The sequence below is a fragment of the Sphingomonas sp. genome (assembly GCF_035714405.1).
GTDB lineage: Bacteria > Pseudomonadota > Alphaproteobacteria > Sphingomonadales > Sphingomonadaceae > Sphingomonas.
This window is the reverse complement of sequence record NZ_DASTMA010000023.1, coordinates 111,657-166,880: the sequence shown is the minus strand read 5'-3', so window position 1 is coordinate 166,880 and position 55,224 is coordinate 111,657. Positions and strand designations below refer to the sequence as shown.

Annotated in this window: 52 protein-coding genes and 1 pseudogene (1 of these 53 cut by a window edge); 31 read left to right on the top strand and 22 right to left on the bottom strand. The window is 68.8% G+C overall.

The window, feature by feature from the left end; translation table 11 throughout:
- From tolB to VFQ64_RS14295, 4 genes and pseudogenes are all read left to right on the top strand, one after another.
- Positions 1-437: pseudogene (gene tolB, locus VFQ64_RS14310) on the top strand (Tol-Pal system protein TolB); the annotation flags it as partial.
- A 97-nt stretch (positions 438-534) separates the two neighbouring features.
- On the top strand, positions 535-1,062 hold the full coding sequence (gene pal / locus VFQ64_RS14305; protein ID WP_325104018.1) for a peptidoglycan-associated lipoprotein Pal: 528 nt from the start codon (positions 535-537) through the stop codon (positions 1,060-1,062).
- A 262-nt stretch (positions 1,063-1,324) separates the two neighbouring features.
- Positions 1,325-2,098 carry an SPFH domain-containing protein gene (locus VFQ64_RS14300; protein WP_414712907.1) on the top strand — a complete coding sequence of 258 codons (774 nt, stop codon included), beginning with the start codon at positions 1,325-1,327 and terminating at the stop codon, positions 2,096-2,098.
- A gap of 1 nt (position 2,099) precedes the next feature.
- Positions 2,100-2,303 (top strand): toxin-antitoxin system HicB family antitoxin, encoded by a 204-nt coding sequence (locus VFQ64_RS14295; RefSeq protein WP_325104016.1) that lies wholly within the window; start codon positions 2,100-2,102, stop codon positions 2,301-2,303.
- Here the strand turns inward: VFQ64_RS14295 and VFQ64_RS14290 are convergent.
- The 5 genes from VFQ64_RS14290 to pyrE form a co-directional block, all read right to left on the bottom strand.
- Positions 2,300-2,686, bottom strand: a complete 387-nt coding sequence (locus tag VFQ64_RS14290) for a PIN domain-containing protein (protein WP_325104015.1) — start codon at positions 2,684-2,686, stop codon at positions 2,300-2,302. The genes VFQ64_RS14295 and VFQ64_RS14290 overlap by 4 nt on opposite strands.
- Positions 2,683-2,928 carry an AbrB/MazE/SpoVT family DNA-binding domain-containing protein gene (locus tag VFQ64_RS14285; protein ID WP_325104014.1) on the bottom strand — a complete coding sequence of 82 codons (246 nt, stop codon included), beginning with the start codon at positions 2,926-2,928 and terminating at the stop codon, positions 2,683-2,685. Before VFQ64_RS14285 ends, VFQ64_RS14290 begins: the two co-directional genes overlap by 4 nt.
- Positions 2,929-3,015: 87 nt before the next feature.
- The gene (gene ispG, locus VFQ64_RS14280) at positions 3,016-4,134 is read right to left on the bottom strand and encodes a flavodoxin-dependent (E)-4-hydroxy-3-methylbut-2-enyl-diphosphate synthase (protein ID WP_325104013.1); all 1,119 of its coding nucleotides are present in this window, start codon (positions 4,132-4,134) and stop codon (positions 3,016-3,018) included.
- 71 nt (positions 4,135-4,205) lie between these two features.
- Entirely contained in the window at positions 4,206-4,925 is a 720-nt protein-coding gene (locus VFQ64_RS14275; RefSeq protein WP_325104012.1) for a pyridoxine 5'-phosphate synthase, read from the bottom strand.
- Between the two features lie 41 nt (positions 4,926-4,966).
- Positions 4,967-5,548, bottom strand: coding sequence for an orotate phosphoribosyltransferase (gene pyrE, locus VFQ64_RS14270; RefSeq protein ID WP_325104011.1), 582 nt, complete (start codon positions 5,546-5,548; stop codon positions 4,967-4,969).
- Positions 5,549-5,730: 182 nt separating this feature from the next.
- Between pyrE and coxB the strand changes: the two genes are divergently transcribed.
- The 4 genes from coxB to VFQ64_RS14250 all read left to right on the top strand — a co-directional run bounded on the left by coxB (position 5,731) and on the right by VFQ64_RS14250 (position 10,607).
- A complete protein-coding gene (gene coxB / locus VFQ64_RS14265) occupies positions 5,731-6,873 on the top strand; it encodes a cytochrome c oxidase subunit II (RefSeq protein WP_325104010.1) in 1,143 nt (380 codons plus the stop codon).
- A gap of 1 nt (position 6,874) precedes the next feature.
- A complete protein-coding gene (gene ctaD / locus VFQ64_RS14260; protein ID WP_325104009.1) occupies positions 6,875-8,563 on the top strand; it encodes a cytochrome c oxidase subunit I in 1,689 nt (562 codons plus the stop codon).
- A 110-nt stretch (positions 8,564-8,673) separates the two neighbouring features.
- Positions 8,674-9,087 (top strand): thioesterase family protein, encoded by a 414-nt coding sequence (locus VFQ64_RS14255; RefSeq protein WP_325104008.1) that lies wholly within the window; start codon positions 8,674-8,676, stop codon positions 9,085-9,087.
- 122 nt (positions 9,088-9,209) lie between these two features.
- On the top strand, positions 9,210-10,607 hold the full coding sequence (locus VFQ64_RS14250) for a hypothetical protein (protein ID WP_325104007.1): 1,398 nt from the start codon (positions 9,210-9,212) through the stop codon (positions 10,605-10,607).
- A gap of 113 nt (positions 10,608-10,720) precedes the next feature.
- Here the strand turns inward: VFQ64_RS14250 and VFQ64_RS14245 are convergent, their stop codons facing one another.
- Positions 10,721-11,125: a GFA family protein gene (locus tag VFQ64_RS14245; protein WP_325104006.1), complete on the bottom strand. Its 405-nt coding sequence runs from the start codon at positions 11,123-11,125 to the stop codon at positions 10,721-10,723.
- 87 nt (positions 11,126-11,212) lie between these two features.
- Here VFQ64_RS14245 and VFQ64_RS14240 point away from each other — a divergent pair, with 87 nt between their 5' ends.
- From VFQ64_RS14240 to VFQ64_RS14205, 8 genes are all read left to right on the top strand, one after another.
- Complete coding sequence (locus tag VFQ64_RS14240; protein WP_325104005.1) at positions 11,213-12,049, top strand: sterol desaturase family protein; 837 nt, start codon at positions 11,213-11,215, stop codon at positions 12,047-12,049.
- Positions 12,050-12,089: 40 nt separating this feature from the next.
- Positions 12,090-12,992, top strand: coding sequence for a heme o synthase (locus VFQ64_RS14235; RefSeq protein WP_325104004.1), 903 nt, complete (start codon positions 12,090-12,092; stop codon positions 12,990-12,992).
- Positions 12,989-13,117, top strand: coding sequence for a hypothetical protein (locus tag VFQ64_RS14230; protein WP_325104003.1), 129 nt, complete (start codon positions 12,989-12,991; stop codon positions 13,115-13,117). Before VFQ64_RS14235 ends, VFQ64_RS14230 begins: the two co-directional genes overlap by 4 nt.
- Before the next feature lie 8 nt (positions 13,118-13,125).
- Positions 13,126-13,656 carry a cytochrome c oxidase assembly protein gene (locus VFQ64_RS14225; protein ID WP_325104002.1) on the top strand — a complete coding sequence of 177 codons (531 nt, stop codon included), beginning with the start codon at positions 13,126-13,128 and terminating at the stop codon, positions 13,654-13,656.
- A gap of 34 nt (positions 13,657-13,690) precedes the next feature.
- Positions 13,691-14,617 (top strand): cytochrome c oxidase subunit 3, encoded by a 927-nt coding sequence (locus VFQ64_RS14220; protein WP_325104001.1) that lies wholly within the window; start codon positions 13,691-13,693, stop codon positions 14,615-14,617.
- 45 nt (positions 14,618-14,662) lie between these two features.
- Positions 14,663-15,262 carry an SURF1 family cytochrome oxidase biogenesis protein gene (locus VFQ64_RS14215; protein ID WP_325104000.1) on the top strand — a complete coding sequence of 200 codons (600 nt, stop codon included), beginning with the start codon at positions 14,663-14,665 and terminating at the stop codon, positions 15,260-15,262.
- Positions 15,263-15,346: 84 nt separating this feature from the next.
- Complete coding sequence (thrC, locus tag VFQ64_RS14210; protein ID WP_325103999.1) at positions 15,347-16,735, top strand: threonine synthase; 1,389 nt, start codon at positions 15,347-15,349, stop codon at positions 16,733-16,735.
- Between the two features lie 93 nt (positions 16,736-16,828).
- The gene (locus tag VFQ64_RS14205) at positions 16,829-17,749 is read left to right on the top strand and encodes a class I SAM-dependent methyltransferase (protein ID WP_325103998.1); all 921 of its coding nucleotides are present in this window, start codon (positions 16,829-16,831) and stop codon (positions 17,747-17,749) included.
- Between the two features lie 178 nt (positions 17,750-17,927).
- On the opposite strand, the gene VFQ64_RS14200 is transcribed toward VFQ64_RS14205, so the two are convergent.
- The 3 genes from VFQ64_RS14200 to VFQ64_RS14190 are packed head-to-tail and all read right to left on the bottom strand — an operon-like array spanning position 17,928 to position 19,631.
- On the bottom strand, positions 17,928-18,578 hold the full coding sequence (locus VFQ64_RS14200; protein ID WP_325103997.1) for a heme exporter protein CcmB: 651 nt from the start codon (positions 18,576-18,578) through the stop codon (positions 17,928-17,930).
- A 1-nt stretch (position 18,579) separates the two neighbouring features.
- On the bottom strand, positions 18,580-19,236 hold the full coding sequence (gene ccmA, locus VFQ64_RS14195; RefSeq protein WP_325103996.1) for a heme ABC exporter ATP-binding protein CcmA: 657 nt from the start codon (positions 19,234-19,236) through the stop codon (positions 18,580-18,582).
- Complete coding sequence (locus tag VFQ64_RS14190) at positions 19,233-19,631, bottom strand: metallopeptidase family protein (RefSeq protein ID WP_325103995.1); 399 nt, start codon at positions 19,629-19,631, stop codon at positions 19,233-19,235. The genes ccmA and VFQ64_RS14190 overlap by 4 nt, the downstream gene beginning before the upstream one ends.
- Positions 19,632-19,676: 45 nt before the next feature.
- Between VFQ64_RS14190 and VFQ64_RS14185 the strand changes: the two genes are divergently transcribed.
- On the top strand, positions 19,677-19,982 hold the full coding sequence (locus VFQ64_RS14185; RefSeq protein ID WP_325103994.1) for a 4a-hydroxytetrahydrobiopterin dehydratase: 306 nt from the start codon (positions 19,677-19,679) through the stop codon (positions 19,980-19,982).
- Between the two features lie 28 nt (positions 19,983-20,010).
- The gene (locus tag VFQ64_RS14180; RefSeq protein WP_325103993.1) at positions 20,011-20,850 is read left to right on the top strand and encodes a hypothetical protein; all 840 of its coding nucleotides are present in this window, start codon (positions 20,011-20,013) and stop codon (positions 20,848-20,850) included.
- Positions 20,851-20,880: 30 nt separating this feature from the next.
- Here the strand turns inward: VFQ64_RS14180 and VFQ64_RS14175 are convergent, their stop codons facing one another.
- The 4 genes from VFQ64_RS14175 to VFQ64_RS14160 form a co-directional block, all read right to left on the bottom strand.
- The gene (locus tag VFQ64_RS14175) at positions 20,881-21,651 is read right to left on the bottom strand and encodes an SDR family oxidoreductase (protein WP_325103992.1); all 771 of its coding nucleotides are present in this window, start codon (positions 21,649-21,651) and stop codon (positions 20,881-20,883) included.
- A gap of 22 nt (positions 21,652-21,673) precedes the next feature.
- Positions 21,674-24,469, bottom strand: a complete 2,796-nt coding sequence (locus VFQ64_RS14170; protein WP_325103991.1) for a TonB-dependent receptor — start codon at positions 24,467-24,469, stop codon at positions 21,674-21,676.
- An 82-nt stretch (positions 24,470-24,551) separates the two neighbouring features.
- Positions 24,552-25,076 (bottom strand): gamma carbonic anhydrase family protein, encoded by a 525-nt coding sequence (locus tag VFQ64_RS14165; RefSeq protein ID WP_325103990.1) that lies wholly within the window; start codon positions 25,074-25,076, stop codon positions 24,552-24,554.
- Positions 25,076-27,142 carry a malate synthase G gene (locus tag VFQ64_RS14160; RefSeq protein ID WP_325103989.1) on the bottom strand — a complete coding sequence of 689 codons (2,067 nt, stop codon included), beginning with the start codon at positions 27,140-27,142 and terminating at the stop codon, positions 25,076-25,078. Before VFQ64_RS14160 ends, VFQ64_RS14165 begins: the two co-directional genes overlap by 1 nt.
- Before the next feature lie 111 nt (positions 27,143-27,253).
- On the opposite strand from VFQ64_RS14160, the gene VFQ64_RS14155 reads away from it, so the two are divergent.
- Together VFQ64_RS14155 and glf are read left to right on the top strand one after the other, a co-directional pair.
- Complete coding sequence (locus VFQ64_RS14155) at positions 27,254-27,721, top strand: hypothetical protein (RefSeq protein ID WP_325103988.1); 468 nt, start codon at positions 27,254-27,256, stop codon at positions 27,719-27,721.
- A gap of 203 nt (positions 27,722-27,924) precedes the next feature.
- On the top strand, positions 27,925-30,246 hold the full coding sequence (gene glf, locus VFQ64_RS14150; RefSeq protein WP_325103987.1) for a UDP-galactopyranose mutase: 2,322 nt from the start codon (positions 27,925-27,927) through the stop codon (positions 30,244-30,246).
- Between the two features lie 60 nt (positions 30,247-30,306).
- On the opposite strand, the gene VFQ64_RS14145 is transcribed toward glf, so the two are convergent.
- The gene (locus VFQ64_RS14145; RefSeq protein ID WP_325103986.1) at positions 30,307-31,467 is read right to left on the bottom strand and encodes an alpha-hydroxy-acid oxidizing protein; all 1,161 of its coding nucleotides are present in this window, start codon (positions 31,465-31,467) and stop codon (positions 30,307-30,309) included.
- A complete protein-coding gene (locus tag VFQ64_RS14140) occupies positions 31,468-32,694 on the bottom strand; it encodes a cysteine desulfurase-like protein (protein WP_325103985.1) in 1,227 nt (408 codons plus the stop codon).
- Between the two features lie 99 nt (positions 32,695-32,793).
- Here VFQ64_RS14140 and VFQ64_RS14135 point away from each other — a divergent pair, with 99 nt between their 5' ends.
- Positions 32,794-33,264, top strand: a complete 471-nt coding sequence (locus VFQ64_RS14135) for a DUF2141 domain-containing protein (RefSeq protein ID WP_325103984.1) — start codon at positions 32,794-32,796, stop codon at positions 33,262-33,264.
- Here the strand turns inward: VFQ64_RS14135 and VFQ64_RS14130 are convergent.
- Complete coding sequence (locus VFQ64_RS14130; protein WP_325103983.1) at positions 33,245-34,345, bottom strand: CDP-alcohol phosphatidyltransferase family protein; 1,101 nt, start codon at positions 34,343-34,345, stop codon at positions 33,245-33,247. The genes VFQ64_RS14135 and VFQ64_RS14130 overlap by 20 nt on opposite strands.
- Before the next feature lie 138 nt (positions 34,346-34,483).
- Here VFQ64_RS14130 and VFQ64_RS14125 point away from each other — a divergent pair, with 138 nt between their 5' ends.
- A complete protein-coding gene (locus tag VFQ64_RS14125) occupies positions 34,484-35,599 on the top strand; it encodes a glycosyltransferase family 1 protein (RefSeq protein WP_325103982.1) in 1,116 nt (371 codons plus the stop codon).
- Entirely contained in the window at positions 35,596-37,077 is a 1,482-nt protein-coding gene (locus tag VFQ64_RS14120; RefSeq protein WP_325103981.1) for a lipopolysaccharide biosynthesis protein, read from the top strand. Before VFQ64_RS14125 ends, VFQ64_RS14120 begins: the two co-directional genes overlap by 4 nt.
- On the opposite strand, the gene VFQ64_RS14115 is transcribed toward VFQ64_RS14120, so the two are convergent.
- Positions 37,007-37,840, bottom strand: coding sequence for an exodeoxyribonuclease III (locus tag VFQ64_RS14115; protein ID WP_325103980.1), 834 nt, complete (start codon positions 37,838-37,840; stop codon positions 37,007-37,009). The genes VFQ64_RS14120 and VFQ64_RS14115 overlap by 71 nt on opposite strands.
- 151 nt (positions 37,841-37,991) lie before the next feature.
- Positions 37,992-38,546, bottom strand: coding sequence for a DNA-3-methyladenine glycosylase (locus tag VFQ64_RS14110; RefSeq protein ID WP_325103979.1), 555 nt, complete (start codon positions 38,544-38,546; stop codon positions 37,992-37,994).
- 60 nt (positions 38,547-38,606) lie between these two features.
- Between VFQ64_RS14110 and VFQ64_RS14105 the strand changes: the two genes are divergently transcribed.
- On the top strand, positions 38,607-40,136 hold the full coding sequence (locus tag VFQ64_RS14105) for an N-acyl-D-amino-acid deacylase family protein (protein ID WP_325103978.1): 1,530 nt from the start codon (positions 38,607-38,609) through the stop codon (positions 40,134-40,136).
- Positions 40,133-41,539 carry a D-alanyl-D-alanine carboxypeptidase/D-alanyl-D-alanine endopeptidase gene (dacB, locus tag VFQ64_RS14100; protein ID WP_325103977.1) on the top strand — a complete coding sequence of 469 codons (1,407 nt, stop codon included), beginning with the start codon at positions 40,133-40,135 and terminating at the stop codon, positions 41,537-41,539. The genes VFQ64_RS14105 and dacB overlap by 4 nt, the downstream gene beginning before the upstream one ends.
- On the opposite strand, the gene VFQ64_RS14095 is transcribed toward dacB, so the two are convergent.
- On the bottom strand, positions 41,536-42,528 hold the full coding sequence (locus VFQ64_RS14095; RefSeq protein WP_325103976.1) for a serine hydrolase: 993 nt from the start codon (positions 42,526-42,528) through the stop codon (positions 41,536-41,538). The genes dacB and VFQ64_RS14095 overlap by 4 nt on opposite strands.
- Positions 42,525-43,991 (bottom strand): permease, encoded by a 1,467-nt coding sequence (locus VFQ64_RS14090; RefSeq protein WP_325103975.1) that lies wholly within the window; start codon positions 43,989-43,991, stop codon positions 42,525-42,527. The genes VFQ64_RS14095 and VFQ64_RS14090 overlap by 4 nt, the downstream gene beginning before the upstream one ends.
- 189 nt (positions 43,992-44,180) lie before the next feature.
- Between VFQ64_RS14090 and VFQ64_RS14085 the strand changes: the two genes are divergently transcribed.
- Together VFQ64_RS14085 and VFQ64_RS14080 are read left to right on the top strand one after the other, a co-directional pair.
- The gene (locus VFQ64_RS14085; RefSeq protein ID WP_325103974.1) at positions 44,181-47,261 is read left to right on the top strand and encodes a TonB-dependent receptor domain-containing protein; all 3,081 of its coding nucleotides are present in this window, start codon (positions 44,181-44,183) and stop codon (positions 47,259-47,261) included.
- 113 nt (positions 47,262-47,374) lie between these two features.
- Entirely contained in the window at positions 47,375-48,493 is a 1,119-nt protein-coding gene (locus VFQ64_RS14080; RefSeq protein WP_325103973.1) for a serine hydrolase domain-containing protein, read from the top strand.
- 23 nt (positions 48,494-48,516) lie between these two features.
- Here the strand turns inward: VFQ64_RS14080 and VFQ64_RS14075 are convergent, their stop codons facing one another.
- A complete protein-coding gene (locus tag VFQ64_RS14075) occupies positions 48,517-48,822 on the bottom strand; it encodes a hypothetical protein (protein WP_325103972.1) in 306 nt (101 codons plus the stop codon).
- Positions 48,823-48,931: 109 nt separating this feature from the next.
- On the opposite strand from VFQ64_RS14075, the gene VFQ64_RS14070 reads away from it, so the two are divergent.
- Positions 48,932-52,141 carry a PAS domain S-box protein gene (locus tag VFQ64_RS14070; RefSeq protein ID WP_325103971.1) on the top strand — a complete coding sequence of 1,070 codons (3,210 nt, stop codon included), beginning with the start codon at positions 48,932-48,934 and terminating at the stop codon, positions 52,139-52,141.
- Here the strand turns inward: VFQ64_RS14070 and VFQ64_RS14065 are convergent.
- The gene (locus VFQ64_RS14065) at positions 52,138-52,782 is read right to left on the bottom strand and encodes a response regulator transcription factor (RefSeq protein WP_325103970.1); all 645 of its coding nucleotides are present in this window, start codon (positions 52,780-52,782) and stop codon (positions 52,138-52,140) included. The genes VFQ64_RS14070 and VFQ64_RS14065 overlap by 4 nt on opposite strands.
- 181 nt (positions 52,783-52,963) lie before the next feature.
- On the opposite strand from VFQ64_RS14065, the gene VFQ64_RS14060 reads away from it, so the two are divergent.
- From VFQ64_RS14060 to VFQ64_RS14050, 3 genes are all read left to right on the top strand, one after another.
- Positions 52,964-53,962, top strand: coding sequence for a hypothetical protein (locus tag VFQ64_RS14060; protein ID WP_325103969.1), 999 nt, complete (start codon positions 52,964-52,966; stop codon positions 53,960-53,962).
- 20 nt (positions 53,963-53,982) lie between these two features.
- Positions 53,983-54,444 (top strand): hypothetical protein, encoded by a 462-nt coding sequence (locus VFQ64_RS14055; protein WP_325103968.1) that lies wholly within the window; start codon positions 53,983-53,985, stop codon positions 54,442-54,444.
- 67 nt (positions 54,445-54,511) lie between these two features.
- Positions 54,512-55,224 carry the 5' portion of a hypothetical protein gene (locus VFQ64_RS14050; RefSeq protein ID WP_325103967.1) on the top strand. 340 nt of this gene lie beyond the right edge of the window, so 713 of the gene's 1,053 nt are visible here — the first part of the coding sequence; it begins with the start codon at positions 54,512-54,514; its stop codon lies off the right edge, out of view.

The following is a 55,224-nucleotide window of genomic DNA, read 5'->3' as shown; positions in this document are numbered from 1 at the left end:
GCATCGACACCGGCGGCAGCTATTCGCCGGACGGGTCGAAGATCGTCTTCGAGAGCGACCGTTCCGGCGGTCAGCAGCTCTATGTGATGGGCGCGGACGGATCGAACCAGCAGCGGATCAGCTTCGCCGGCGGCCGCTATGCGACGCCGGTGTGGAGCCCGCGCGGCGACCTGATCGCCTTCACCCGGATCGCGGGCGGCTTCCGCATCGGCGTGATGGCGCCCGGCGGCGGGGGCGAGCGGCTGCTGACCGAAAGCTGGGGCGACGAGGGGCCGAGCTGGTCGCCGAACGGCCGCGTCGTCGTCTTCCACCGCGCCGGTCGCGGCTCGGCCGGCAAGGCGGACCTGTGGTCGGTCGACCTCACCGGCGTCAACGAGCGCCGCGTCCCCACCCCGCTCGACGGCTCCGACCCCGCCTGGGGGCCGCTCAGGCCGTGAGTTCCAAACCCCCACTTCCGTTCGCCCTGAGCGAAGTCGAAGGGCAGAGGTGCTTCGACTTCGCTCAGCACGAACGATCAAGACGGAGAACCATATCATGAAGCTCCACCAGACCCTGCTCGCCGCCACCATGCTGGTGGCCGTCGCCGGCTGCGGCAAGAAGCGCCCGGCCCAGCTGCCGCCGCCGCCGCTGCAGGATTCCGCCACCGGGACGGACCAGGGCGCGACCGGGCCGCAGACCGATGCCAACGGCAATGTCATCCCAGGCTCCGACGCGGATTTCCGCCGCTCCGTCAGCGCCAACACCGTGCTGTTCGGCCTCGACCAGTACGACATCGACGCCACCGCGCGCGCGATTCTCGATAGCCAGGCCGAGTGGCTCGCCCGCAACCCTCGCGTCCGCGTGACGATCGAGGGCCACGCCGACGAGCGCGGCACCCGCGAGTATAATCTGGCGCTCGGCGACCAGCGCGCCAATGCCGCCAAGAACTACCTCGCCGCGCGCGGTGTGGACGCCGCCCGCATGACCACGATCAGCTACGGCAAGGAGCGCCCGGCGGCCTTGGGCTCGGATGAGGACAGCTACGCCCAGAACCGCCGCGCCGTGACGGTGGTGCCGAACTGACGCGCAGGGCGGGAGAGAGCGTAGCGTCAGCTAGGCTCCACCCGCACCAGCGCGGCCGGCGGGCACATGCGCCCGTCCCACATTCCTGCTTGACGCTCTCCCCCATAGTATTATTGTGATATCACAATAACGGGAGGGACTCATGACGAATACCGTAGGTGCGCTCAGCCTGTCGCGCGAACGGCCCGCGGCGACGGCGAGCGGCTATCCGATGCTGCTGCTTCTGCTGCTCGCGCTGGTCGCGACCGGTGTCGGCTTCGGAATGCTGGACACGGCCACGGGGCTCGGCGTCGCGCTGATCGCGGGCGGCTCGTTCGCGTTCCTGTTCATCCTGTGCGGCTTCTACATGCAGCAGCCCAATCAGGCGACGGCGATCACGCTGTTCGGCAGCTACAAGGGCACCGACCGCAACACCGGGCTGCGCTGGTTGCTGCCGTGGCTCGGCCGCAAGAAGATCTCTGCGCGCGCCAACAACATCATCTCCGAACGGATCAAGGTCAACGACCTGCGCGGCAACCCGATCGAGATGGCGGCGCAGGTGGTGTGGCGCGTCACCGACACCGCGCAGGCGCTGTTCGATGTCGACGACTACAAGGCCTTCGTCAACGTCCAGATCGAGGCGGCGGTGCGCACCATCGGCTCGCGCTATCCTTATGACGACTTCGAGCATCAGGAGGTGACGCTGCGCGGCAATCACGACCAGGTCGGGGCCGAGCTGCGCACCGAGCTGATCGAACGGCTGCTGGTGGCGGGGATCACGGTCGACGAATGCGGCTTCACGCATTTGGCCTACGCGCAGGAGATCGCGGGCGCGATGCTGCGCCGCCAACAGGCGCAGGCGGTGGTCGCCGCGCGTCAGACCTTGGTGGAGGGCGCGGTCGGCATGGTCGAGATGGCGCTGACGATGCTGTCCGCGAAGAACGTCGTCGAGCTGGACGACGAGCGCCGCGCGGCGATGGTCAGCAACCTGATGGTCGTGCTGTGCGGCGAGCGCGACACGCAGCCGGTAGTGAACACGGGCTCGCTGTACCAGTAGCGTGTCCGGCGGCGCTCCCAAGAAGGCGTTCCCGCTCCGCCTCGACGCCGCCCTCCACGCGGCGATCGAGCGCGCCGCGGCGGGCGACCTGCGCTCGGTAAACGCCCAGATCGAGTGCTTGCTGCGCGAGGCGCTGGCGCGGCGCGGGGTGAAGCTGGAGGCGCCCGAACCGGTGAAACGCGGGCGACCGCCAAAGGAGGGCTAGCGGATCAGTCGGATGTCGAGACCGGTCCGATCGGCGACTGTCGCAAGCCGCCGGTCGCCGGTGTAGATCGTCGCCTCGTGCGTTCTGCCCAACGCGAGGCACGCCCGATCGCCGATGCCCGCTCCCGCCGAGCGCGTCGGTTCGCGCAAGCGTGCCGCCTCAAGCGCTTGACGAAGGTCAAACGCCACGATCCGCACCTCGTACTCGTGCAGAATGGTCAGCACATCCTCGGCACTCGCTCCCCGCTCGACGCCGCGAGCACAGCTCTCCGACACGTTTACGGCCGACATGAGGCTACCGCGGATCACCGCCGACACCTGCTCCGCACCGGATTCCGCCAACATCAGCGCCATGACGGCCGCCGCATCGACGACGACGCTCACTCCTCGCCCCAATCGGCGCGGTTCTCGGCGATGAACTGATCGACTGTGTATCCAGCTCCGAAGATTTCCCTCGCACGCCGCTGCGTATCGCGAACGACCTGATCGAAAGTCCTAATCGACAGCCCCCCGTCCGCCAACCGATCGAGTACGACCGTGTCGCCATCGCGCATCCCGAACTCTCGACGCAGGTCGGCGGGAATTACGATCTTACCTCCGGCGATCACCTTGGCATGGTAGGTCATGAGCCTGTCTCCAGGTCTTACGACATGACATAGGTCCTCACGGGGCACAATGGGCAGTGGCATGGCGACCCATGCGCGAGCACATGCTTAAGCCGCAGCGCGCTGCTCGTCTGCCGCCTCGATCTCCGCAGCTTTCGCCTCGACCAGCCGGACGATGTGGTCGACCATGCCCGCATCCTGGACGTGGTGGTCGGTGACGCCGGACAGATAGACCATGTGCTTGCCATTGCCGCCGCCGGTGATGCCGATATCGGTCTCGCGCGCCTCGCCGGGTCCGTTGACGACGCAGCCGAGCACCGACAGCGACATCGGCGTGCGGATGTGCTGCAGCCGCTCCTCCAGCGCCTGGACGGTGCGGATCACGTCAAAGCCTTGGCGCGCGCAGGACGGGCACGAGACCACCCGGACGCCCCGGTTGCGGATGCCGAGCGCCTTCAGGATCTCGAAGCCGACGCGCACCTCCTCCTCGGGCTCGGCCGACAGCGACACGCGAATGGTGTCGCCGATCCCGAACCACAACAGCGAACCGATGCCGATCGCCGACTTGACCGTGCCGCCGACGAACCCGCCCGCCTCCGTGATGCCCAGGTGCAGCGGGCAGTCCACCGCCTCGGCCAGCTGCTGATAGGCCGCGACCGCCAGGAACAGGTCCGACGCCTTCACCGCCACCTTGTACTCGTGAAAGTCGTGGTCCTGGAGCAGCTTGATGTGGTCGAGCGCCGACTCGACCAGCGCGTCCGGGCACGGCTCGCCGTACTTCTCGAGCAGGTCGCGCTCCAGCGACCCGCCATTGACCCCGATCCGGATCGCGCAGCCATTCGCCTTGGCCGCGCGCACCACCTCCGCCACGCGCTCCGACGAGCCGATATTGCCCGGGTTGATGCGCAGGCATGCAGCACCTGCGTCTGCCGCTTCCAGCGCGCGCTTGTAGTGAAAGTGGATGTCCGCGACGATCGGCACCCGCGACGCACGCACGATCTGCTTCAGCGCCGCCGTCGATTCCACGTCCGGACACGACACCCGGATGATGTCGACGCCCGCCTCTTCGCAGCGCCGGATCTGGTCGATCGTCGCGCGCGCGTCGCTGGTCGGCGTGTTGGTCATGGTTTGCACGGTCACGGGCGCGTCGCCGCCGACGGGGACGTTGCCAACCATGATCTGGCGGCTGGTGCGGCGCGCGATGTCGCGCCAGGGACGAATGGACATGGACTGCTCCATACAGGGAAAAGATGCACGACGCATCCTTTGCCGGAGGAGTGTTACCCCGCCGCGTCCCCTTAGCGCGCTGCGTCCATCGCCGCGCGCATCGCCCGCACCGCCCCGTCCAGGCCGACGAACAGCGACTCGGCGATCAGCGCATGGCCGATGTTCAGTTCCATGACCTGCGGAATGGCGGCGATGGCCGCGACATTGTCGACCGTCAGCCCGTGGCCGGCATGGACCTCCAGGCCGTTCTTCACCGCCAGCGCCGCCGCGTCGGACAGCCGTCGCAGCTCGGCGGCGAGCGCGTCCCCCTCCAGCTCGGCGTAGCGGCCGGTATGCAGCTCCACCACCGGCGCGCCAAGCCGCAGCGCCGCCTCGATCTGGCGAGGATCGGGCTCGATGAACAGCGACACGCGGATTTTTGCCGCGACCAGCTCGCCGACGAGCGGCGCCAGCCGATTGTGCTGCCCGGCGGCGTCGATGCCGCCCTCTGTGGTACGCTCCTCGCGCTTCTCCGGTACGATGCACGCCGCGTGCGGCCGGTGCCGAAGCGCGATGGCGAGCATCTCGTCGGTCGCCGCCATTTCCAGGTTGAGCGGGATCGTCAGCTCGGCCGCGAGCCGGGCGATGTCGTCGTCGGTGATGTGCCGCCGATCCTCGCGCAGATGTGCGGTGATGCCGTTCGCGCCCGCCGCCGCCGCCACGAGCGCGGCGCGCACCGGATCGGGATAGGCAGTGCCGCGCGCGTTGCGCACGGTCGCGACATGGTCGATGTTGACCCCCAGCCTCAGCATGGCAGTCTCAGCATGGCAGCCTCAGCATGGCAGCCGCAGCATCATGCCGCCCTGCTGCCGGGCTTCACCGCCGCGACCGCCGCCAGTTCGGGCGGCAGCGCGTCGGCAGCGTAGCTCGGCACGTCGAGCAGGATCAGCGGAAAGAACGGCACGCCCAGGTCCGCCGCGCCGCTCGAGCGATCGACCAGCGCCGCCGCAGCGACCGTATTGCCGCCCGCCGCGGCGATGGCCGCGATCGCCTCGCGCGACGACAGGCCGGTGGTGACCACATCCTCCATCATGATGACGGGCTGCCCCGGCTCGAGCCGAAAGCCGCGGCGGAGCTCGAAGGTGCCGGTCGGCCGCTCCAGGAACATCGCCTCGATCCCCAGCGCGCGGGCGAGTTCGTGCCCGGCGACCACGCCCCCCATCGCGGGCGAGACCACCGCGGTGGCGCGCTGCTTCACCTCCGCCGGCAGCCTGCGCACCAGCGCATCCGCCAGCCGCGCTGCCCGGCGCGGGTCCATCAGCACCCGCGCGCATTGCAGATACCGCGGGCTGTGCAGCCCGGAGGAGAGGATGAAATGCCCCTCCAACAGGGCTTGCGCGGCTCGGAACTCGGCCAGCACGTCATCGTCGGTCATCGCCACCCTCCCGCGAGCGCTGATACGGTCGCGATGGTGGTCATGCAACGCAAAGCACCGGCACGGACAACGACGCTTGAGGCGCGGGGCCGGCTTCCGTATAGGCGCCCCATCATAGGGCCTTTCCTGGCGGCCCGGGGCTCCGTTCGGGGCGTTAAATACGGCCAAAGGTGACGATACGCATGCGCATTCGGGGACTGTTGAAGCTGGCGGCGGCCGCGGCACTCGCATGCGGCGGGTTGACCGCCGCCGGAGCGCAGCAGGGTTCCGCCAACGTTCCCGGCGCGGCCAACACCACGCCGACCACCGCGGCGGCCGCCCCGACCGCGCAGCCCGCCTCGCCGCTGCTGGCGCAGAACGGCGCGCCCGTCATCGTCGCGGACCCCGAGATCGGCCGTCCTCAGGATCATCAGATCGGCATCCAGCCGCAGGTGACGCGCAATGGGGAATTCGCCAGCTGGTTCCACAACATCATCCTGATGCCGCTGATCACCGCCATCTCGGTGTTTGTGCTGGCGCTGCTCGTCTGGGTGGTGATCCGCTATCGCAAGGCGGCCAATCCGATCCCGTCCAAGACCAGCCACAACACCGCGATCGAGATCGCCTGGACGGTCATCCCGGTGCTGCTGCTGGTGCTGATCGCCATTCCCTCGATCGGGCTGCTGCAGGCCCAGTTCAAGCCGGCGCCCGCCAATGCGGTGACGCTGAAGGCCACCGGTAACCAATGGTACTGGACCTACAGCTATCCCGACTATGGGGATTTCGAGATCACCGCCAACATGCTCAAGGAGCGTGACCAGGTGACCGGCGGCGAGCGGTTCCGCACCGACGCCGATGGGCCGCGCCTGCTGGCAGTCGACAACCGCGTGGTGCTGCCGGTCGGGGTGCCGATCCGCCTCATCACCACGTCGGCCGACGTGATCCACAGCTGGGCGCTGCCCGCCTTCTGGTTCAAGCTCGACGCGGTGCCCGGCCGACTCAACGAATCGAGCTTCACCATCGAGAAGCCGGGCCTGTATTTCGGCCAGTGTTCCGAGCTGTGCGGCGCGCGGCATCCGTTCATGCCGATCGCGGTGCAGGCGGTCGATCGCGCGACCTTCGCCCGCTGGGTCGTCGCCAAGGGCGGCAAGCTGCCGGGCGCGGCCGAGGCCGCCGCGCCGTCGGGCGCGGTCATCCCGCAGCCGGGCGCCGCGGGCAACCCGACCGAAACGCCGGGCGAGTTCACGGTGCCGCCGGCGGGCCCCAACCCCGGCACTCCCGCCCTTCCCGCTACTCCCCAAGGCGCCACCCGCAATTCGCAGGCCGGCGGCAATCCCGGACAATAAGATGACCGATACCGCCCTCTCGCCGAACCATGCCGCTTTCGTGGCGCATGATGCCCATGAGCATCATCACGACGCGGACCACAAGCCGGGCTTCTTCGCCCGCTGGTTCATGTCGACGAACCACAAGGACATCGGCACACTGTATCTGATCTTCGCGATCATCGCGGGTATCATCGGCGGCGCGATCTCCGGGCTCATGCGCGCGGAGCTGGCGCATCCGGGCATCCAGTATCTCGGCACCTGGGCACATTATCTGCCGGGCGGCCAGACCGGGCTCGACCACGCGCTCCACCTGTGGAACGTGCTGATCACCGCCCACGGGCTGATCATGGTGTTCTTCATGGTCATGCCGGCGATGATCGGCGGCTTCGGCAACTGGTTCGTGCCGATCATGATCGGCGCGCCCGACATGGCGTTCCCGCGCATGAACAACATCAGCTTCTGGCTGCTGGTGCCGGCTTTCTCGCTGCTGCTCGCCTCGCCGTTCTTCGGCGGCGCGGGCACCGGCTGGACCATTTATGCGCCGCTTTCCACCTATGGCGAGCCGGGGCCGTCGGTCGACATGGCGATCCTGTCGCTTCACCTCGCGGGCGCCAGCTCGATCCTCGGCGCGATCAACTTCATCACCACCATCTTCAACATGCGCGCGCCGGGCATGACGCTGCACAAGATGCCGCTGTTCGTGTGGTCGGTGCTGGTCACCGCCTTTCTGCTGCTGCTGGCGCTGCCGGTGCTCGCGGCCGCGATCACCATGCTGCTGACCGACCGTAATTTCGGCACCACCTTCTTCGATCCGGCCGGCGGCGGCGATCCCGTGCTGTTCCAGCACCTGTTCTGGTTCTTCGGTCACCCCGAAGTGTACATCATGATCCTGCCGGGCTTCGGTATCGTCAGCCAGGTGATCTCGACCTTCAGCCGCAAGCCGGTGTTCGGGTATCTCGGCATGGCTTATGCCATGGTCGCGATCGGCGTGGTCGGCTTCGTCGTCTGGGCGCACCACATGTTCACCGTGGGCCTCAGCGTGAACACGAAGATGTACTTCACCGCCGCGACGATGGTCATCGCGGTGCCCACCGGGGTCAAGATCTTCTCCTGGATCGCGACGATGTGGGGCGGGTCGATCTCGTTCAAGACGCCGATGGTCTGGGCGATCGGCTTCATCTTCATGTTCACGGTCGGCGGCGTCACCGGCGTCGTGCTCGCCAACGGCGGCGTCGACGATTACATGCACGACTCCTATTACGTCGTCGCCCACTTCCACTATGTGCTCAGCCTCGGCGCGGTGTTCGGGCTGTTCGCTGGCTTCTACTACTGGTTCCCCAAGATGTCGGGGAGGATGTACAACGAGGCGCTCGGTCAGGTGCACTTCTGGGTCTTCTTCGTCGGCGTCAACATCCTGTTCTTCCCGATGCACTTCCTGGGGCTGCAGAGCATGCCGCGCCGCATTCCCGACTATCCGGACGCATTCGCCTATTGGAACTATGTTGCCAGCATCGGTTACATGATCATGGCGGCATCGATGGTGGTGTTCTTCGTCAACATCATCGCTTCGCTGCTGGGCGGGCGTAAGGCGGGCGACAATCCGTGGGGCGAAGGGGCGACGACGCTGGAGTGGTCGCTGTCGAGCCCGCCGCCCTATCACCAGTTCGAGACGCTGCCCGTCATCGACGACGGGGATGCGAAGCACTAACCGGCCTTGGCGACGAGCAAGAGGGCTCCGGAGCGATCCGGGGCCCTTTTCTTTGCGGTTCACGTCTTCGGTCACGACAGTGCAAGGCTTGTCGTGCTAACGGTGCGACCGTGCCCAACGCGATTCCCCACCATTATCCCGTCGGCATCGACCCCGCGGACATCGACTTCATGGGGCATGTCAACAACGCCTCGTACCTGAAGTGGGTGCAGGCGGCGGTGATCAGCCACTGGCAGCGGCTCGCTCCGCCGGATGCGGTGGCGGAGCATCTCTGGGTCGCGCTCAAGCACGAGATCACCTATCGCAAGCCGACCTTCCTGGGCGACGACGTGATCGCCACCGTGCTGCTCGAAAAGGTGCAGGGCGCCCGCGCCTTTTACGCCACCATCATCCGCCGCGGTGACGAGGTGCTGGCCGAGATCAAGTCGAGCTGGTGCAGCCTCGACGCCACCACCCTGCGGCCCGCGCGGCTGCGGCAGAGCGTGATCGCCCGGTTCTTCCCGGCGGACGACGCATCCACCTGACCGACAACAGGCTGACCTGAGTCAAGGCCGGGAACGCGCCCGGCGCCTGCGCGCTCTTCGCAGCCATGCATCCAGTCATCGCTCTCCCGGAAGCTCTGTCGGCGCCAGCCTCTGCAGCGGCATTGCCCTGGGTCGGCGTCGCGCCCGGCGCGCCGTATTTCGTCACCGAGGGCGGCGCGCCCTGGACGCCGATCGGCCAGAACGACGCGGTCGACTGGCCGGAGCTGAACGGCCTGTTCCGCCGCCGCGATCTCGCCGCCGTCGACCGCCATCTCGTCTGGCTCGCTTCGCAAGGCGTCACCTGCCTGCGGCTGATGGTCGAATATGCGCAAGGGCGGCACCGCTTTCTGGAGCGCCCGACCGGCGTCTATGTGCCGGCGATGGTGCGGCTCTGGGACGATCTGTTCGCGCTGTGCGAGCGGCATGGCCTCCGCATCCTGCTGACGCCGGTCGACACCTTCTGGATGTGGCTGCGCTGGCGCGATCACCCGTGGAATACCGCGCAGGGCGGGCCGCTGCGCCACATGGGAGAGGCGCTGACCTGCGGCCCGACGCGCGCGGCGATCAAGGCGCGGCTGACCTTCATGGTGACGCGGTGGGGCGGCTCGGGTGCGCTGTTCGCCTGGGATCTGTGGAACGAGATCCACCCCGCGCATGGCGGCGACCGGGTCGACAGCTGGCCGGAGTTCATCGCCGACCTGTCGCACCACGTCCGGGCGCTAGAGCAGCGGCTGTACGGGCGCACCCACCCGCAGACCGTGTCGCTGTTCGGGCCTGAGCTGCAGCACCGGCCCGAGCTCGACATGGCCGGCCCGATATTCCGCCACCCCGACCTCGATTTCGCGACCATCCACATCTATCGGCATGGTGCGATCGACGACCCGCGCAACACCGTCGCGGCCACGGTGGCGATGGGCGACGTGGTGCGCGACTGCCTGGCGGAGATCACCGACCGCCGCCCCTTCCTCGATACCGAGCACGGTCCCATCCACCGCTTCAAGGACAAGAAGCGGTCGCTGCCGGAAGCTTTTGACGACGAGTATTTCCGCCACATGAGCTGGGCCCATCTCGCCAGCGGCGGCGCGGGCGGCGGCATGCGCTGGCCCAACCGCCACCCGCATGTGCTGACGCCGGGCATGCGCCGCGCTCAGCATGCGATGGCGGGCTTCCTGCCGTTGATAGACTGGCCGAGCTTCGCGCGGGTCAATCTGAGCGAAGCGGTCGGCGCCACCGGTTTCCATCACTTCGCCTGTGGCGACGCCGCGCAGGCGGTGGTGTGGCTGCTCCGCCGCCGCTCACTGGCGGCCGATGGGCGGATCGACGCGGGCGCCACCCCGATCGCGCCGCGCGTGACCGTGCCCGGCCTCGCGCCCGGCCGCTATCGGATCACCGGCTGGGACACCGCCGCCGGTGTCGTCACGGAGACGCTGGAGGCGAACGTCGGCGAGACGCTGCGCTTCACCCCCGCCCCGATCATCGCCGACCGCGCCTTTGCGATCCGCCGCGTGTCCGCAGGCTGAGTTTGGCGAAGATCCACCCTCCCCGGCGGAAGCCGGGGCCCAGTCGGCCGCGCCGCGGACTCAGGCCCCGGCGTCCGCCGGGGAGGGCTAACAGCACCAAGTCGTGTCTGACACTAATCAACGCGCCCACGCTCGAACCGCTTGGCAGCATCCGGCATCGCCACCCAGCCATGCCTGCCTTCCTCCCAGACCGAGCGGACCGGCGGCGGGTAGCCGGGATCAGCGAACGCGCCGACCGCCACGCCGATCAGCGCAGGATGCTTCGCCGCCCGCGCGTAAACGGTAGAGCCGCAGCGCGGGCAGAAGAAGCTCTCGAATGCCGCACCACTGTCCGCCGTCCGCGCATAGCGGGTCGCCTGGCCGGCGATCGTCAGCGCGTCGGCGGGATAATAGGCGAGCACCCCGAACGGTGATCCGGTTCGCCGCTGGCAGGCGGAGCAATGGCACGCCACTACCGCCGGGCTCGGCCCCGCCGCCACCACCGACAGCTGCCCGCACTGGCATTGCGCCCTCGTCACGTTCGCGTCCTTCCTTCTTCGTGGCGCGGCTGCGCGGGCAGGTGCGCTTTAACTACCGCTTAGCCGATGCCCGCCTAACATGACCCGATGGAATTCCTGGCTTCGGTCCTCGCGACATTACAACGCGGACTCTTCGGCTGGGTGACGGTCGCGGTCGTGCTGACCGTCTTTGAGCTGCTCAATGCGCGCGAACGGATCGGCTTGCGCCAGCGGGCTGCCGGCATGGCCTATTGGACCGTCTCGATCGCGGCGTCCGCGGTGATCGCGACCGCGGCGGTTGCAATGACCAAGGCCTATGGGATCATGCCCTTGGTGAATTTGCCGGTGTTTTCCGGACTTGCCTGGGCTGGCCCGCTCGCGGCCCTGATCGCCGTGGTGCTGGCGGCGACCGTGAACGACTTCTTCTTCTACTGCTACCATCGCATCCAGCATCGCTGGCTGTGGCGGTACCATGCGGTACACCATTCGGTACGCGATCTGACCGCCGTCAATTCCTATCACCACATCAGCGAAACCGTGATCGGGCTTCTGCTCGCCATTCCGACGACGCTGGTGATCTGTGATGTCGGGCCGGCGCTGCCGTTCGTCAGCTTGATCCTGTACCTGCACATCGTCTGGATCCACTCACCCACCCGGATCAATCTTGGGCCGTTGCGGATCCTCTTCGCCGACAACAACTTCCACCGCATCCACCATTCGCTCGAGGAGCGGCATTTCGACAAGAATTTCGGGGCGTTCACGACGCTGTGGGACCGGCTGTTCGGCACCGCTCACTTTCCCTCTCGTGACGAATGGCCGGACGTCGGCCTGGCGGAGGTCGATCAGCCGCGCACGCTGAAAGAGTGGGTGGACCTGCCCACTCGGTACCGAAACGCCGTCATCGCTCCCGCGGACCATCCGATGCCGGTCGCCGTTCCCGGCTGAGAGCTTCCCCCCGCACCTTACCGCAACTATATGCGCACCCGTGACCGTCGCCACCCCCCTGCTGCCGCCCGCCGATTGGCGCGACCTGCTGGCGTTGACCAAGCCGCGGGTGATGACGCTGGTCGTTTTCACCGGCCTGTGCGGGATGCTGGCGGCACCGACCCAGATCGCGCCGGTCCTCGCCTTCACCGCCATTCTGTGCATTGCGATCGGCGCCGGGGCCGCGGGGGCGCTCAATCAGTGGTATGAGGCCGATATCGACGCGGTGATGCGCCGCACCGCGCAGCGTCCGCTGCCTGCCGGGCGCATGGACGCGCAGTCGGCGCTGCATTTCGGCGTCGGCCTGAGCGTCTTCTCGGTCGTGCTGATGGGCGTCGCGGTCAACTGGCTCGCGGCCGCGATCCTCGCGGGATCGATCCTCTTCTATGTCCTGATCTACACCGTCTGGCTGAAGCGCCGGACGCCACAGAACATCGTCATCGGCGGTGCTGCGGGCGCGTTCCCGCCGGTGATCGGCTGGGCGGCGGCGACCGGCGACGTCACGATCCTGCCGATCCTGCTGTTCCTGCTCGTCTTTCTGTGGACGCCGCCGCATTTCTGGGCGCTCGCGCTGTTCGTGAAGATCGACTATGCCAATGCAGGTGTGCCGATGCTGCCCGTGGTCGCCGGCGAGCGCGCGACGCGGGTGCAGATCGGCCTCTACACCATCCCGATGGCGATCGCGGCGGTGGCGCCCTGGCCGCTGGGGCTGGCTGGCTTCGTCTATGGCGCGGTGGCGGTGACGATGACGGGGGTGTTCGCGCTGCTGGCGCTCCACGTCGCGACCCGCGCATCGGCGCCGGGCGACACGATGAAGCCTGAAAAGCAGCTCTTCTCCTTTTCCATTCTCTACCTGTTCGTGATGTTCGGCGCGCTGGTGGTTGACCGCTGGATATATGCATGATCGACGAAGATCTGGTCCGCCGCCGGCAGCGCAGCCGCAACCTCATCCTGGCGCTGCTGCTGGGCGCGTTCGCGCTGCTCACTTTCCTGATCGCGATGGCGAAGATTACCGGCGGCCACGGATGATCTTGGGCATGACCCGCACCACCCGCACGGCCGCCCTGGCGGTGCTGTTCGTCTGCTTCATGACCGGCCTCGCCTGGGCGAGCGTACCGCTCTACCGGCTGTTCTGCCAGGTGACCGGACTTAACGGCACCACCCAGCGCGGCACCGCCGCACCAGGTGCCACCGACCGGCAGATCCGCGTCGCCTTCGACGCCAATGTCCAGAAGCTCGCCTGGAAGTTCCGGCCGGAGGTCCAGTCCGAAACGGTGGCGATCGGCGCCCGCGACATGGCGTTCTTCCGCGCCACCAACACCTCTGCGCGGCCGTTGACCGGCACCGCCACCTTCAACGTCACGCCCAGCGAGGCGGGCAAATATTTCACCAAGATCCAGTGCTTCTGCTTCTCCGAACAGACGCTGCAGCCCGGCGAGACGCAGCGCATGCCGGTGATCTTCTATGTCGACCCGGCGATCATGGACGATCCCGACGCGCGCGACGTCGCAACCATCACGCTGTCCTACACATTTTACCCGGTGGATTCGCAGTTGGCCTCGCGCTAGGGGCTGACGCCTAACGCTTACCGGGAACGCAAGCATGGCCGGCGCCAAGAACCACGATTACCACATCCTGCCGCCCGACGCGGTGCCGATCGTGTCAGCGTTCGCGGCGCTGCTGATGGCGACCGGCGCGATCATGTGGATGCACGGCGGCCATGTCGGCAAGCCCAATGGCGGCGGCTGGCTGTTCATCGCCGGCACCGTCGCGGTGCTCGCCTGCATGTACAGCTGGTGGGCCAAGGTCGTCGACGAGGCGCACAAGGGCGACCACACCCCCGTGGTGCAGCTCCACATGCGCTACGGGATGATCCTGTTCATCGCGTCGGAGGTCATGTTCTTCGTCGGCTGGTTCTGGGCGTTCTTCGACTTCTCGCTGTTCCCCACCGCGATGACCTTTGTCGACGGCCAGGTCGAGCGCGTCACCGAAGGGGCCGCCGCCGCCGCGGCGCAATGGCCGCCCAAGGGGCTGGAGGTCATCAACGCCTTCGAGCTGCCGCTGCTCAACACGCTGATCCTGCTCACGTCCGGCACCACCGTCACCTGGGCGCACCACGCGCTGATCCACAACCAGCGCGGCGGCGAGAAGCGCGGGGCTTGGGGCCTGATCGGCGTCGGCGACCGCGACGGCGTGCTCAAGGGGCTGTGGCTGACGGTGATCCTGGGCGCGATCTTCACCGCCATCCAGGCGTATGAGTATGCTCACGCGCCCTTCCCGTTCAAGGGCATCAACTATGGCGCGTCGTTCTTCATGGCGACCGGCTTTCACGGCTTCCATGTGCTCGTCGGCACGATCTTCCTGATCGTTTGCCTGGTGCGTGCCTATAAGGGCCACTTCACGCCCAAGCAGCATTTCGGCTTCGAGGCGGCGGCCTGGTACTGGCATTTCGTCGACGTGGTGTGGCTGTTCCTGTTCGTCACCGTCTATGTCTGGGGCGGCTGGGGCGCGCCGATCCACGGCGGCTGAGCGGGCTTTGGCGGCGTCCGTCAGCGACGCCGCAAGTTGGCTGGCATGAGGCGCATCCCGATCCTGCCGACGATCGTCGTCACCCTTGCGATCGCCACCATGATCGCGCTGGGGCTGTGGCAGCTGCTCGACCGGCTGCCGCGCAAGGAGGCGTTTCTCGCCCAGCTCGCGGCCAATCCAACCCTCCCTAAGGTGGCGTTTCCCACCAAATCTGACGAGGCGCTGCTGTTCCGGCGCTCGGCCGCGCGCTGCGTCCCACCGGTCGCCATCAGCCTCGTCGGCGCGGGCGGATCGGGGTACCGCGCCATCGCGCGATGCAACGCAGGCGGGGAGCCGCTGGTCCAGCTCGGCACCACGCGCGATGCCAAGACGCAGGTGCGCTGGGCGGGCGGGGCGGTGTCGGGCTTCATCGGTCAGGCCCCCGACACGCGCTCGATGCTCGCCGGGCTGTGGGACAAGACGCCCGCGCCACCCATGCTGGTCGCCGACCCGCCGGTCGCGGGTCTCGCCCCCAACCGCGCGCCCGGCGTCGAGAGCCTGCCCAACAACCACCTCGCCTATGCGGGCCAGTGGTTCTTCTTTGCCCTTGTGGCGGCCATCATCTATGCGCTGGCGCTGCGGCGGCGTCCAACAGCGTCGGGCTGACGTCCCTCCCCGGCAAACGCTCGGGTAAGCGCGCCGAGTTGCTCCGCTTGCTCCTGCTCCTTCGGCCCGCTACCGCCCGCCGCCATGCGCTATGTCAGCACCCGCGGCGCCGCTCCGGCGCTCGACTTCGCCCAGGCGACGCTGGCGGGCCTCGCCCCCGATGGCGGCCTCTACGTTCCCGACGCCTGGCCACGCTGGAGCCAGGACGAGATTGCGGCACTTGCCGGCCTCTCCTACCCGCAGACCGCAGCGCGTGTGCTCGCCCCCTTCGTCGCCGACAGCATTCCCGCCGACGAGCTGCTGCGGCTGTGCGAACAAGCCTATGGCCGCTTCGCCCATGCCGCGGTCACGCCGCTGGTCCAGATCGACCATGACCAGTGGCTGCTGGAGCTGTTCCACGGCCCGACGCTCGCCTTCAAGGATGTCGCGCTGCAGCTGCTCGGCCTGTTTTTCGAACGGTTCCTGACCGGCAGCACTCGCCCGCTCACCGTGATCGGCGCGACCAGCGGCGACACCGGCTCCGCCGCGATCGACGCGCTCGCCGGGCGAGCCGGCGTCGAGGTGTTCATGCTCCACCCGCTCGGCCGCGTCACGGAGGTGCAGCGCCGGCAGATGACCACCGTCAGCGCGCCCAACATCCACAACATCGCGGTGGAGGGCAATTTCGACGATGCGCAGGCGCTGGTGAAGGCGATGTTCAACGACGCCGCCTTTGCAGACCGTTTCCGGCTGTCGGCGGTCAATTCGATCAACTGGGCGCGGCTGGCCGCGCAGATCGTCTATTATTTCTATGCCGCCGTCCGCCTCGGCGCGCCCGGGCGCAGCGTCGCCTTTTCGGTGCCGACCGGCAATTTCGGCGACGTGTTCGCAGGCTATGTCGCGGCCAGGATGGGGTTGCCGGTCGCGCGGCTGATCGTCGCCACCAACGTCAACGACATCCTCCATCGTGCACTCGGCCAGGGCCATTATGCGCGGGGAGCAGTGCAACAGACCGCGACGCCCTCGATGGATATCCAGGTGTCGTCCAATTTCGAGCGCCTGCTCTACGATCTCGGCGACCGCGACGGCACCGCCCTCGCCGCGCAGATGGCGGGGTTCGAGCGCACCCACGCGATGCGCCTGACACCGACCCAGCACGCCGGCGCGGCGGCGCTGCTCACCAGCGACGCGGTCCGCGCCGATGACATGATGACCGCGATGCGCTGGGCGCACGAGCGCGCCGGCCAGGTGATCGACCCGCACACCGGCGTGGCACTTGCCGCCGCCCGGCGCGCCGGGCTCGACGTGCCGGTGGTGACGCTGGCGACCGCGCACCCGGCCAAGTTCGGCGACACGGTGGAGCGCGCCACCGGCGTCCGCGCGGCCCTGCCCGGCCGCGTCGGCGACCTGCACGAACGAGCGGAACGCTACGCCACGCTGCCCGCGACGTTCGCGGCGGTGACCGGCTATGTCGCGGAGCATGCGGCGCGATGACTATGGCTGCCGCACAACTTCCGTTCGCCCTTAGCGAAGTCGAAGGGCACAGGCGAAGGTGCTTCGACTTCGCTCAGCACGAACGATAAGCAAGTGCAGCTTCACACCCTGATCGGCGAATCCTGGCCCGATTACGGCCTCGTCGACTCCGGCGACGGCCGCAAACTGGAACGCTACGGGCCCCACCGCTTCATCCGCCCAGAGCCGCAGGCGCTGTGGTCCCCCGCCACCGCCGGTTGGCAAGCGGACGCGGAGTTCGTCCCCGGCTCCGACGAGGACGGCGGCGGCAAGTGGCGCTTCGACAAGCCCGTCTCCCGCGACGGCTGGCCGCTGGCGTGGGACGATGTGCGATTCACCGCGCAGGCGACGCCGTTCCGCCACTTGGGCTTCTTCCCCGACATGGCGCCCGTCTGGACCTGGATGCGCGAGCGGCTCGCATCCCCCTCCCGGTTTCGGGAGGGCGCGCATCTCTCCCCCTGCCGCTTGCGGGAGGGGAGCACCCCCGAATGCCTCAACCTGTTCGGCTACACCGGCGTCGGCAGCCTCGCGCTCGCCGCCGCCGGCGCGCGCGTCACCCATGTCGATGCGTCCAAGAAGTCGGTCGAGGCCGCGCGCGGCAACGCCCGCCTCTCCGGCCTGGCCGAGTCCCCGGTCCGCTGGCTGGTCGACGACGCCGCCAAGTTCGTCGCCCGAGAGGGGCGGCGCGGGCGGCGCTACGACGGCATCCTGCTCGATCCGCCCAAATTCGGCCGTGGCCCCGAAGGCGAGGTGTGGCGGCTGGAGGAACATCTCCCCGCGCTCGTCGCCGGTTGCCGCCAGCTGCTGGACGCCGACTCGCGCTTCCTGTTCTTGACGGTCTACGCCGTGCGCATGTCCGCGCTCGCGATCGGCGAGATGCTGCGCCAGGCGCTCGCCGACCTGCCCGGCACCGTCGAGGCGGGAGAGCTAGGCGTCCGCGAAGAGGCGCGCGGGCTGGTGCTACCGACCGCGATCTGGGCGCGCTGGTCGCGATAAGGCTGTCCTACAAGCCGGGGACCTGACAGACCCGCCGCCTGCTCTTTCTCAACTCTGCCCCACCGTTCGAACCCCATCCGACCGCGCGGGCCACGAATGGTGCGCGATGCCGCCAACTTCGACAACTTCGCCGCCGCCACGCAAATGCGTTTAACCCCAAACTTTCCCTAAACTTGCGTTAGTCCATCCCTGCCCGGATCGCCGCCGCCGCCACGAACGGGGCACCCGCGCACAGCAGCAGGCTGGTCGCCGCGAGCAGCTTCACCGCGCCTGCGCCACCGCCAAGGTTCATGGCGACCATGCCGCCGCCAAAGATCAGCAGCGGCACCGCCAGCGGCAGCATCACCAGCCCCGCCACCGCGCCAGCACCGCGCAGGCCCGCGACCAGCGCCCCCGTCGCCACGCCCAGCGCCGCCAGCCCCGGCGTCCCGATCAGCAGCCCCAGCTCGACCCGCAGCAGCACGTCGGCCGACATGCCGAACAGCGCCGCCGCCACCGGTGCGGCCAGCATCAGCGGCAACGCGAAGCCGAGCCAATGCGCGACCAGCTTCGCCGCCGCGACCAGCACCAGCGGCACTTCGCGCACCAGCAGCTGGTCGATCACGCCCGCCTCCAGGTCCGGCGCGACCAGCCGTTCGACCGGCAGCAACGCCGCCAGCAGCGCCGCCGTCCACACCACCCCGCCGCCGACCCGTGCCAGCAGGGCGCCATCCGGTCCGATCGCGAACGGAAACAGCGTCGCCACCAGCAGGAAGAACGCAACCGGCCACAGCACGCTGCCCGATCCCCACGCCCGGCGCAGGTCGCGGAGGATGAGCGCCCTGAGCACCCTATATCTTCCCCGGCGAAGGCCGGGGTCCAGCGTCGGGCTGCTCAGTAGTAAGGGGCGCACTCTCCTCCGAATGCACGGCGCCTGGGCTCCCGCCTTCGCCGGAGAGGAGCAAGGATGCGGCATCGGGCACCCGCAACGGCTGGTGCGTGGCCACCACGACCGCCCCACCCACAGCCCGATGTCCCGCGATCAACCCCTCCAGCAACCCCACACCGTCGGCATCCAGCCCATTCGCAGGCTCATCCAGCAACCACACCGCCGCCCCGCTCGCCACCACCCGCGCCAGCCCCGCGCGCCGCCGCTGCCCCGTCGACAACAACCGCACCGGCACCTCGCCGAGCCCGCCCAGTCCCACCGCCGCCAGCTCCGCGCCACCGCCGTCGAGCCCGGCCCAGAACCCCAGCGCGTCCGCCAGCGGCCGCTCCGGGTCGAGCGCATGGCCCTCGCCCAGCAGCGCGACCCGCCCGTCGCGCACCACCCGTCCGGCCGCGGGCGCCAGCAGCCCGGCCGCGACCCGGATCAGCGTCGACTTGCCGACCCCGTTCGGCCCCGTCACCACCATCGCCTCGCCGGGGCCGAGCGCGAAGCCGAGCCCGTCGGCCAGCACCCGCCCGCCGCGTGCCAGCGCGACGCCGCCGAACGCGAGCAGGGTCAATCGCCCACCGCATCTTCCAGCGCGTGCATGTCCGCGTCCGAAAGCCCGAAATGATGCCCGATCTCATGGATCGTGACATGCGCGACCAGATCATCGAGCCGCACCCCCGTCTCGCACCATTCGGACAGGATCGCCTGCCGGTACAGGTGGATGCGGTCGGGCATCGCGCCCGATTCCAGCGACGATTTCTCCCCCACCGGCCGGCCATGGTACAGGCCGGTCAGGTCGAGCGGGTGCTCGATGCCGAGGCTGCTCAGCGTCTCGTCGTCCGCCCATTCCTCGACCAGCAACACGACGTCGCCGAGGTGCGCGCGGAACTGCGCGGGCAGGCGGTCGATCGTGGCGCGGGCGACGCGCTCGATCGCTTGCGCACTCGGTGCTTGCCCCATCGTCATGCCCCGCCTTACCGTGCCCGTCCGCCAATCCCAAGGAGCCTAAACATGATCGAGGCCCCGATCGAAGCTTTGAACGAGACCGAGCGCGCCGAGGCGCTCGATGGCCTGCCCGACTGGGACTATGACGAAGCGCGCGACGCGATCCGCCGCAACATCGTGTTCACCGACTTCGCGGAAGCGTTCGGCTTCATGACCCAGGTCGCGCTGATCGCCGAAAAGGCGGACCATCATCCCGAATGGACCAACGTCTGGAACCGGGTGGAAGTCCTGCTCACCACCCACGATGCCGGCGGCCTCAGCCACCGCGACGTCGAGCTGGCGGAGGCGATCGACGGCATCCTGGGGGACTAGGGTCATCCTCGCTGGAGCCGGTGGGAGTATGAACCGATCTGCGTTGGGGCCAAGGACGGGCCGGCTGCTGTGCCTCTTCGCCTTGCCGACCGCCTGTCTGGCGTTTCTGGCAAGCTGCAAGCGAGATCGATCCCTCATCGTCCCGGTCGCCGGCTTCCCGGGCAACGGGGCGAGCTGCAACTGGGATCTCGTTGAAACGGCGTTGTTCGACTACGCCGATCGCAGAGCTGATGGTGACGAGCGATACCGGATCACCTCCGCCCCGCCGCTTCGGTTCCGGTTGCCGGCGACATACTACACGCTTGCACCCAACCTCGACGGTGGCCCTCAAATCCAAGTCCGGCTGGCGTTCGCCTATCCGTCACTGCGACCCGGCTGGCCGGCAAACTGCCCGAACAGGCAGACGGTAGGCGAGGCGCAGGTTGTCCAGGTCAGCATATCGTCGAACCTGCTGAGCCCCTCGTCCATGACGCGCCCTCGCGGTCCCGCGCTGACGCGGGAGATGCTTATCGGGGACACCGCCGCCATTGGCATTAGCCTCGCCGACTTCATCGACGGCTTCGACGCGATATCTTACCGGCCACCCTCGGAAGCGTCTTTTGATCGATCGGGTCGGGAAGTGATCAAGCCCGGCAGATTCCACGATGCACATTACCGCGCGGTGCCAAGCCACGCCGGGAGCTCGGTCATCAAGATGATCGACTGCCCTCAGCAGGCTCTGAAGTGCGGCATCACGATGTTCTACCGCGATCGCGACGTCCTCATGTCATTTCCGAAATCCGAGCTTGATCGTGTGAGCTGGTACGCATCGAACGTGATGGCCTTTATCGTACGGGCCGATGTCGACTCCCGCTCCGCGACCCGCTGACGACCGCTCCATGCAGCGATCTCCCGCGGGCTATTGCGACCCAAACCCCCGCCGCATCATCTTGCGCATCCGCCCGGGCAGCCAGCGCGCGGCAAAGGCCATGCGCTTGGCGGTAGGGCCAATATAGGTATGGACGCGGTCGCCGTGCACCGCATCCCACGCTGCCTGCGCGACCGCGTCGACGCCGGTCAGCTCCAGCCCGGCCTCGGTCACCGTCTCGCGGATCGAGCGATTGCTGCCCGATACCGGCTCCCGCAGCAGCGGCGTGTCGATGAAGCCGGGCACGATCGCGCGCACGCGGATGCCGTCGCCATGCCACTCGCCGTCGAGCGCCTCTGTCAGTGCCCGCACCGCGAACTTGGTCGCCGAATAGGTCGCCAGCCCCGCCGAGCCATAGATCGCCGACGCGGACGCGGTGTTGAGCAGGCACCCGCCGGCGCGCTTCAGATACGCATGCCCGATCCGCGCGCCGTTGAGCACGCCGCCGAAATTGATCGCCACTACCCGGTCGAGCTCGTCGAACGCTGCCTCTGCGAGCGGCCCGCCCGATCCGATCCCGGCATTGTTGAACAGCACGTCGAGCCCGCCGCCGCCGGTGAACTCGTCGAGCGCGGACGTCCATGCCTTGCGGTCGCGCACATCCATGCGATAGGTCTTCGCGCCGGCAATCCCGATCGTCGCCAGCGCCGCCTCGTTGACATCCGCCAGCCCGACGCGCCAGCCCCGCCCAGCGAACAGCCGCGCCGTCGCCAGTCCGATGCCCGATGCCCCGCCCGTGATGAAGATCGCCTTCTGGGTCATGCCGCCCCTCTCTTGGACGGTCTTAGAAGAAGAGCTTCCGGATAGACAATCGCACCGTTCGGCCGAGCGGGTCGAGCAGGTCGGGCTGGTAGTTGATCGGCGTAGCGCCCGTCGCATCGAGCACCCGCTGACGCGAATCGAAGATGTTCTCGACGCCTAGCGCGACCCGGGTCCCGCGCAGCCACGGATGCTTGCGGACGAGGTCGAGCCGCTGGCCGAGATCCGCGAAGAGACGCAGGTTCGCCGTGGTCAGCGATCCGAACCGCAAGCCTGTCGGCCGCGCGGCGGTGCCGCCTTGGACCTCTGTCGCACTGCGGAAGTTGACCGACAGCCGTGCCCCCAGCCCGTTGTTGGAATACCCCGCCTGTCCCTCCAGCTCGTGGCGCGGCTGGCCGCCGCTGGAGCCGATCGCGTCGCCGTCGAGCAGGTCCAGCCGCGGTCCGCCTGGCGCGATCAGCACCTCATCGGTGAAGTGCCAGGTATGGTAGAGCGCGAACTGCAGCCGCCCGCCGCCGCCTGGGCCGCCGCCCCCGCCAAAGCCACGGCCACCGCCGCCACCTCCAAAGCCGCCGCCGAAGCCGCGCCCGCCGCCGCCCGCGCCACCTTGACCGCCGCGCCTGCCCTCTGCCGGTGCCACGCCTGCCGCCGGGGGCGTCCCTGCCGGCGCCGCGCCGGGCTGTCCGGGGATGCCAGGCGTGCCGGCACCCTGCTCCGCTCCTCCTCGCCCACCCGGCGGTCGCAAGCCAGCGAACGGGTTCGGCCCGGTGCCGGCGCGGAACGCCTCGACCTGCTTCTGGATCTCCGACTTGATCGGCACCGAGAAGTTGAACCCGTAGCGCAGCTCGGACCGCTCTGTACGCGCGAAGTTCACCGGCCGGGTGTCGACGCGCAGCAACTGCCCGCCCGCGTCGCGAGTGAAACGACCCGGAAACGCGCCTGCGATCTCGGCCGTCGCCGCCGGGAAGCCGGCCACCGGATCGTTCACCCGCGCGGAGACATAGTTGGCGATCAACGTCAGGTCGCGCGACTTGGAAGGGCGGATGGTGACACCCAGCTTGGTGGTATGCGTCGAGAAGCCGCGCAGGGTGGGATTGCCGCCGCTGATCGTTGTCACATTGGCGGTGGTGCCGTTGACGAAGTCGAACAGCCGGACGTTGGGCGTGACGATCTGGGGATTACCCAGTTGCTGCGGGGTCGGCGCGCCGTCCTGGTGGGTCACCGAGCCGATAAAGCGCACCGCCTCGATCGGCGCCCAGTTCGCGCCATAGCCGAGCGTCGTCAGCGTACCGAAGTCCGACAGCTGCTCGACCGCGCCGTTCAGGTTGAGCGAAAGGTTGCCGATCGCGCCACCGAAGTCCTGGTTCCTGCTGGTCACCGGCAGGTCCAGGTTGATCCGGCCGCTGGCACTGTCGCGCGAGACCTCGCCACGCTGGGTTACGCCGGCGCGCGTGGAGCGGCTGGCGAAGTCGATCATGTCGGCGCCGACCGCGACGCTGGTGACGATCTCGCCGGCGGGCAGGCGGAACAGCGTGCCGCTCGCCTGCGCATCGAGGTTCGCGACCTGGCTGGTCGAGGTGGCACGGTTGTCCGCAAGCCGCTGCAGGGCGAGCGCGCCGAACGGATTGGCGGTCGGATCGCCCGCGTTGAGCCGCGCCTGGAAGCCGGACGCATCGACGCCGGCGTCGGTCGTGGTGCGGCTGTCGACCCGGTCGTACCCGCCGATCAGCGACCAGCGCCAACGGCCGACGTCGCCGTTGAACGTCGCGCCCAGCCGGCTGGTGATGCTCGCCGAACGCTGCGTCAGCGGCTCGTCGCCGACGGCGCGCTGGACCAGCACGGGACCGCTGAAGGGCGAAAACGGATTACCCGCGGGCAGCGCCAGCGACACGGTCGGCAGACCTTGCAGCGAGCGGCCGGTGGTCGCCTCGATCCGGCCGTTGATCGTCGCGCCGATACTGCCGAAGATGTTGCGCGCATAGCTCGCGTTGGTGGAAAAGCTGCGGCTCTGGCCCAGGAGCGAGCGGAACGGACCCGCGTCCGTCGACGTCGCACCCGTCGTGGCAAACGCGGCCAGCGTCGCCGCGCCGCTCGGCACCCCAGCGATGGTAGACGTGCCCAGGCCGGGAATGGCCCCGCCATTCACACCGATGACATTGCCCTGCAGTGAAAAGGCACTGGGATTGGATAGGATACCGCGCTGGGATTCGAGCAGCAGGTCGCTCTGGCGATAGCTGCTGTGGAGGTTGAACCGCTGGTCGCGACGGATATTGAGCAGATCCAGCTCGACCTCAGGCTGGAAACGGTCGCCCTGCGTCGTCACGCGGGCGCCAGCCTCAGCGGTCAGCGCCCGGAAACGCTGGCGGAGGACGAAGTTCACCACCCGCTGGTCGGCGCGGTAGCCGTATTTGAGCGCCACCTCCTCAGGCAGGATGTCGACGCGGGCGATCGCCTCGGTCGGCAGATCGCGGATTTCGGCAAAGCCGGAAATGCGGCGACCGTTCAGCAGCACCACGGGCTGCCCGCCCTGCCCGCGTCCGGACCGCGTCTGCGGCGCGAGCTCGTTCAACAGCTCCGCGACCGAGTTGACGCCATAGGAGCGGATGTCGGCGGGGCCGAGCTGTTCCTCCGGCGGGATGTCGCCGATCACCGCGCCCGGCAGACCGCGCGTGCCCCGCACGATGATCTCGGGCTCGTCGGAGACCGGCTCCTCGCCGGCCGGGGTCTGCTGCGGCGCCGGCGCGGCGGGCGCCGTCGCGCTTTGTTGGGCGGTCGCGACCGCAGGGATCGCGACCGCGACCAGGAACATCCACCGACGCATTGAACCAACTCCGACCCTGTAAGCGAGCGCCCCTAAACGGCGAATGTCGCAGAACTGTGCCGGTGCGGTGCGGTTCCTCGCGTTAATCGACCCTGACCAGCGCCGCGGCATATTCGCGCGCTTTGGCCGCGTAATGCGCCGCCGACATTTGGAGTGCGGCGATCGCGGCGGGGTCCAGCGGGCGGACGGCCCGCGCCGGTGCGCCGACGATCAGGTGCCCGGCTGGAAAGGTCTTGCCCTCCGTGACCAGCGCGCCGGCGCCGACCAGGCAATCCTCGCCGATCATCGCCCGATTGAGCACCGTTGCGCCCATCCCGACCAGCACATTGGCGCCCAGCGTACAGCCATGGAGAATGGCATGGTGCCCCACCGTGCAGCCCTCGCCGACCGTCAGCGGCGTGCCGGGGTCCGAATGCAGCATCGCGCCCTCCTGGATGTTGGAGCGCGCACCGACCAGGATGGGCGTGTTGTCGGCGCGGATCACGGCCCCGAACCAGACCGACGCCCCCCCGCCCAGATGGACGTCGCCGATCAGGTCGGCTGATGGCGCGATCCATGCGGAAGGGTGGACGGTCGGCTGCTGGCCGGCGATCTGATAGAGGGGCATCAGCCTTGCGCCTTCGCCTGCTGCCGAAACCGGTGCAGCAGCGGTTCGGTGTAGCCGTTGGGCTGATCCACGCCCTCAAACACCAGCGCCTTTGCCGCCTGCATCGCCAGACTGTCGGGCGTGAGCTTGCGGTACAGCGGATCGCCCGCATTCTGCGCATCGACCTTCGCCGCCATGCGCGTGAACGCCGCGTCCACCTCGTCCTTCGTGGCGACGCCGTGAAGTAGCCAGTTGGCGAGGTGTTGCGACGAGATGCGCAGCGTCGCGCGGTCCTCCATCAGGCCGACGTCGTGGATGTCGGGCACCTTGGAACAGCCGACGCCCTGGTCGATCCAGCGCACAACATAGCCGAGGATTCCTTGCGCGTTGTTGTCGAGCTCCTCGCGCACTTCATCGGGCTGCCAGTTGCGGCCGGTGGCGATCGGCACGCTCAACAGGTCCGCAAGCGGCGCCACCGGCTCGGCGGGGCGCGCCTGCTGGCGCGCATGGACGTCGACGCGGTGATAGTGCGTCGCGTGCAGCGTCGCCGCCGTCGGGCTCGGCACCCAGGCGGTGGTGGCGCCGGTCTGCGGGTGCGCGATCTTCTGCGCCAGCATGTCCGCCATCATGTCGGGCGCGGCCCACATGCCCTTGCCGATCTGCGCCTTGCCGGCGAGGCCGCAGGCAAGGCCGATCTGGACGTTGCGGTTCTCGTAGGACTGGATCCAGCTAGTGGTCTTCATCTCCGCCTTGCGGATCATCGGGCCCGCCCGCATCGCGGTGTGCATCTCGTCGCCGGTGCGGTCGAGGAAGCCGGTGTTGATGAACACGATCCGCTCGCGCACCGCCTGGATGCAGGCGGCGAGATTGGCGGACGTGCGCCGCTCCTCGTCCATTACGCCGACTTTGATCGTGTGGCGGTCAAGCCCGAGCAGGTCTTCCACCGCATCGAACAGCCGGTTCGTGAACGCCGCTTCGTCCGGCCCGTGCATCTTTGGCTTGACGATGTAGATCGACCCGGCGCGGCTGTTCTTGAACTTGCCCGCACCCTTCAGATCATGGAGCCCGCAGAGGCTGGTGACGATCGCGTCGAGGATACCTTCCGGTGCCTCGCTGCCGTCCGTCAGCAATACTGCCGGGGTCGTCATCAGGTGGCCGACATTGCGCACGAACATCAGCGCGCGGCCCGGCAGGATCAGCTCGCCGCCGTCGGGCGCCGTGTAGCGGCGGTCCTCGTTCAGCGCGCGGGTGACGGTGCGACCGCCCTTGTCGAAGCTGTCGGCCAGGTCGCCGCGCATCACGCCGAGCCAGTTGCGATAGGCGGCGACCTTGTCCTCGGCATCGACCGCCGCGACCGAATCCTCCAGATCGACGATGGTGGTGATCGCGGACTCGAGCACCACATCGGCGATGCCGGCCGGATCGTCGCGGCCGATCGGGTGGGTGCGGTCGATCACCACTTCGATGTGGAGGCCGTTGTGGCGGAACAGGAGGTTGTCGCCCGCGCGCCCGACCAGCTGCGCCGGGTCCGCTAGCACCGGCTCGCCGCTGGTCCAAGCCACCCAGCTCCCGGTCGCCAGCGGCACCGCATCGTCAAGGAACGCCTTCGCCCAGCCGATAACCTGGTCGCCTCGTGCCTTGTCGTAGGGACCACCAGGGTTGGGCGACCCCAGCGCGTCGGTGCCGTACAGCGCGTCATACAGGCTCCCCCACCGCGCATTGGCGGCGTTGAGCAGGAAGCGCGAGTTGAGCACCGGCACGACCAGCTGCGGCCCGGCGATCCGCGCGACCTCGTCGTCCACGTTTGTGGGCGAGACCTGAAAGGGCGCCGGTTCCTCGACTAGATAGCCGATAGAGCGCAGGAACGCCTCGTCCACCGCGCCGCCCGCCTGGTAACGCCCGTCAACCTGGACCTGCAATTCGTCACGCCGCGCTAGCAGCCTCCGGTTGTCGGGCACGAAGCGCGCGAACAGCCCGGCCACGCCCTCCCAGAACGCATCCGCGTCCAGTCCCGTCCCCGGCAACGCCTCGTCGGCGATGAACCGCGCGAGAGGCTCGGCGACCTTCAGCCCCGCGATCTCGATCATGTCTTCACTCCATACGGCTTCGTCGCCGCGCGGGAGAATGCGCAGCCGGTGGGCCCGGGGAGGGTCGGGCCGCGCTTGCCCCGGCCCGGCCGACAGCGCAAGAACCGATGCATGCTGCTTGCTTCCCTGATGCTCCTCCAGAGTGCCGCCGCCTGTACCCCGGTCATTCCCTCCGAACTGAAAGGCTGGTCCCCCGCGACCCCAGCCGTCGCAGGGCGATCGACGGCCGCCGCCGGCGACTTGACGATCGGCAAGGGCGCGCACCTGACGCTGAGCTCCGCGGATGCGGTCTCCTTGCCCGTTCCTCCCGGGAAGCCAGCGCCAACCGACACAAGCAGCGGGCTTGTCGCCTTCGAAGTGCCGGCGGCCGGCCGCTATCGGGTGGCGCTGACCGCGGCAGCGTGGGTCGACGTGGTCGCCGACGGCAAGGTCGTAGCCTCGGTCGCCCATGGGCATGGCCCCGCCTGTTCGTCCGTTCGCAAGCAGGTCGATTTCGATCTGCGGCGCGGGCGACACATGCTACAGGTGACCAGCAGCCGTGCCATGACGATCGACCTGATGGTGGTGCGCCTGCGGTGAACGACCACCGCCGGCAAGGCGCTCGGCCCCTCCGGCGGCTTCGACTATTCAGGATCGCTGGACACTGTGAAAGTGTGTGGCGCGATTAAATCGCTTGCATCACTATAACTTGCGTAAACATGCATTGGGCCAAATCACCGATCCGGCGTTTAGCTGGGGTTCATGTTGCGATTGCGAACCCTTTCCTCCAGCCGGAGCCCCATGTGAAGCCGACGCCCCAGACGCTCGTCCGTTCCGCCACCTTGCTCTGCTTCTCCCATTTGCGCTGGGATTTCGTCACGCAGAGGCCACAGCACCTGATGCGGCGGTTCGCGCGAGGACGACGGGTATTCTTCTGGGAAGAGCCGATCGGCTCCGATCATGCGCTCCCCTATCTGGAACATCATCATTTTCCCGACGATGGTGTCATCGCCTTGCGCCCGCGCCTGCCGACTGCATGGAGCCTGGAAGAAAAGGAAGCAGGGCTGAAGCGCCTGCTCGATCAGTTCGTCGCGACGTCGGTACCCGAAGCGCCGGTGGCCTGGTTCTACACGCCGATGATGTGGGGCTGGGCGCGCCACCTCAATACGGCGGCGGTGGTCTATGACTGCATGGACGAGCTGTCCGCCTTCGCCCACGCCGACCCGCTGCTGGTGCAGCGCGAGTCCGCGCTACTGGCGTCGGCGGACGTGGTCTTCACCGGCGGTCGCAGCCTGTACGAGGCGAAGCGGCGTCGTCACGACAATGTCCATGCCTTCCCGTCTTCAATCGAGGCCGAGCATTTCGCCCATGCCCGTTGCGCGACGGAGGAGCCCGCCGACCAGCGCGACCTGCCGCGCCCGCGGCTGGGCTATTACGGCGTCATCGACGAGCGCCTCGACCTCGGCCTGATCGACGCAGTCGCGGCCGCGCGGCCCGACTGGCAGATCGTGATGATCGGCCCGGTGGTGAAGATCGACGCGGGCCAGCTGCCCCGCCGCGCCAACATCCACTGGCTGGGTGGTCGCGGCTATGACGAGTTGCCGCAATATCTGGGCGGCTGGGACGTGGCGCTGATGCCGTTCGCGATGAACGAGGCGACGCGTTATATCAGCCCGACCAAGACGCCCGAATACCTCGCCGGGGGCAAGCCGGTGGTCTCGACCCCGATCGCCGATGTCGTCGCCGACTATGGCCGGCTCGATGCGGTGAAGATCGCCGCCACCCCTGACCAGTTCGTCGCCGCCTGCGATGCGGCGCTCGCGCTGCCTCGCCAGGGCGCGTGGCTGAAGGCCGCGGACACGGTGCTGGCGCAGACCAGCTGGGACAAGACGCAGGCCGCGATGGACGCGCTGATCGGCGCGGCGCTCGCCCGCCGCAAGTCGGCGGCCGCGCCAGCCATCCGCGCGGGCAACGCAACGCCCGATTACGACGTGCTGGTGGTCGGCGCGGGCTTCGCGGGTTCGGTGCTGGCGGAACGGCTGGCAACGCAATCCGGTCAGCGCGTGCTGCTGATCGACCGCCGCGATCATGTCGCCGGCAACGCCTATGACGAGCAGGACGCCGCCGGCATCCTGATCCACCGCTATGGCCCGCACATCTTCCACACCAACAGCCAGGACGTGTGGGACTATCTGTCGAAGTTCACCAAGTGGCGGCCCTATGAACACCGCGTGCTGGCGCAGGTGCGCGACAAGCTGCTGCCGGTGCCGATCAACCGGACCACGCTCAACAAGCTCTATGACCTGGATTTGCAGGACGACGCTCAGGCGGCCGCGTACCTCGCCTCGCGGGCAGAGCCGGTGGCGGAGATCAAGACCTCGGAGGATGTCGTCGTCGCCGCGGTCGGGCGCGAGCTCTACGAGACCTTCTTCCGCGGCTATACCCGCAAGCAATGGGGCATGGATCCGTCGGAGCTCGATCGCACCGTCACCGCGCGAGTGCCGACGCGCACCAACACCGACGACCGCTATTTCACCGACAAGTTCCAGGCGATGCCGCTCGACGGCTATACGCGCATGTTCGAGAACATGCTCGACCATCCACTCATCGACATAGAGCTGGGCGTCGATTTCCGTGACGTGGCGAGCCGGGTGACGGTGGGGCACACCATCTTCACCGGTCCGGTCGACGAATATTTCGACCATCGTTTCGGGCCGCTGCCCTACCGTTGCCTGACCTTCCGGCACGAGACGCACGACCGCGAGCAGTTCCAGCCGGTAGCGGTGGTCAACTATCCGCTGGAGGACACGCCCTACACGCGCATCACCGAGTACAAGCACCTGACCGGGCAGCGGCACAAGCAGACCAGCGTCAGCTACGAATTCTCCAGCGCCACCGGCGATCCCTATTACCCGATCCCCAATGCCGCCGCGGCGGCGCTGTACAAGAAGTACGAGGCACTGGCTGACGCGGAGCCGAAGGTCAGCTTCGTCGGGCGGCTCGCCACCTACAAATACTACAATATGGACCAGGTGGTGGGGCAGGCATTGGCGACCTATCGGCGGCTCGCCGGCCGGTTGCCGACGCGGCAGGACGCCAGGGTGACCAGCTCCGACGCTTCCTGATCTGGCCTGACAGCGACGGTCCGGGCCCTGCCTGTGCGGGGTCCGGGCCCGCGCGTGTGGTCAGACCCGTATCGCGCCGGCCTCGCGAACGGTGGCGACGGTGGGATAGCCGTTGACCGCCATCAGCAGGTCTGCCTCGGCCAACATGCATTTGAGGACATGCGCGCAGCCGGCGTCGCCGTCGAGCGCCAGTCCATAGCTATACGGCCGCCCCACTCCCACCGCGCGCGCGCCGAGCGCCAGCGCCTTGACCATATCGGTGCCCGACCGGATGCCGGAGTCGAACAGCACCGGCGTACTCCCCGCCGCCGCGACCACGTCCGGGAGCATGTCGATCGCTGCGATGCCGCCATTCGCCTGCCGTCCGCCGTGGTTCGAGCAGTAGATCGCGTCCGCCCCCGCATCGACGGCGCGGCGCGCGTCGTCGGGATGGCAGATGCCCTTGAGCACGATCGGCATCTTGGTGGCCGCCTTCAGCCAGACCATGTCGTCCCAGGTCAGCACCTTGCCGAAGGTCGCGCCCCAGGTCGCGATCGCCGCCGCCGGGTTCTCGTTCGGCGGCTGCTTGAGCAGCTTGCGGAAGGCGGGATCGACGAAATAGTTGGACAGCACATGCCCGCGCAGCTGCGGGAAATTGGCGACGTTGAGGTCGCGCGGCCGCCAACCGGTGACCCAGGTATCCAGCGTCACCACCAGCGCGGCGTACCCGGCCGCCTCGGCACGGCCGATCAGGCTTGCCGCCGTGTCGCGGTCCTTGGGGGTATAAAGCTGGAAAAACGCCGGTGTGTCGCCGCACGCCTTCTTCACGTCCTCAAGCGAATCGTTCGACAGTGTCGACGCGCAAAGCGGCACGCCGGTCATGGCCGAGGCGCGCGCGGCGGCGAGGTCGCCATGCCCATCCTGCGTGCAGATGCCCGTCACCCCGATCGGCGCCATGAACAGGGGCGAGGGCAGCTTGCAACCGAACAGCTCGATCGACAGGTCGCGCTGACGCGCATCGACCATCATCCGCGGCACCATGCCCCAATGATGGAACGCGTCGGCGTTACGCCGCTGCGTATGCTCATCGCCGCAGCCGCCCTGGACATAGGTGAGGACTTGCGGCGGCATGGCGGCGGTGGCGCGCGCCTCCAGCGTCGCGAAGTCCACCGGCACGCGCGGCACGACGCCCTGCAGCCCCGCACCGTAGATCAGGTTCTGGTAGTCGCCATAGTGCGGCATTTAGAGCTCCTTCAGCGCGGCGATCAGCCGTTCGATCTCATGCGCGGCGCTATAGTGGCAAAGGCCGACCCGCACGAGACCACCCGCCTCCTCCAGTCCGAGCCGCCGGATCACCTCGACCGCGTAGAAGTGCCCGGACCAGGCGAACAGGTGGCGCTGGGCCAGGTGCGCCGCCACGGCATCGGGACGGTGACCGGCAAGCGTGAAGGCGAAGGTCGGCACTCGCCCGTCCATCGTCGGCGGGCCGTATAGCCGCAGCCCCTCGATCTCAGCCAATCCAGCGAGCAGCCGCTCGCCGAGCCCGCGCTCGTACGCTGTACTCGCCTCCATCGCTGCAATCAGGCGTGCGCGGCGACTGCTTGCTTGCGGCGCCGTTTCTCCGCCCAACCAGTCCAGATACTCGACCGTGCCGAGTACGCCGGCCTGCCCCTCGAACGACGGCGTTCCGGTCTCCAGCCGGTGCCCGCCCCGGTTGCCGGCCGGACGAACCTTGTACGCGCGCAGCCGTTCCCATGCCTCCGCGCGGCCCCACAACACACCCTGGTGCGGACCGAAGAACTTGTAGGGCGAGCAGGCGAGGAAGTCGCAGCCGAGCGCCGCCACGTCGGTCACCACATGCGGCACCGATTGCACCGCATCCACATAGACCAGCGCCTCCCATCGCGCGCGCGCCACCGACACGATTGCCGGCACATTGTTGAGCGTACCGAGCGCGTTGCTCGCCGCGCCCACCGCCACCACGCGCGTCCGCGCATCGATCAGGCCTGGGAGCGCGTCGTAATCCAGCAGTCCCGTTTCCGGCGAGAAATCCAGCCAGCGCACCTCCACCGCCTTGTCCGCCGCGGCCTCCAGCCAGGGCGCGACATTGGCGTCATGGTCCAGCCGGGTGAGGATCAGATTGTCGCCTTGCGTCCAGTCGCGCGCCAGGGCGCGCGACGCCGCCAGCGTCAGCGACGTCATGTTCGGCCCAAACGCGATCTCCTCCGCACGGCCGCCGAGCAGGTCGGCGATCGCCGCATGCGCTTGGGCGCTCAGCGCATCGGTGACGCGCGAGGTCGCGAATGCGCCGCCGCTGTTCGCCGTTCCGTCCCGCAAATGGGCGGCCATCCGCTCGATCGCCGGTTCGCAGACCTGTGTCCCGCCGGGCGCGTCGAAGAACGCACGCTCGAGGCCATGGGGATCGAGCGCCGGGAAACGGGCGCGGACGGCGTCGATGGGGAAAGTCACGGAAGCGTTCATGTCCCGCCAAGGGGCGATGGTGCAAGGGCGGTTGCGACCCGCGTCCCGACCGGGCACCAAACCATCCTTCCCGCAAGGCCTTCCACAATGCGTCTACCTCTGCTCGCCCTTCTCCTCGCCACCGCCTTTGCCGCACTCACCCAGCGTGCGCAGGCGCAGGACGCCGGTTGCACCGGGCCCGCCTCTCAGACCCGGCTGTTCGTCAATGTCAGCAACGTCCGCAACGGCAATGGGCTGATCGCGGTCACGCTCTATGCAGACGACAAGTCGAAGTTTCTGGCCAAGCGCGGCTCGCTGTATGTTGGGCGCGTTCCGGCGAATGCGGGAACGACCCGCGCCTGCATCCACCTGCCAAAGCCGGGCGTCTACGCGCTGGCCGTCTATCATGACGAGGATGCCGACCGTAAGCTGAAGCGCAAGGGCATCGGCCTGCCCGCCGAGGGCTATGGCTTTTCCAACAACGCTCGGACGATGTTCAGTCTGCCCGCCTTCCGCGCGGTGCGGTTCAACGCCCCGCGCACGAACATGGAGACGAACGTCAGGCTGAAATACCCCTGACCGGCGGCGCCGTGCGCAGCACACCGGGCACGGCACACAGGACGAAGAACAGGTAGGTCGCGGTGAAGCCGAGCAGCAGCCAGGACACCGCCCAGCCGAAGCCGAGCACGATCACCACGCCGAGCGCGAAGGCGAAGAAGTCGCGGCTGGTCATTGCCACCAGGGTATCGGTCACGAACTTCTGCCAGCCGCCGGGGAAGCGCGCGCGGTAATAGAGCTTCACCACGTCGAAGCTGCCGGGTCGGCCGAGCTTTTTGAGTAGCCAGGCGGTGACGCCGAGCCCCGTCAGTGCGAACAGCACCGCGGTGCCGCCGACGATTGCCTGATGCCCGCCATAGATGCGGGTCAGCGCATAAGAGACGCCGACGAAATAGCCGATGTTGGTCAGCATATCGACGCGGGTGTCGAGCACCGCGCCAGTCTGAGAGCTGCGATAGCTGGCGCGTGCGATCTCGCCGTCGACGCCATCGAGCACGCTAGCCACCTGGAACAGCACGCCGCCCCAGATCAACCCGCTCGGGCTGCCGGTCATCAGCGCCAGCACCATCACGATCGCAACCGCGGCGACCGCGAGCGTCATGTGCGACGGGCGGATGTTCGGCGCGACCGCGAGCAGCGCCTGCGTGATCGCCTGCGACACCGGACGGTTGATCCGACGCGAGACGATGCCGTCCGAAGGTTTGGCAGTCGCCCGCACGATGCGACGCGCCGCTTGGGCGGGCTGGTCGAGATCGATGATCTGCCCGGCAAGCGGCGCCTCGCCCGCACGAAGAGCCGTAGCATCGACGAGGAAGCGGCCGTCCACCACCCGCACATCGACGGGTAACGGCGCGCCGGGTTCCACCGCCGCGATGCCACCCGGCAACCCGATGCGGCGCAGGTCGTCGCGGGTCGCCGGCGGCCACGCAGCCGCGTCCGGCACTTCGATTGCGACCCTGCCGAACCCCGCTTCGCGCGCGCGCGCCGCCCAGCGCCCGACCGCGGACATGCCGGCGACTCGACGATTGGCGGCAGCTTCGTCGTGGAAGCGGACCAGCAGCAGCGTCCCGTTGGCGCTGCCGCCGGAGTTTCGCATTTCCATGCCGCGCTTTAGAACGAGCGGCTGGGCGAAGACGAGCCCCAATCGCGGCCAAAGCGTGGCGGCCCCTTGCCCACGGTCTTCGGCCGGGGCTACGCGGCTGTGCGCGGACCGGACGGGCCCCGCTGGAGGGTTCCATCGTTGGCGCGACCGCTGATCTGCATCGACGCGCGCTATGTCCGCCGCCGGCCGAGCGGGATCGGCGAGGTGGTGCGGGCACTGGTCGAGCATGCGCCCGCGCTGGCACCCGATCTCGACTTCCTGTTGCTGAAGCATCCGGATGCGGCCGATCCGCTATCCGTTGCTCCGAACGTAGCCGAGCGGTTGGTGCGCGCCGCCGCCAATGGGCCTGCGACGATGTGGTGGCTGTCGCGGGCCACCGATCTCTCCGGCGTCGATCTGTTCCATGCCACCGCCAACATCCTGCCGGCGAGGCTCGCCATGCGCAGCGTCACCACCGTGCATGACGTGATGTGGCTTAAGCACCCGGATTGGGCGGCGAAGCCCGGGGTGCGGGGGAAGATCGACCGCGCCTTCTACGCCCATGGCATCCGGCGGGCGCTGCGGCGATCGACCCGGATCGCGACGGTCAGCGCCGCGACGCGCGAGGAGATCGCAACGCTCGACGCCGACGCGGCGGAGCGGACGCGGGTGACGCTGTCCGGAGTGGACACCGCATTCCGGCCGCCGGTCGCTGGCAGCGAAACGCCGCACGGCCGCCGCTATGTGCTGACCGTGGGACAGGCCGCTCCGTACAAGAACCACCTTGCGGCGCTGGAAGCATTCGCGCTTGCGTTTGGCGATCGTGGCGACATCGACCACCTGTTCGTTCAGCGGCAGGGCGCGGGCGCCGCCGCGCTGCAAGCCCGCGCGGTGGCGCTGGGGATTGAGGAGCGGGTGCATGTCCTAGGCGCGGTTTCGCGGGAGGCACTGATCGCGCTCTACGGTCATGCGCTCGCGCTTTGCCATCCCTCCTTTTACGAGGGCTTCGGCAATCCGCTGGCCGAGGCGATGGCGTGCGGGTGCCCGGTCGTGACGAGCGACGTGTCGGCGATGCCGGAAGTGACCGGAGGCGCGGCGCTGCTCGCGGACCCGCACGCACCGGCGAGGTTCGCGACGCAGCTGCGGAGGATCGCCGATGAGCCGGCGTTGGCCATGGACCTGCGCGACAAGGGGCTCGCGCGAGCGGCGGCCCTGTCGTGGCGGGCCTTCGCAGCGGCGAATGTCGCGGTCTATCGCGAGGCGCTGGCGGCGTGACGGGCGGCACCGAGCCGGACGCGCATCGACTGGTCCTGCGCGGCGCGCTGGCGACCGGCGCGGGATTCGTGGTCAAGATGGGCGCGCGGCTGGGCTTCCTGCTGATGGCCGGCTGGCTGTTCGGCGCGGCTGCGTTCGGAGCGTACAGCCTGGGCGTCGCGGTGGTCGAGAGCGGGGTCGGCCTTGCTGGCCTGTCGTTGAAGAAGCTGCTCTTCCAGTGGCTCGACGCCAACGAGAGCAAGGGCGAAGAGCGCCGCCCGCCCCTGCACGTCGTCGCGGACGCGGCCGTGCTGGTGCTGACCGCCAGCAGCGTGCTGGCGCTGGCGATCATGACCGTCACCGCGCTGGTGGTGGGCGGCCTGCCCCGGACCGGCGCGGGCGCGGCGCTGTTCTGGCTGGCGCCGATGATCGCCGGGCAGACGCTGGTCGACGTGCTGCTCGCCGCCAGCCGCTGGCGGGGTGCGATCCGCTACGAGGTGGTTGGGCGCAGCATCGTCGAGCCGTATACGCAGCTGGCGGTAGCCGCCGCCGGCTGGGCGGCGGGCGTGCCCGGCTGGGCGCTGATCGCGGGCTATTGGGCGGGGAACCTGACGGTCAACGCCTATGCGCTGCTCGGCATCCAGCGGAGCTTCGGCGGCGGCGGGCTCGCGGGCTATTGGCCGGAGCGGCGGCGGCTGCTGCGGCTGGCGCGCTCGCTCGCGCCCAACACCGCCACCGACCTGCTCGCCGGCGTCTATGCCCGGCTCGACCTGTATGTCGTAGGCCTGGTGCTGGGGACGCGCTGGGCGGGTATCTACAGCATGGCGCAGCAGCTGTGCACGCCGGTGCGGCAGATCCGGCAGAGCTTCGACGGGCTGCTGGTGCCGCTGGTCGCGCGCACCGTCGCGGTGCGGGGCAGCGCTGCGGCGGGCGCGGCGCTCGCCTCGGCGGCGCGGCTGGTGCTGGCGATCCAGCTGCCAGTGGTGCTGGCGCTGTTCACGGTCGGCGCGCCGCTGCTCGACCTGTTCGGGCCTGGGTTCGCCGCCGCCTGGGCAGCGCTGGTGCTGCTGGCGGCGGCGGAGGCGGTGCAGGCGGCGTTCGGGACGGCCGACCTGCTGTTCGTCTATCTCAACCCGCGCGTAGGCCTGGCCCAGACGGCGGTCGGGATCGCGGTGGGAGCCGGCACCGCGCTGCTGCTGCTGCCGGTGCTCGGCATCACGGGCGCGGCGCTGGCGGTGCTCGCCGGCTATCTGGTACGCGCGGCGATGCGGGCCTGGACCTTGCGGCGGCGCTTTGCGGTGACGGTGCCGCTGGCGCATCCGGCGGGGCCGTTCCTCGCCGCCGCCCTTAGCGTGGGCGCGGTGCTGCTCGCCCGGCCGCTTGGCGATCTCGCGGCGCTCGCGGCCGGGCTGTCCGCCTATGCGGCCGTCATGCTGGTTTGGCTGCGCGTGACGGGCGAGAGCCTGAAGCTGACCGGGTTCGAGGCGCCTGCTCGCTGAGTTCGATCCAGGTCGGCGCGTGGTCGCTGGTCTTGTCCCAGCCGCGCGCCTCCCGATCGACCCCCGCTCCCGTCAAACGTCCGGCAAGCGCAGGACTGAGCAGCAGATGGTCGATGCGCAAGCCCGCGTTGCGCGCATAGGCGTTCCGGAAATAGTCGAAGAAGGTATAGATCGTCTCGCCCGGATGCAGGTGGCGCAGCGCGTCGGTCCAGCCCTGTGCCCGCAGTGACGCGTAGCGCGCGCGCACCTCCGGCGCGAACAGCGCGTCGTCGGTCCACCGCTCCGGCTTATAGACGTCGAGCTCGGTCGGCATGACGTTATAGTCGCCCGCCAAGATCACCGGTGCGCCGCTCGCCAGCAGCTCGGCGGCATGGGCGATGAACGCGTCGAACCAGGCGAGCTTGTAATCGAACTTGGGGCCGGGCCGCGGGTTGCCGTTGGGCAGATACAGCCCGCCGACCAGCACGCCCGCCACCGCCGCCTCCAAATAGCGGCTCTGCGACGGATCGGGATCGTCCGGGAGCCCGCGCCGCGTCTCCACCGGTGTGCCGACGCGGCTGAGGATGGCGACGCCGTTCCAGCTCTTCTGCCCGTGCCAGATCGCCTCGTAACCCGCGTCGGCGATCGCCTGGGCGGGGAACTTCTCGGACGGCGCCTTCAGCTCCTGCAGGCAGACGATGTCTGGCCTGGTCTCCGCCAGCCAGCGCAGCAGCACCGGCAGCCGGCCGTTGACGCCGTTGACGTTGTAGGTGGCGATCCTCACCGCCGCGATTGCCCCCGAAGTTGTCGAAGTTGCCGGCATCGCACATCATCCGCGGCGCTTTCGGCCGGGCTGATAGCAAGGTCAGGAGGAGACGGGTGCGGGGACATGGGCGACGGGCTAACCTGCGACGCGCGTGTAGGACAGCGCCAAATCAGTCGGGGAAGCGCCGGCTGAGGAAGCGCGAGCCAGCGAGGCCGAAGCGCCAGGGTTCGGCAGCGGCCTTGGTGATACCGATGCGCGGGCCGGTGACGAGTCCGGGTTCGGCTCCGCGCGGCGACAACGAAAAAGGTGCTACGTCGAGCGAGTGGCCGTCCAGGTCCGCAGAGACGGCGAGCGCCTGGCAAAGCTTGCCCGGACCGCTGCACAAGGCCTTGGCATCCTCGATCCCGCGCCGCGCCTGCATGGCAGCGAGTCCGTGCGTCGGTTCCAGTGCGCGCAGCAGCACCGCGGCGCCGGGCTCCTCGCCACCGACGATGTTGAGGCACCAGTGCATGCCATAGATGCGATAAATGTATGTGCGCCCGGCCGGACCCCACATCGCGCGGTTGCGCACCGTCGGCCCGGCGAAGCTGTGCGAGGCGGGGTCGGCGGCGTGGTAGGCCTCCGTCTCGACGATGATGCCGCCGACGCCGTCGATGCTCAGCGTACAGCCGATCAGCGCCCGGGCCAGATCGAGCACGGGCTGGGTGTAGAAGCTGGGGGGCATAGGCGCGTCTTGCCAGCGGCGGCGCTTGACCGCCAGCGCGACGGGCGCGACGCTGCGGCCGTGAAAAGGCTCCTCCCCCTCCTGCTGCTGGGCGCCGCGCCGGCGCCGCCGATCGCGGACCTGCTGGTGCGTGGCGGCACGGTCTATCCCGGCACCGACGCGCCCTTCACCGGCGACGTGGCGGTGAAGGGTGACCGCATCCTCACCACCGGCAAGCGGCTAGCCCACGCCGCGAAGCGCGTGATCGACGCGCGCGGCATGATCGTCGCGCCAGGCTTCATCGACCCGCACACGCATATGGGCGAGGCGCTGGCGTCGGACGACGCGCGCGAACGGCTGGTGCCCGCGTTCCTGCTCCAGGGCGTGACCACCGCCTTCATCGGCAATGACGGCGGCGGCGCGGTCGACCTCGCACAGGCGCTGCGGCGCGGGCGGCCGGTGGGGATCAACTTCGCCGCCTATGTCGGGTTCGGCTCCGTGCGCCAGGCGGTGATCGGCGCGGCGGCACGCGCGCCGGACGCGGGCGAACTCCGCCGGATGCAGGGCCTGGTGGCGCGCGCGATGTGCGACGGGGCGATGGGGCTGTCGACCGGGCTGTTCTATGCGCCGCAAAGCTTCGCGCGGACAGACGAGGTGGTGGCGCTCGCCCGCGAGGTCGCGGCGCGTGGCGGCATCTATGACAGCCACATCCGCGACGAATCGAGCTACACGATCGGGCTGCAGGCCGCCGTGGCGGAGGCGATCGCGGTCGGGCGCGACGCGGGGCTGCCGGTCAACATCAGCCACATCAAGGCGTTGGGGGTCGATGTGGAGGGGCAGAGCGGCGCGGTGATCGCCGCCGTGCGCGCCGCCCGGGCGCGAGGGCAGGGGGTAACGGCGGACCAGTATCCGTGGAACGCGAGCGGCACCAGCCTGGTGGCGGCACTGGTGCCCGGCTGGGCGCAGGACGGCGGCCGCGCGGCGCTGCTGCGGCGGCTTGACGATCCAGCGGCGGCGGCGCGGCTGCGGACGGCAATGGCGGAGAACCTGCGCCGGCGCGGGGGAGCCATGGCGCTGCTCGTCACCGACGGCCCTGACGCAGGGCGGAGGCTGGCGCAGCTGGCGGGTACGGGCGATCCGGTCGACGCTGCGATTGCCGTGATCCGCCGCGCCGATCCGGCGGTCGCCTCATTCAACCAGAGCGAGCGCGACATTCGCGCGTTCATGCGCGAGCCGTGGGTGATGACCGGGTCCGACGCCTCGATCGGGCATCCGCGCGTCTATGGCAGCTTCGCGCGGAAATGGGCGATGTACGTCCGGGCTGGGGTGCTAACGCCGCGACAGTTCGTGGCGCGGAGCACGACGTTGACGGCGGATACCTTTGGGCTGGCCGGGCGGGGGCGGCTGCGGACCGGAGCCTTCGCCGACCTGGTCGTGTTCGATCCCGCGCGCTACGCCGCCCGCGCCACCTATGCGCAGCCGACGCTGCCCGCCGCAGGGGTGCGAGCCGTTCTGGTTAACGGCGTTGTGGCGGTGGAGGACGGGCGGCTGACCGGTGCCGCCGCCGGCCGCGCCCTGCCGCGCACGCCGCGACAGGGAAGTTGCGCATGATCCGCTGGTTGGCGCCACTGCTGCTGATCGCCGCCGCGCCCGCCGGGTTGGAGCAACAGATCGCGGCCGATCTCGCGACGGCCAGTCCCGGCACCCGTTTCGGGCTGGTGGTGGCGACGGAGGACGGGCGCGAGATCGTGGCGTTGTTGCCGGACCAGCGCTTCGTGCCAGCGTCGAATACCAAGCTGTTCACCACGGCCGCCCTGTTCGACAGCGGCCTCGACGTGGATGCGCCCGATACGGCGACGGGCGCTTCGGTGCGGCTCGATCCGAGGCCCGGCCGGCCGCCCGACGTGGTGCTGACCGGCCGTGGCGATGCGCGGTTGTCGAGTGCTGCCGATTGCGCGGTCGATTGCCTCGCCACCTTGGCCGATGCGGTGGCGGCGCGAACCGGAACGGTTGGCGACGTGATCGGCGACGATAGCTGGTTCCCCGACGAACGCTGGTCGCCGGGGATGAGCTGGAACAACATGCCGACGGCATCGGGGACCGGCATTTCGGCGCTGACGATCGACGGCAACGAGGCGCAGGTGACGGTGACACCGGGCAAGCCGCCGATGGTGGCGGGCGACGGCTACTACCGCTTCGACAATCGCGTGGTGAACGGCGCGGTGACCGCGCTCGACTATGAGCGCGCGCCGGGTGGCGATGTGGTGCGGCTGACGGGCACGGTGGCGGCGGCGCGGGTGCAGAAGCTCGGCGTCGACGATCCGGCGCATTTCGCGGCTTGGCACTTGCGGCGGCTGCTCGTCGCGCGCGGGGTGCGCGTCGCCGGCACGGTGCAGGCGCGGCACCGGCCGCTCGATGCGGGCGACAATCCGGTGCGCCGGGGCAGCCTGCCGGCGGCGCGGCCACCGGAACTGGCAGCGCTCGCCCGACTGTCACCGCCGCCGCTGCTCGATACGGCCACGATGACCAATAAGGTTAGCCAGAACGTCTATGCCGAGTTGCTGCTGCGCCGCGTCGGACGGGTGCGCGGCACCGGCTCTATCGCCGACGGGCAGGCGGTCGTGCGGGCGATGCTGAGCAAGGCGGGAGTTCCCCGGACCGCGTATGACTTCGCCGACGGCTCCGGCATGTCAAACTACAACCGGGTGTCGCCGCGCGGCACGGTCGCGTTCCTGCGCTGGGCGGCGGCGCAACCCTGGGGCGTCAGGTGGCGGGCGACGCTGCCGGTGTCTGGCGAGGGGACGTTGCGCCGCCGCTTCCTGACGGGTCCGCTCGCCGGCAGGATCGCGGCGAAGACGGGGACGCTCAACGCCACCAACGCGCTCGCCGGCTATATCCGGGCCAAGAGCGGGCGGACGTTGGTGTTCGCGGCCTATGCCAATGACGTGCCGGACGATGCCGGAGCGACCCGGGCAGTGGACGCGGCGCTGGAGCGGATCGCGGCAGCGAACTAACCCAAGGCGGCGATCACCGCCTCGCCGACCGCCGGGCGCAAGGCAAAGATCGCGTCGGCGCCGTGGCGGGTCGGATGAACCCGGTTGGTGAGCAGCGTCCAGGCCAAGTCGCGATCGAAGTCGATCCACAGCCCGGTGCCGGTGAAGCCGGTGTGGCCGATCGTCGCCGCCGAGCAGGCATCGCCACCGTGCCAGCCGTCGAAGCGCCGCTCCCACCCACAGGTGCGTTCGCCTCGGACCGGTGCCCGCATCGCCTCGACTATCGACATCGGTACGCCCCCGTTGAGCAGGCGCTGCGCCCAGTCGAGCACGCCGGTGACCGTGCCGAACAGCCCGGCATGGCCCGCCGCACCCCCAAGCGCGAAGGCGTTTTCGTCATGCACCTCGCCCTTGAGCACACGACCGCGCCATGTGCATCGTTCGGTCGCCACGACGGGGCCGGGGGGCGGACCGAAGCTCAGGCCCCCTCCGAGCGGCCACGCGTCGAGGCCGGCGCCGGTCAGCCGCTCGACCGCGATGCCGAGCAGCATGTAGTTGAGGTCGGAATAGACCGGCGGCCCGGCCCGCCATGCCCGCTGCAGGATGAAGGCGCGCAGGCGGGCGGGATCGTCGCCATAGGTATAGATCGGCTCCACGGCGGGCAGGTGGGTGGCGTGGGCGAGGCCTTGGCGAAAGGTCAGCCGCCGCTCGGGTGCAGCCATGTCGTACTGGCGCAGGTCGGGGATCGCGTCCGCCAGCGGCGCGTCCAGATCGAGCCGGCCCTGCGCGGCCAGCGTCAGCACCATCGTCGCGGTGGCGATCGGCTTGGTCAGCGAGGCGAGGTCGAACCAATGTGACTCCGTCAGCGGCTCGCGCATCGGCTCGAGCGCCGCCCAACCTGCGACGCGGACATGGCGCCGGCCGTCGGCGGTGACTATGCCCAGCGTCGCGCCGGGAACCCCGCCGCGCTCGACCGCTGCCAGCGCGGGCGCAAAGGCCGCCTCGATCACCGGTCGTCCTCGCGCGCCCGCGCCCGCGCGACGAAGGGCAGCACGAGCAGCGCCGCCAGGCTCAAACCGCCGGCGAGCCAGAAGAAGCCAACAAAGCCGATCCGCGCCTGCATCGCGCCCGACGCGCCCGCCAGCAGCCTCGGCAGCAGGAAGGCGAAGCCCGACAACAGCGCATATTGCGCGCCTGGATAGCGCGGGTTCACCAACATGGAGAGATAAACGACGAACACCGCGCCCGCCATGCCGTTGCCGAACTGGTCGGCGCCCGTCGCCAGGTACAGCGCCGCCGTGCCGACCGGCTGATGCGCAAGCCAGACCAGCCCCCAATTGCCGAGCGCCGCCGCCACTGCCCCCGCCGCCAGCGCCCAGGGCAAGGCGACGCGCATTACCAGCCACCCTGCCAATGCCACGCCGGCGATGCTCGCCGCCAGCGCGACGACGCCGTCGGCCAGTCCGATCGCGGTCAACGAATAGCCGAGCGACTTGACCAGCGGCTTGGCCAGGGTGAGCGCCAGAACGTCACCCATCCGGTACAGCGACACGAACAGCAGGATCGCGAGCGCGGCATAGCCGAACCGCCAGAAGACATCGACATAGGGGCCGATCGCGGGCGAGGCGCGCAGCCGATCGTCGGCCCGGGCCCGTCGGATACGCGGTAATGCCACCGCTAGGAGGATAAAGGGCAGCAGGCAGATGCCGAGCACCACCGGCGTGACGTTGGTCCGTGCGTCGATGCCCGCTTGGCTGGCGAGGTGGAGCAGCACTGCGCCGACCACCGCCGTCACCAGGATCAACGTGGCGATGATGACCGCAGTCGCCAGCACGCCCTTGGTCAAGGCCGCGGCGCGCCCGCCCTCACCTTCGGGCCCTCGTGGCATCGCGGCTAACACCGGGAAGGGCGCGACCGCGAGGGCGGCAATGGCGAGGTACGCCGCCGTCCAACCGCTCCAGTCGGCCAGGATCAGCGTCACGCTCCCGGCCCCGACCAGCGCCGATCGGTAACCCCACAGGTTTGCGGCCACGATCGGTCCCTGCGTCTCCGGCGTCGGCGCGAGCTCGATCCGCCAGGCGTCGGTCGCGACCTCCAGCGTCGTCGTCCAGAAGGCGAGCTGGACCGCGAACAAGGCGGTCAGCGGCAGGCTGCGGTCGGCGCTGGTCACCGCCAGCGCCACCAGCGATGCCGCGATGCCGAGTTGAGCGAGCATGATCCACCCGCGCCGCTTGCCCCAATAGCGCGCAAAGCCCGGCACCGCGTAGCGGTCCACCAGCGGCGCCCACAGGAACTTGAAGGTCGGCAGCAGCGTCACCCAGGCGAAGAAGCCGATCACCACCAGCCCGACGCCGTGGTCCGCCAGCCTGAGCGCCAGCACGGTCGAGAAGAGGTAGAAGGGCAGCCCCGCCGAGAAGCCGAGCATCACCCATAGCGCGAACTGGCGAAAGCGCGGGGTGGCGGTGGCGTTCATCGGCAGCATGGTGGGCGAGACTTGGCCAGACGGTCAATCGGCTGGCCCGGATCGACGGCAAGTGCCGCGCTAAAGCCACACATTCACACGCTTTTTCTCGAGCGGACAAATTCCGCTGGCGCATCGCTACAGATTTGTTGCTTACTTGCACAAACGCCGCCGGGAGGGCGGGCGAGGCTCGGGGGATTTATGAAGACGAAGACGATCGCGCGCATGTGGCTGACTGGCGTGGCGGTAGCGGCCTTGCTGCCGGGTACTGCGCTGGCGCAGGTGCCGCAGGCGCAGACCACGCCGCCGGGAACCACCCCCACGGGTGCCGAGACGCCGACCGATGGCGCCGACCTGCAGGCCAATGATGCGCAGAACGGCAACAGCAATGACGACACGCGCGAGGTGCTGGTCACCGGCTCGCGGATCAAGCAGGACCCGAACAATTCGGCGCTGCCGCTGCAGATCGTCACTACTCAGGACCTGGCGCGCGAGGGCATCAACAGCCCCGAACAGCTGATCTCCTTCCTGTCGACCAACGGCAACGGCGCCGACAATCTCGCGGCGAACTCGGACGTCACCAGCGGCGCGCAGCGCGGCACCAACGGCCTGTCGGCCGCGAACCTGCGGGGCCAGGGCTCCGCCTCGACGCTGGTGCTGTTGAACGGCCGCCGCGTCGCTGCGCACGGCCTCACCGGCTCGGCGGTCGACGTCAACCAGATCCCCTTCGCGGCGATCGACCGGGTCGAGGTGCTGAAGGACGGCGCGTCCGCGATCTATGGCACCGACGCGATCGGCGGCGTCATCAACTTCATCACCAAGAAGGACTTCGAGGGCCTGTCGCTGCAGGGCTTCACCGACCAGACCCAACAGGGTGACGCGCCGATCTATCGCCTATCCGCCACTGCCGGCTATGGCGATCTGGCGACGCAGGGCTTCAACATCATGGGGGCGGTTTCGAAGAGCTGGAACGGCGTGTTGTTCGGTAAGAACCGCGACTTCGTCAACACCAACCAGCCGCTGCGCGGCCTGTCGGCGGATACGCGCGGCACACCGGTGGCGACGGCGTTCCCGATCAACCCCACCGCGGCCAGCGTCGGCATCACGCAAACCGGCACGCTGCTCGGCGCGCCCGCGAACAACGCGGCCGCCGGCGGCACCTTCCTGCCCGGCCTCGTCTTTCCCGGCGGCACCGTCCGCGCGGACGGCGGCATCAACATTCTCGACCTGCCGGGCGGCGCGGGTTGCGAGTCGGTGGCGGGCAGCTTCGCCTATGACGAGGCGCTGTGGAACATCCCGGGCGCGCGCTTCGCCTGCGCCTACGACACCGGCCGTGCCGCGACGCTGCAGCAGCCGATCGAGACGCTGACCTATTATGCGCGCGGCACCGCCAACCTGGGCAAGCACCAGCTCTTCGCCGAATTCACCGGTTCCGACGCCGACTCCGCCAAGCGCTTCTCTGAGAACCAGTATTCCGCCAACAACACGTCGCTGCCGATCGCCTATCCGCTCAACGCGCTGACCGCGGCGACCTACAACGACGTATACGGACGGATCGCGGCGCAATTCCCTTCGATCGCGGCCAACTATGGCAAGCCGATCGCCTTCCGCTATCGTTGCATCGACTGCGGCGTACGCGAATACACCACCTCCACCGAGACGCTGCGCGGCGCGATCGGCGCCGAAGGGCCGCTGGTCGGCAGCTTCGACTATCGCGTCGGCGCGTCCTACGCGAAGAGCCAGTCCTCGTCGGTGCTCGGCAGCGGCTTTCACTACCGCGGCGTGTTCGCGACCAACGGCGCCGCCGTCGCGTCCGGCACCGGCGCGACGCTGGCGGGGCAGCGCGATCCGCGCGCGCCGACCGCCCCCGGCGCCAGCGCGCCCGGTATCGTCGGCCTGTTCAACAGCGGCATCCTCAATCCCTTTTCCGTGACGCAGACGCCCGCGGCGATCGCGGGATTGGAGGCGGTGTCGGCGCGCGGCGTGACGCTGTATGGCGGCAAGTACGAGGTGAAGCAGTTCGACGGCTCGATCGCCGGGCGTCTGTTCGACCTGCCCGGCGGCGCGGTGCAGATCGCGGTCGGCGTCGATTACCGGCGCGAGACGTACAGCTTCAACGGTTCGTCGGCGGCAGCACTCGATCAGCCCGATATCTTCAACGCCGCGTTCGACAACGTCAACGCGCTGACGCCGAAGAGCCGCGACGTGAAGGCTGCCTATGGCGAGATCTCGATCCCGATCTTCAACGAGCTGGAGATCACCGCCGCCGGGCGCATCGACGAATATACCGGCTTCGGCACCACTACGAACCCGAAGGTGACGGCGAAGTTCAGGCCGGTCGAGTGGCTGATGTTCCGCGGCTCATACAATACCGGCTTCCGGGTGCCGACCTTCAACCAGATCTTCAACGGGACGCTGATCTCGCCCAACCCGGGCAACAGCCGCGCCGACCCGACCACCTGCCCAGCCGGCGGTGTCGTCAACGTCACGCCCGGCTGCGCGGCGATCACGCCCGACACGCTGACCGGCGGCAATTTGAACCTGGGACCGGAGACGTCCGAGCAGTTCAGCGGCGGCGTCGTTTTCCAGCCGACCCGGCGCTTCAGCGCGTCCGTGGATTTCTGGAGCATCGCGGTCGACAACACGATCGGTGCGCTGACCCTCGACCAGCTGCTGTCCAACATCAGCTTCTTTCCCGACCGGGTGGCGCGCACCAACGGCATCATCACGGGGCTTGACCTGCGCGCCGACAATATCGGGTCGCGGCGCACGCAGGGGCTGGAGATCATGCTGCGCGGCGGCGTCGACTTCGCGGGCGGCGCGTTGACCGCCGGGCTGGACGGCACACGCCTGCTCAAGAAGCGCGAGAAGTTCCTGCCCTCGCAGCCCTTCGGCCCCAGCCTGCTCGGGGTCTTCACCTATGCCGGCGATCTCGCGCTCAAGTGGAAGCACAACGCTTTCATCACTTGGTCGAACGACAATGTGACGCTCAGCGCGTCACAAATCTATCGCGACGGGTACAAGAACAACGCCCTGCCGGCGTCGGCGACGCGCCCGAACTTCAACCCGCAGGTCAGCAGCTACACGCTGTACAACCTGTCGGCGGCGTACCGCATCGCGCCGCAGTTCCAGATCGCGCTGGGCATCCGCAACGTGCTGAACCAGGATCCGCCGTTCGCGATCACCTATGACTCGAACACCGGCGCCGGCAGCTCGTGGGAGCCGCGTGTCGCCGATCCCCGGGGGCGGTCGTTCACAATCTCGACGGAAGTGCGGTTCTAACCCCTCGTCATGCTGAGCTTGTTTCAGCATCCATGCGAGGACCTCGACGTTTCTCCTGACGTTGATCGTCTCGCATGGGCCCTGAAACAAGTTCAGGGTAACGGAGGTGATAGATGCTGATCGCCTTTCTCCTCGCCGCCGCTTCGCCGGTCGCGGCCGTGCGCGTGACGTTCGACCGGCGCGGCGAGACGGCGGCCAGCGTGTCGGGTCTTGCCGACAGGGAGAGCGGCCGCGCCGTCACGGCCGACGATCCCGTCCGCGTCGCGTCGATCTCGAAATTGGTCGTCGCCATCGGCGTCCTGCGCCTCGCCGAACAACGCCGGCTCGACCTCGACGCGGACGTGTCGACACTGCTCGGCTGGCGAATGCGCAACCCCGCTTTTCCGGAGCGCCCGGTCACGCTCCGGCTGCTGCTGTCACATCGGTCGAGCATCACCGACGGCGTCGACTATGTGCTGCCGCTCGACGTCGAGATGCGGACGGCCCTGGCGAATAGCAAAGCTTGGGATGCCGAGCACGCGCCCGGCGCCTTCTTCCGCTATGCCAACCTCAACTTCCCGGTGATCGCCGCCGTCTTGGAACGCGCGACGGGTGAACGGTTCGACCGGCTGATGCAGCGTTTGGTGCTGGCGCCGCTGAAACTCGAGGCCTGCTTCAACTGGGCGAGCTGCACCGCGCAGGCCAAGGCTCGCGCCTTGATCATCTACCGCGACGGCAAACCGACCAAGGACACGCCGGCGGAGATCGCCGGCTGCCCGGTGACGCGCGCGCGCGACGGCACCTGCGATCTCGCGACGTGGCGAGCGGGCGCGAACGGCGCGCTGTTCTCGCCGCAGGGGGGCTTGCGCATCTCGGCGCGCGGGCTCGCGCGTGTCGGCCGTTTCCTGCTCGGGCGCGGCGAGGTGGACGGACTACGCCTGCTCAGTCGGCGGAGCTTTTCGCTGCTCGAGCGGCCGCTCTGGACGTTCGACGGCAAGAACGGCAATACCAGCGAAGGTTTCTACTGCCGCTACGGGCTTGCCGTGACCTTCCTCGCGACGCGGGGGTGCGATGACGATCCGTTCGGCGACGGGCGGCCACGGTTCGGTCACGGCGGCGATGCCTATGGGCTGCGCTCAGGGCTGTGGATCGATCAGAAGGCGGGCACCGGCGTCGCCTTTTTCGCGACGGACGTGCCGGCGGCGGCCGGCTTCACGCCTGTTGAACGGGCGCTCGCCCGCGGCACGCGCTAGATCCAGACCCCGCGGGCGAACCACTAGGCGTCCAGCGCTGCCCGGCACCCAGCGACAAAGGACGCGATCGCCGCATCCACCTCGCGCGCTACCATGTCGCCCTTCTCGGCTTTCGCCAGCGACGCGACCAGATCGCCCACGCCGAACGGCGCCACCGCGCCGCGCAGCGCGTGCGCCTCGCTCTTCACGCCTCGGACGTCGCCGCGGACGAACGCCTCGGCAATCGCCACGCGTGCTCGCTCGCCGTGGGTCACCCCCAGCCGCAACAGCATGTCGCGCTGCTCGCGGCCAAGCAGAGCTTCCAGGTCGGGCAACGCGTCGAGGACCATGAGCGGGCGCAACCACCCCCGTTCGCCATTGGCAACCCCCCGAACGGTTAATCGCCTCTTTACCTTATCCGGCGATGAAGTCGCAACGACCTCGCCAGGAAACCCGCTGATGCCTTCGCGTCCCACTCGTTCCGATCACGTCGCGGCCGCTGTGCTAACCGCGGGATTGTTCGCGGCACTTGCCTGGTTGGGGCTCACGCTCGCGTCGGATTCTGAGGGGATCGCGCCGGTCTGGCTGGCCAACGGGGTGTTGTTGGGCATGTTGCTGCGCGCGCCCGCGGAGCGGCGCTGGTCGCTGGTCTGTGCCTGCTTTGTCGCCAACCTCGCGGTCGGTTTCGCGCACGACGTGCGAGCTTTACGCAGCATCGTTTTCAGCCTCATCAACATGGCCGAGGTCGGCTTCGCCTTTTTTCTGCTGACGCGCCGCCGTTCGACGGTGGATCTGACCGATATCGGTGATCTGCTGCGCTTCTCGACGACGGGAGCCCTGCCCGCGCCGCTGCTGTCGGGTGGGCTAGCGGCGTTGCTGCTGGCGGTCACCGGCAGCAGCGACTGGCTCGCGATCTGGATCGCTTGGTCGATCACCGGTTCGCTGGGGCTGCTCATCGGGACACCCATGGTGATCGCGCTCGTCGACTCGGCGCGCGATAGCGCCGAGGGCGGTCCCGGGCCCTGGCAGACGGCGGCGGTGCTGATGGCTGGCCTAGCCGCCACGACCGCGGTCTTCGCACAGCCGGGCTATACGTTGCTGTTCCTGGTCGGACCGGTCATCGTCGTCACCGCCTTTTGCCTGGGCACACGCGGCACGGCCTTGCTCATCGCCGGCGTCATGCTGATCGGCACGGTCGCCACCGCTGCCGGTCACGGGCCGGTTGCGATCGTCGTGGCCGACCTGCAGGCGAAGGCAATCATCCTTCAGGTCTTCTTCCTCACCTGCTTTGCCATGGGGCTTCCGGTTTGCGCGCTGCTGGCCGGGCTCGCGCGGACGCAGGCGGAGTTGAACCGCCGCCGCGACTTCAAAGAGACCATGCTGCAGAACATGCGCGAGGTGATCTTTCGCACCGATGCGGAAGGTCGCTGGATTTTCCTCAACCCCGCCTGGGAGCAGTTGACCGGTCACACCGTCGCCGCCAGCCTCGGCCGGCGCGCTACCGCCCTGCTGCAGCGCGACGAGCGCCGCGCGGTCAGCGAAGTCTTTGCGCGGATCGTCACAGGCGAGGTGTCGGAAGCGGTGCTGCGCCAGCGGCTGCGTACAGCCGACGGCGACCACCGCTACGTGGAGGCGTCGGCGCGCGCGTTGTGGAGCGCCGACGGCCGCTTCGAGGGCACGATCGGCAACATCCGCGACGTGACCGAAAGCCACCAGTCCCAGGTCGCGCTGCGGGACAGCGAACGTCGCTTCCAGACCCTCGCCAACCACGCGCCGGTGGGTCTGTACCTGATCGATCAGCGTGGTGCGCTCACCTATGTGAACGAGCACTTCCTGACCCTGACGGGCAAGACCGAAACCGAGGTGCTGGGTGACGGCTGGCTGGACGCGCTGGTGCCGGAGGACCGCACGTGGGTCGCGCACGACTGGCCAAGGGTCGTTGCCGCCCGGGGCAGCACCAACGCCGACCTTGCGTTCCGCCATCGCGACGGGTCGATCCGCCACATCCATACCAGCACCGCGCCGTTGCTGGGTCCCAATGGTACACTGGACGGCTATATCGGCATCTTCATCGACATCACTGAGCGCAAGCTGGCAGAGGTTCGGCTGGAGCAAAGCGAGTTTCAGCTGAAGCTGCTCGCCGCCAACGCGACCGACGCCGTTCTGCGAATTGCGCTCGACGGCGCCTGCTTCTACGCCTCGCCGTCGGCGGGCGAAGTCATCGGCGTCGAACCCGAGCAGCTTGTCGGCCATTATACCAAGGATCGCTTCCACCCCGAAGACGTCGCTGAAATGAAGGCGACATGGCGGCGGCTGTGCACTGGCGAACTCGACCGAGCGGTACTCACCTATCGTTCGCGGCGCCCGGATCGTCCCGGGACCTGGTGCTGGCTGGAGGCGAATTGCGGATTGGTGCGCGACGGCGGTGGCAGCCCGCAGGAAGTGATCGTTTCAATCCGCGACATCACCGAGCGCAAGGCGCTGGAGCTCGAACTTGCCGCCGCGCGCGATGAAGCGCAGGTCGCCGCCCAGGCCAAGTCGGACTTCCTGGCCAATATGAGCCACGAGATTCGCACACCCATGAACGGCGTGATCGGCTTCACCGAACTGCTGCTGACCAGCAACCTCGATGCCGAACAGCGCCGCTACATGCGCATGATCGCGGAGTCGGGCCGGGCGATGATGCGGCTGCTCAACGACATCCTCGACCTGTCCAAGATCGAGGCGGGCCATATGATGGTCGCCTCCGAGCCGATGGACGTGTGCCACTCGGTGCGCAGCTGTCTGCAGCTGATGGTGCCGCTCGCGACCCGCAAGCGGCTCGAACTCGACTGGGAACGCGCGGATGCCGTGCCGGAATTCATCATGGGCGACGATCTGCGCTTTCGGCAGATCATGCTCAATCTGCTCGGAAACGCGGTCAAGTTCACGTCCGAAGGATCGGTCGGCGTCCACTTGCGCGTGACCGATGACGGTCGGCTCGAGGTCGAGGTCCGCGATACCGGTATCGGCATGCCGCCCGATCATCAGGCGCGGATCTTCGAACAGTTCGTTCAAGCAGACGTGTCGATCGCGCGCCAATATGGCGGCACCGGGCTCGGTCTGACGATCAGCGGTAAACTCGCGCGGCTGCTGGGTGGCGAGCTGCGCGTGGAAAGCGTTCAGGGCAAGGGCACCAGCTTCTTCCTGCGATTGCCGCTGCGGATTGCCGAAATGGACGCCAGTCCCAAGCGGAAGACGCTCGCCGAGCCGGCTCCGGCCATCGCGCCCAGCGGTCCGCGGGTGCTGCTCGCGGAAGATCACGAGATCAATCAGATGCTGACCGGCGCCATGCTCGAACGGCTCGGCTGCCGCGTCACCATCGCCGGCGACGGCGCAGAGGCGATCAAGGCGGTGATGGCATCGGCCGACGATCCTTTCGCCCTGGTGTTGATGGACATGCAGATGCCGCATGTCGACGGACTGGAGGCGACGCGGCGCATCCGCGCGAGCGGCTATGCGCCGGAGGTGCTGCCGATCGTGGCGTTCACCGCCAACGCCTTTGGCGACGACGTGGAGGCGTGCCTGCTCGCCGGGATGCAGGGCCATCTCGCGAAACCGGTCCAGCTCGCGCAGCTGCAGGCGGCGCTGCAGGAATGGAAACGGCCCGCGATCGCGCGCGCGGCTTAGCCGTGGTGGCTTTCCGCCGGCTCCAGCGCCCGCAGCGCGAGCACGGCCTGGGTACGATTGGCGACGCCTAGCTTGCGGAAGATCGCGGCCAGGTGCGATTTGACGGTCGGTTCCGCCAATTGCAGGTCATAGGCGATCTGCTTGTTCTGCCGCCCGTCGGCAATGGCGCGGAGCACACGCAGCTGCGCCACCGACAATGAACCGACCCGTCCGCCGGCTTCGTCGGCATTGTCGGCAGGCGGGTTGGCGAGCAGCGCGCCGGGCAGCCATTGGCCGCCGCCGAGCAGCACGCGGATTGCGGCGATCATCTGATCGAGCGGCGCGGATTTGGACATGAAACCGCGCGCGCCGAGCACGATCGCCTGGCGGATCACCGTTTCCTCGTCACGCGAGGAGACGATCGCGACCGGCGTCTCCGGGGCGAGCGCGCGCATCAGCACCAGCCCGGCAAATCCCTGCACGTCGGGCAGCACGAGATCGAGGAGGATCAGATCATGCGGGACCGCGCGCGCGCAGAACTCCGCCTCCGCCAGCGTTCCTGCCTTGTCGACCAGCAGCGCCGGGTCGATCGCGTGCGCCGCCATCGTCAGCGCCGTGACGCACATGGGGTGATCGTCGGCGATGAGGATCCGTCTCAACATCCCCCTTCCTATCGCGGCGCGACACGAATCGGAATAGATGACGCGCACCCCGCCCGTCCCGCAGCCGGTAAGAGCTTTTCGACTAAAAGGATGAGGCTCCTCAGCGAGGCGCGTCATTCATTAGGATGATCGGCGCCGGGCGGCGAGGAGTTGTTAACCGCACACCCCGCCAAGGGGGGCCATGCACAAGCCGACCTCTCCTCCGCCCCGCTTCCGCCGCGCACTCGGCCTGGCCCTGGTTCCCACGCTGGCGCTCGGCGCGGCGCCGGCGATGGCGGCCGGAACCCAGGCGGGCACCACCATTCGCAACACCGCGTCCGCGAGCTTCGACGGCAACGCCGGGACGACGACGATCACCTCCAACACCGTCGAGTTCAAGGTCGACGAGGTTCTGGACGTCGCCGTCGCCGGCAAGGATTCAGGCGATGCCAGCACCCGCGCCGGTGCTACCGGGCAGGTCCGCACCTTTACGGTCACCAACGCCGGGAACGGCGCGGAGGGCTTCCGCCTGGTCGCGAGCGGCACGGTCGGCGGCAACGGGTTCAACCCGACGGTCACCAGCATCGTTCTCGACAGCAACAACAACGGCATCCACGAGCCCGGCGTCGATCAGGTGATCGCCGCCGACGGCACCATCGCGGCGATGAACCCGGATGACGCGGTCACCGTGTTCGTGATCTCCACCGTCCCGGCGGACGCCGCCAACGGCCAGCGCGGCGCGGTCAGCCTGACGGCGACCGCGCTGACGGGCAGCGGCGCCCCCGGCATCACCTTTGCCGGGCAGGGCACCGGCGGCGGCGACGCCGTGGTGGGCGCGACGCGCTCCACCGCGCTCGCCGCCGGCGCGTTCGTGCTGACCCGCGCCACCGTGACGCTGGTCAAGTCGGCCACCGTGGTCGACCCGTTCGGCGGCAGCCGGGCGGTGCCGGGCAGCCTCGTCACCTATCGCATCGCGGCGGCGATCGGCGGCAGCGGCAGCGTCGCCGGGCTGCGCGTCACCGACACGATCCCGACCGGCACCAAATATCGCCCAGGCACGCTGACGCTGAACGGCACCGCGCTGACGGACGGCGCCGACAGCGATGCGGGCGTCGCCTCGGCCACCGGCATCGACGCCAACCTCGGCACCCAGGCCGCCGGCCAGAACCATACCGTCCAGTTCACCGTCGTCATCGACTGATCCGCCAGGAGTTATCCGCCATGATTCGCTTTTTCCTGTTCGCACCCATTGCTTTGGCCGCCGCCGCTCCGGCACTCGCCGCCGACCAAGTCGCGTTACAGAGCAACGTCCGCGTCGAGCGCACCGAGATGGTCGACGGCCGCCAGCAGGTGGTGCTCAAGGCGCCCGGCACCGTCGTCCCCGGCGACAAGCTGCTGTTCCAGACCAGCTACAAGAACGCCGCCGCCACGCCGGCGACCCGGTTCGTCGTCACCAACCCGGTGCCCGCCGCCGTCGCCTGGACCGGCGAGGGCACCGCGGGCGTCGAGGCTTCCGTCGACGGCGGCCGCAGCTTCGCACCCCTGCCGGCGCTCAAGGTCAAGGACAGCGATGGCACGCCACGCGCGGCCGGGCCCGCCGACGCAACTCATCTCCGCTGGACGCTGGCGAGCATCGCCGCCGGCGCCGGCGGCCAGCTCTCCTATCGCGGGGTGGTTCGCTAACCTTCGCCAAACCGCCCTCGGCGCGCGGGCGGCCACTCGCGCGCGCCATTCACTGGAGTAACAAGCAATGACCCGTCTCAGCCATTGGCTGGGGGCGGCGGGCGCCATGGCGCTTGTCGGCCTCGCCACTCCCGCCGCCGCTGCCGGCACTCAAGCCGGCACGACCATCACCAACACCGTGACGGTCAACTACAAGGTCGGCGGCGTCGATCAGACGCAGCAGACCGCGTCCGACACCTTTACGGTCGACCGCAAGGTCAATGTCACGGTAGCCGAGGTCGGCACCACGACGACGCAGGTCTCGCCAGGTCAGAGCAACGCGGTGACGACCTTCTCGGTCACCAACCTGTCGAACGCGACGCTCGACTTCGCGCTGACGGTAGCCCAACAGACCGGCGGCGCCGGCGCCCACAGCAACACCGACAACTTCGATGTCAGCAATGTCCGAGTCTTCTGGGACTCGAACAACAGCGGCGGCTATGACTCGGGCGACGCCCAGGTAGCATATCTCGACGAACTGGCGGCCGACACGGCGCGTACCGTTTATGTCGTCTCGAACGTCGCTACGGCCCGCGTGACCGGCGATGTCGCAGTCGTCACCCTGACGGCGACCGGTCGCGAGGGTCTCGGCGTCGGCGCGCAGGGCGTGGCGCTGGTCCAGACCACGACCGCCAACACCGCCAATATGGACACGGTGTTCGCCGACGGCCAGGGCGCGACGGACGCGGCGCGCGACGCTGCCTTCTCGGCCAAGGACGATTATACCGTCCTGGCGGCGGC

What these genes read in the sequence shown, in the direction of transcription:
- pal (WP_325104018.1), top strand. Translation starts at nt 535, where the DNA reads ATGAAGCTCCACCAGACCCTGCTCGCCGCCACCATGCTGGTGGCCGTC.
- VFQ64_RS14300 (WP_414712907.1), top strand. Translation starts at nt 1,325, where the DNA reads ATGCTGGACACGGCCACGGGGCTCGGCGTCGCGCTGATCGCGGGCGGC.
- VFQ64_RS14285 (WP_325104014.1), bottom strand. Translation starts at nt 2,928, where the DNA reads ATGACCTACCATGCCAAGGTGATCGCCGGAGGTAAGATCGTAATTCCC.
- ispG (WP_325104013.1), bottom strand. Translation starts at nt 4,134, where the DNA reads ATGTCCATTCGTCCCTGGCGCGACATCGCGCGCCGCACCAGCCGCCAG.
- VFQ64_RS14275 (WP_325104012.1), bottom strand. Translation starts at nt 4,925, where the DNA reads ATGCTGAGGCTGGGGGTCAACATCGACCATGTCGCGACCGTGCGCAAC.
- pyrE (WP_325104011.1), bottom strand. Translation starts at nt 5,548, where the DNA reads ATGACCGACGATGACGTGCTGGCCGAGTTCCGAGCCGCGCAAGCCCTG.
- coxB (WP_325104010.1), top strand. Translation starts at nt 5,731, where the DNA reads ATGCGCATTCGGGGACTGTTGAAGCTGGCGGCGGCCGCGGCACTCGCA.
- ctaD (WP_325104009.1), top strand. Translation starts at nt 6,875, where the DNA reads ATGACCGATACCGCCCTCTCGCCGAACCATGCCGCTTTCGTGGCGCAT.
- VFQ64_RS14240 (WP_325104005.1), top strand. Translation starts at nt 11,213, where the DNA reads ATGGAATTCCTGGCTTCGGTCCTCGCGACATTACAACGCGGACTCTTC.
- VFQ64_RS14230 (WP_325104003.1), top strand. Translation starts at nt 12,989, where the DNA reads ATGATCGACGAAGATCTGGTCCGCCGCCGGCAGCGCAGCCGCAACCTC.
- VFQ64_RS14225 (WP_325104002.1), top strand. Translation starts at nt 13,126, where the DNA reads ATGACCCGCACCACCCGCACGGCCGCCCTGGCGGTGCTGTTCGTCTGC.
- VFQ64_RS14220 (WP_325104001.1), top strand. Translation starts at nt 13,691, where the DNA reads ATGGCCGGCGCCAAGAACCACGATTACCACATCCTGCCGCCCGACGCG.
- VFQ64_RS14215 (WP_325104000.1), top strand. Translation starts at nt 14,663, where the DNA reads ATGAGGCGCATCCCGATCCTGCCGACGATCGTCGTCACCCTTGCGATC.
- thrC (WP_325103999.1), top strand. Translation starts at nt 15,347, where the DNA reads ATGCGCTATGTCAGCACCCGCGGCGCCGCTCCGGCGCTCGACTTCGCC.
- VFQ64_RS14190 (WP_325103995.1), bottom strand. Translation starts at nt 19,631, where the DNA reads ATGACGATGGGGCAAGCACCGAGTGCGCAAGCGATCGAGCGCGTCGCC.
- VFQ64_RS14185 (WP_325103994.1), top strand. Translation starts at nt 19,677, where the DNA reads ATGATCGAGGCCCCGATCGAAGCTTTGAACGAGACCGAGCGCGCCGAG.
- VFQ64_RS14180 (WP_325103993.1), top strand. Translation starts at nt 20,011, where the DNA reads ATGAACCGATCTGCGTTGGGGCCAAGGACGGGCCGGCTGCTGTGCCTC.
- VFQ64_RS14175 (WP_325103992.1), bottom strand. Translation starts at nt 21,651, where the DNA reads ATGACCCAGAAGGCGATCTTCATCACGGGCGGGGCATCGGGCATCGGA.
- VFQ64_RS14170 (WP_325103991.1), bottom strand. Translation starts at nt 24,469, where the DNA reads ATGCGTCGGTGGATGTTCCTGGTCGCGGTCGCGATCCCTGCGGTCGCG.
- VFQ64_RS14165 (WP_325103990.1), bottom strand. Translation starts at nt 25,076, where the DNA reads ATGCCCCTCTATCAGATCGCCGGCCAGCAGCCGACCGTCCACCCTTCC.
- VFQ64_RS14160 (WP_325103989.1), bottom strand. Translation starts at nt 27,142, where the DNA reads ATGATCGAGATCGCGGGGCTGAAGGTCGCCGAGCCTCTCGCGCGGTTC.
- VFQ64_RS14155 (WP_325103988.1), top strand. Translation starts at nt 27,254, where the DNA reads ATGCTGCTTGCTTCCCTGATGCTCCTCCAGAGTGCCGCCGCCTGTACC.
- VFQ64_RS14145 (WP_325103986.1), bottom strand. Translation starts at nt 31,467, where the DNA reads ATGCCGCACTATGGCGACTACCAGAACCTGATCTACGGTGCGGGGCTG.
- VFQ64_RS14135 (WP_325103984.1), top strand. Translation starts at nt 32,794, where the DNA reads ATGCGTCTACCTCTGCTCGCCCTTCTCCTCGCCACCGCCTTTGCCGCA.
- VFQ64_RS14130 (WP_325103983.1), bottom strand. Translation starts at nt 34,345, where the DNA reads ATGGAAATGCGAAACTCCGGCGGCAGCGCCAACGGGACGCTGCTGCTG.
- VFQ64_RS14110 (WP_325103979.1), bottom strand. Translation starts at nt 38,546, where the DNA reads ATGCCCCCCAGCTTCTACACCCAGCCCGTGCTCGATCTGGCCCGGGCG.
- dacB (WP_325103977.1), top strand. Translation starts at nt 40,133, where the DNA reads ATGATCCGCTGGTTGGCGCCACTGCTGCTGATCGCCGCCGCGCCCGCC.
- VFQ64_RS14090 (WP_325103975.1), bottom strand. Translation starts at nt 43,991, where the DNA reads ATGAACGCCACCGCCACCCCGCGCTTTCGCCAGTTCGCGCTATGGGTG.
- VFQ64_RS14085 (WP_325103974.1), top strand. Translation starts at nt 44,181, where the DNA reads ATGAAGACGAAGACGATCGCGCGCATGTGGCTGACTGGCGTGGCGGTA.
- VFQ64_RS14080 (WP_325103973.1), top strand. Translation starts at nt 47,375, where the DNA reads ATGCTGATCGCCTTTCTCCTCGCCGCCGCTTCGCCGGTCGCGGCCGTG.
- VFQ64_RS14075 (WP_325103972.1), bottom strand. Translation starts at nt 48,822, where the DNA reads ATGGTCCTCGACGCGTTGCCCGACCTGGAAGCTCTGCTTGGCCGCGAG.
- VFQ64_RS14070 (WP_325103971.1), top strand. Translation starts at nt 48,932, where the DNA reads ATGCCTTCGCGTCCCACTCGTTCCGATCACGTCGCGGCCGCTGTGCTA.
- VFQ64_RS14065 (WP_325103970.1), bottom strand. Translation starts at nt 52,782, where the DNA reads ATGTTGAGACGGATCCTCATCGCCGACGATCACCCCATGTGCGTCACG.
- VFQ64_RS14060 (WP_325103969.1), top strand. Translation starts at nt 52,964, where the DNA reads ATGCACAAGCCGACCTCTCCTCCGCCCCGCTTCCGCCGCGCACTCGGC.
- VFQ64_RS14055 (WP_325103968.1), top strand. Translation starts at nt 53,983, where the DNA reads ATGATTCGCTTTTTCCTGTTCGCACCCATTGCTTTGGCCGCCGCCGCT.